Raw genomic sequence first — 53,897 nt, 5'->3', positions numbered from 1 at the left:
CGTGAGCCGGATCGCGGCCACCTTGCAGAGCCGCAGCCGGGCCCAGCTCGGCTATCTGATCGCCACGACCGGGCTGCTCCCGCTGGACGAACTCGCCGAGAGCGGTGGCTGCGGGCGGGTGCCCGCCTGACCGAGGGCGTCCGGCCCCGCGCGCCCGGTGCCGGGCCGGGCCGGGCCGTCCCCCGGACGGCCCGGCCCGGCCGTCAGGTTCCGCCGGTCCCCGGCCCGTCCCCGTCCCCGAGCCCGCGCCCGCGCAGCGCCCGTACGCCCGCGGTCGCCAGCAGCACCAGGACCAGCAGCGTCGACCAGCCCAGCTGGCCGCGCGCCTCGGGGTCGAAGGCCATCAGGACCAGCACCGCGACGATGCCGGCCGCCGCCGCCCACGACAGGTACGGGTACCCGCGCATGCGCACCACCAGCAGGTGCGGCTCCTCGCGCTCCAGGCGGCGGCGCAGCACCAGGTGGGCGGCCGCGACCGTGAGCCACATGTAGAGCATCGCCCCGCCCATGGCCTTGGCCAGGAACGCGAGGACCTGGTCCGGCCAGCCGTGGTCCAGGGCGATCGAGACGAAGCCGAAGGCCGCCGACGCCGCCACCGCCACCCGCGGCGCACCGCGCCGGGAGGTCCGCAGCAGCGCCCGGGGGGCGTCGCCGCGCGCGGCCAGCGAGTGCGCCATGCGCGAGGCGCCGTAGAGATTGGCGTTCATCGCGGAGAGCAGGGCGATCAGCACCACGACCTCGATCAGCCGGCCCGCCCCGGGCACGCCCAGCCGGTCGAGCACGGCGACGTACGGACTGCGGCCCGGCTCGACCGCGTCCCAGGGCAGCAGGGTGATGATCACGGCGATCGAGCCGAGGTAGAAGAGGCTGATCCGCCAGATCGCGCTGCTGACGGCCTTGGTGACGGACCGGGCCGGATCGCCGGACTCGGCGGCGGCCATGGTGATGACCTCCATGCCGCCGAACGCGAAGACCACCGTCAGCAGGCCCGCGACCACGCTGTCCCAGCCCTGGGGGAGGAAGCCCCCGCGACCGGTCAGGTTCGCCATGCCCGGCGAGTCCACCCCGGGGACCGCCCCGCACAGGGCGGCGACCCCCAGGGCCAGGAAGGCGATGATGGCCGCCACCTTGATGCCGGCGAACCAGAACTCGGCCTCGCCGAAGGAGGAGACGGACAGCATGTTGGTCTGGGTGAAGGCGGCCAGCGCCACCAGGGCGATGGCCCACCGGGGGACGGCCGGCATCCACTGGTGCAGGATCGTGGAGGCCGCGATCAGTTCGATGGCGATCGCGACGACCGTCACCCACCAGTACAGCCAGCCGGCGGTGAACCCGGCCCACCGCCCGAGCGCGCGGTCGGCGTACACGGAGAACGATCCGCTGGCGGGCATCGCCGCGGCCAGCTCGCCGAGCATCCGCATGACCAGCAGGGCCAGGGCGGCGGCGAGCGCGTAGGAGATGATGATCGCGGGGCCTGCGACGCGCAGCCCGGTGCCGGAGCCGACGAACAGCCCGGCGCCGATGACCCCGCCGAGGGCGAGCATGGTCAGGTGGCGCGGGCGCAGACTGCTCGCGAGCCCTTCGGGCTGGTGCGGGTCCTGCTGCGGCGGGCCGGCGCAGGCGTCGTGGGTGGGTGTCGGCGCGGGGGCCGTACGAGCGGGCATGGGTGTATCGCTCCCGGGTGAGGACGTGGCCGGGGCCCGCGGCGGTGCGCCGTGGGCCCCGGCTCGGCTCGTGGCGTCAGGACGCGACGCGCTGGAGCGTCGCCGTGTGCAGCTCGCCGGTGCGGCCGCCGTCCGGGGTGGCGTACGTCCAGTACACGGAGACGGTGCGGCTGCGCAGGTCCATCACGTGGCTGACGGTCATGCCGGAGGCCTCGACCCAGTTGACGAAGTACAGGCCCTCGCCGACGGCGCGGACGGAGAGCCGCTCCTGCCCGCTGTGGCCGGCCATCGGGCCTTCGAGGGCCTTCCAGGTGAGGGTGGTGCCGTCGGCGGAGTAGGAGTTGCGCAGCACGGCGCCGTTGTCGAGGGTCAGGACGTACGTGTGACCGGCGAAGGCCGGGACGGACGGGACGGCCTGGACGGCCTGGACGGCCGCCTCGGGCCGGGCCACCGGGGCGGCCTGGGCGGCGCCGGCCGCGGCTGCGCCCAGGGCGAGGGCGGCGGCGGTGGCGAGGACGGGGAGGGTGTGGCGGATGCGCATGGCGGTTCCTTGTCTTTTCTCTGCGGTGACTACGCGTAGTGGTAGAAGCGGGTGTGGTCGAGGAGCTCGGACGGCCGGACGTTCCAGGGCGACATGGGCTCGTCGAGGCTGATGACGCGGCCGTGCTGGGGGTCCCCGGCGGGCAGCGGGCGGCGCGGCTGGTAGCCGGCGCCCGGGTGCTTGCGCTGCCAGCGGGCCCAGACGAGGTCGATGAAGGTGTGGTGGAGCCAGAACACCGGGTCGTTGGGCGAGGTCCCGCCGGTCATCTGGCCGCCGACCCACAGGTGGACCCGGTTGTGGTTGTGCCAGCCCTCCTTCTCGCCGACCGTCCAGCCTTCGAGCTTGTTGCGGAAGCCGGCGGTGGTGGCGGTGGAGTCCCAGGGCGCGCTGTCGTAGACCGGGTCGTCGACGGCGCGGGCCAGCTGCTGCGGGGTGGGCAGGGCGACCGGGTCGGCGGGGCGGCCGAAGTCGCGCATGAGGTACTTCTCCTCGGTCACGCCCACGGTGATCGGCCAGTTGCCGCCCTGGAAGGCGAACGGGCCGGTCATGACCTGGTGGTCACCGGGGCGGCCGTTGCCGCCGAGGAAGTCGTCGCCCCACAGGCTCGACGTGGTCGACTGGTCGGTGGTCCAGTCCCAGTACGGCAGGGACACCGACGGGTCGACCTTCTGCAGCTCGCGTTCGAACTCCAGCAGGTACTGGCGGTGCCAGGGGAAGAAGGAGGGCGACATGTGGCCCACCCGCTGCCCGCCCTCGCCGTCGGAGACGAAGTACCGGCCGTGGAGGCGGACGAACTCGTCGTAGACGCCGCGGCGTTTGACCTCCAGGACGGCGCCGACGAACCGGGCCCGCTCCTCCCGGGTGAGGTCCTTGTGGTTCTTGCGCGTGTGCACGTTCGGGGATCCTTGTCAGTGGTGGTGGAAGGACGCCGTCGACAGCTGGGCGGTGCCGATCTCGTCCACCGCGGCCCGCGCCACCTCCAGCGGCGTCGGGAAGGACTGGTAGTGGTTGACCAGGCTCAGGTACGTGCCGTCGGCGCGGCGCATGACGTGCAGCGGGCGGCCGTCGATGGTGATCTCGACGCCCGGCCCGGCGGCCGGCGCGGCGGCGGCCCCGGTGCGGGCGGCCGCGTACCGGACGGGCGCGGTGGGCCCGCCCTGGATGCGCCGGCCGCGGTAGATCTCGTCGAAGCCGCCGGGCCCGGCCGACGGGGCGGCGGGGGCGGGCGGTTCGGCGGCGGCCCGGGCCTGGGGGTCGGCCAGGACGATGGGGGCGACGGCGGCGCTGGTGCCGACCACGACGGCCGTGGTGAAGCCGGCGCGGAGCATGTCCCGGCGGGTCAGGGTGGTCATACGTGGCTCTCCCGAGCTGCGAGGGCGGAGGCGGCCGGGGCCGAGGTGAGGTCCTCGACGACCGCCCGGACGATGTCGTCGGCCCGTTCCAGGACCGAGGGCATGCCGGAGGTGAAGAACAGCGTTCCGGCGCCCATGTCGCCGATGACGTGCATCCGGCGGTGCGTGCGGCCCGCGCCGATCGTGCGGCTGGTGGACGGCTCGATGTGCAGGCCGCCGTGCGGGTGGTACTCCCCCATGCCGTCCTCGACGAGGGCGTCGACGAACGGCCGGGCCGGGCCGGGGACCCGGTGCGAGGGCGCGCTGACGGCGTTGACGACGACGTCGCTCTCGTAGTCGTCGCCGTCGACCGCGACGTGGAAGCCGCCGGCCGCGAGCGGCTTGACGTTCCACAGGCCGCCGGTGACCCGCAGCCGGCCCGCGTCGTGCAGGCGCAGCAGGGTGCGGGCGTTGGCGGGCGGCATCGGGCAGCACAGGCTCATCACGGCCCGGTAGTGGGTGGACCGGATGTGGTCCTGGTCCTCGGGGCGCAGCAGCGTCCAGGCGTCCGGTCCGCTCTCGGGGACCACGTGCTGCATGACCCGCAGGCCGATGTCGTCGGTGTCGATGCCCGCGTACTGGCGGCGCAGCCGCTCCATCGGGTCCTCGCCGTCGACGCCGGAGAGTTCGGCGAGGACGGTGGCGGGGTCGGCGCCGTGCGCGGCCAGTTCGCGGCCCAGCAGGTCCAACACGTCCGTGAGCCCGATCCGGCCGTCGACCGTGCCGGCGGCGGTGGCGTGCAGGGCCGCCGGGGTGAAGTGGTGGATCTCGGGGAACGCGGGGCGCTGGCGGACGGCGGGGAGCGTGCCGCCCCGCGAGGCCATGGTGATCCGGCCCTCGTGGCCGCGGGCGGCGAGGGTGACCACGGCGTCGACCGCCGCGAGCCCGGTACCGAGCACGGTCACGTCGGCCGTCGCCGGGATGCCGGTGACGGTGGTGGCCAGCGGGTACGGGTCGCCCACGTAGCCGGGGGCGCCGTCGAGGCCGTAGTGGTCGGCGGGGCGGCCGGCGCCGACGGCGCAGACCACGTAGTCGAAGGTGTGGGTGGCGCCGGTGGCGTCGGTGAGCTCGATCTCCTCGCCGTCCCGGCGGGCGCCGAGGACGGCGGTGCGCAGGACGGTGACGGGCCAGCCGGTCAGGGAGAGCTCGCCGACGGCGTTCTCGGCGGTGTGCTCCAGGTAGCTGCCGAACACCCGGCGCGGCGGGAAGTAGCCGTCGGCGGCGTAGTCGCCGGTGCCGTAGGACAGTCCGGAGTCCTTCAGCCAGCGCAGGAAGTCGTCGGGCTCGCCCGACCGGGCGCCCATCTCCGGCGGGATGATGTTGGCGAGGACGGAGTCGGCGTCGTCCTGGTAGGCGCGGCCGCGCCACAGGTTCGGCGAGGGCTCGAAGACGGTCACGGATCCGCGGCCGCGGCCCGGGGTCCGCGAGAGCCGGTCCAGCAGGCAGACGGCCGCGGCCCCTCCGCCGACCAGGCCGATGCGCGTCGGCGGACGGTCAGGTGTGTGCATGGTGATGATCGACCTTTCGCGGTTCAGGGAAGGCGGGTGGAGGGGGTGGGGAGAAGGGGCCGGCGGCCGCGCTCAGTGCGCGGCGGCGGGAACCGGCTCGGCGGCGGCGCTGCCCGCGGCGGCGGCCGGGGCCTTGCGCCGGGAGCTCGCGAACAGCAGGGCCAGGCCGACGACCGCCCAGGCGACGAGCACCAGGACCGGTCGGCCGGCGCCGGCGCCGTCGAAGGGGCCGGCCGTGCGCAGCAGCGTGGCGCCGGCGCCCGCCGGGAGGAACTGGCCGAGCGTGCCCAGCGGTCCGGGCAGCATCTCGGGGGCCGAGTTCAGCCCGGACAGCGGATTGCCGACGACGAACATCACGACGGCGCCGACGGCGATGCCGGGCGGGCCGATCAGCGAGCCGAGTCCGGTGATCACGCCGACCATGCCGAGTTCCAGCAGGGCGATGATCCCGGCGTTGGCGAAGTAGTTGCCCGGCAGCACCCCGCTGAGGTGGGTGAGCATCAGGGAGCCGAGCAGGCCGGAGGCGACGGCGAAGCCGATGACGCCGAGGAACTTGGCGCCGGTGTCGCGCACCTTGAGGACGAAGAGCAGACCGGCGATCACGGCGGTGATCAGCAGCGGCAGGAAGCCCATGGACAGGCCGGCGCCGTGCGGGTCGTCGGAGTCGGCGGGCACCACGTCGGTGACGTGCAGCCGGTCGGTCCCGGCGAGTTCGCGGGCCTGCTCGGTGAGGGTCCGGGCGACCGTCGGCGAGGCGGCGGAGGCCAGGTGCAGTTCCAGTCCGCCCGGCCCGGCCAGGAGGGCGCCGTAGGCCTTGCGCTCGCGCAGGGCGTCGTCCGCCTCGTCGAGGGAGTCCGCGGGAGCGGTCGCGTAGGCGCCGGGGGCGGCCTCGCGCAGCCGGTCGGTGAGGCCCTGGGCGCCCTGGCCGGCGACGACGAGGACGGGCAGGTCGCGGGGCTCGGCCGAGGACGCCGACCAGGAGAACCAGCCGGCGATGACGAACTGCACGAGCGCGACGATGACGAGGACGGTGCGCGCCTCCGCGCGCGGTGATGCTGCTGAACTCATGGTTCCTTCTTGAGATCGGGTGCGGCCGGGTGCTCCTCGGGGCGGACTACTCCTCCAGGAGGTCCGGCTGCTCGGCCGTGATCTCGTCCCACATGATCTGGAAGCTGTAGCGGCCGAGCTGCTCGTCGCCGAACCCGTCGCGGGCCAGCAGCGCCTGCTCGTGGGTCATGGGGACGGGGCGGCCGGCGGCGAGGGCCAGCAACTGGACCTGGGCGCAGCTCTCGTAGGTGAAGAACCAGTGGACGGCCTCTTCCAGGGAGCCGCCGACGGTGATCAGGCCGTGGTGGCGCAGCAGCATCGCCCGCTTGCCGCCGAGCCGGTCGGCGATGTCCTGGCCGTGCTCGATCTTGATGGCGGGGCCGTCGTAGTCGCCGTAGAGGACCTGGTCCTGGTAGAAGGCGGCGGACTCCTGGTCGTACGGCTCCAGCAGCCGCTCCAGGGCGCCGAGGGCACGGGCGTGGACGGTGTGGCCGTGCGCGACGGCGTCGGCCTCCGGGCGCTCGTGGATCTTGGAGTGGATGGTGAAGGCGCTGGGGTTGACCTTGCGGGTGCCCTCGACGACCCGGCCGGTGGCGTCGACGCGGATCAGGTCGGCGACCCGGACGCGGTTGAACGAGACGCCGAAGGGGTTGACCCAGAAGGTGTCGCGCTCCTCGGGGTCGCGCACCGAGATGTGGCCGGAGATGCCCTCGGCGAAGCCGGCCTTGCCGAACAGGCGCATGGCGGCGGCGAGCCGCTGCTTGCGGTGGCGCCGCTCGTCGGCGACCGAGGTGAAGACCGGGTCGGCCGGGATGGGCAGGCCGGTGTGGGTGTCGGCGAGGAAGGTCGACTCGGTCGCGGTGGTGGACACGGGAAGCTCCTGAGGGTCGGTTTCGGCCCCGCGGCGGACGGCCGTGCCTGGCTCCAGGCATGGCGGTGCCGTGGCTGCGGGTAGGTGAAAGGAACGCGAAAACCCCAGGTCAGGCGGGGTTCGCGGGCTGACTGAGCAACAGCTCCTGCACCTGAATCCTGTCCCACGGGAAGGGCGGAATTGAGCCTTCCTGTGGCGTCCCCGGCTTCATAACCGCGCGATTCACATATGTGCAGCGGGTGCCGAGGACCCCATATGCGGACAAATCGCCCCAGGGGCTCCGCCCCGACCCTTCACCGGGTGACCACCGGGGGGAGCCAGAGGACTGCCAGGGGGGACCGCCGAGGGAACCGCAGGGGGACCGCCAGGAGCGACCCGAGCGCGGTGACGGGCCTCAGACCCCGGCGGGGCTGGACTCCCCGTCCGCCTCCAGAGCCGCCAGGGCGCGCAACTGCTCCGAGGTGACGCCCTCGGGGACCGGCCGGGGAGCGGGCGTACGCAGCGGCGGCTGCCAGCCGGACTCCGGTTCCCAGCGGCGTACGATCCGGGCCGGGGCACCGGCCACCACCGCGTGGTCGGGCACCTCGCCGCGGACGACGGAGCCAGCCGCGACCACCACGTTGCGCCCGAGCCGGGCGCCGGGCAGGATCACCGCGCCGGTGCCGAGCCAGCAGCCGGGGCCGATCTCCACGGGCGCGCTGCGCGGCCACTGGCGGCCGACCGGCTCGTGCGGGTCGTCGTAGCTGTGGTTGGTGGAGGTGATGTAGACCCCCGGGCCGCAGAAGACGTCGTTGCCGATGGTGATGGGCGCGTCGGCGATCACATGGCTGCCGCGGCCGAGCACGACGCCGTCGCCGAGCACCAGCAGCGGCTCGGGCCCCAGGTCCAGGTCCGGCAGCATCCCGGCGGTCAGCGTGACCTGCTCGGCGATGATGCAGCAGGCGCCGAGCCGGATCCAGGGCTCGCCGAAGACCGTGCCCTGCGGGAACGCCAGCCGGGTGCCGTCGCCGATCGCGCCGAAGCGCAGTCCGCCGGGGGTCTCGGCGGTCACGGCGCCGGCGCGCTGCATCCAGCGCCAGCCCGCGTGCGCGGCCCGGCCGGCGAGGCGGCGACCCAGGACCCCCAGGGATGAGAACGTGTTTCTGTTCTTCGGCACCCGGCCACGGTAGTGCGCCGCACCCCGGGCGGCCCGCCGCGGATGCTGTGATCTTCACCCCATCGCGGAACCGCGCCGGGCCGTGGCCTACCGTGCAGGAAGCGCGGCACGGCACCCGGAGCAGAGGAAGAGACCATGACCCACCAGGCGGACCAGGCACTCGTCGCGGAGGTCGGCGGCAAGAAGCCGGCGATCCACCCCGACGCCTTCACCGCGCCCACCTCCGTCGTCGTCGGCGACGTCACCCTCGGCGCGGGCGCGAGCATCTGGTACTCGGCGGTGCTGCGCGCCGACTGCGGCCCGATCAGCCTCGGCGCCGACAGCAACGTCCAGGACAACTAGGATTTGCTGTCTGACCTGCGGAAACGCGGCTCTTAAGCACCAAAGCTAGCCACCTCAGATAAGCCCGTCAAGGCACGTTCGAACACTCTGTTCGAACATCCTTCCGAATTAAACGGACCGCGACAATCCGGAATGTGAAAGGGTTGTACGCGGACTTGGAATCCGTCGCCTCTACGTGCGTATACTCATATTGAACATAGCCGCGGTGCGTCACAGCTAGCTTCACTGCCAGCTTCAGCGCCGCGGTTGCTTCGATCGAGACCGACGCCTGAGAGGCAGTACTCATGCCGGCCCCCCGCCAGCTCCCCAGCAGCGATGTCCTACGGGCGCACCGCCGCGCACGCATGTCCTACGAGCAGATCGCCGAGATGTACGGCGTCACCAAGGGAGCCGTGTACTGGCAGCTGCGGGACAGCGGGCAGACGAAGAAGCGCCCGGACCACAAGAGGTACCTTCCGTGGACGGTCAAGGCGGAGCACGCCCACGCGCGCCCCGCGATGATGCTCCGCCTTCTGAGTCGACAAGAGAGCGGCGACACGACCATTCCCGACGTGAAGGCGCGGATGCTCGCGAAGTGGCTGGGCGAAGTGCGAAAAGCCGACGTAGTCGTCTGCTATGACCGCAGCATGCCCCCCAACCCGGCATCCCCGAACACGGGCGGCTTCTACTACTCGAAGCGGCGCCCCGAGGACGACGCCAAGAGCCTCATCCGCTTCAACCCGAAGGAGAGCGAGGCGACGCAGGCAGGTGGCGCCTCGAAGGCTCTCGACTCCCCTACAACCGGGCAGTAGTTGACCTGATCGGGCCGCCCTATTGATCAAATAGGGCGGCCCTTTCGCATCCCTGAAACTAGTATTTGACATGGTCAGGGGCGCGCGGGGAAGATGGACTTGTCAGCGAGGGGGCCACAGAGGACCGGCGGAATGCCGATTGCGTGACCACGCCTGGCGGTCAGAAATGCACCGGTCGGAGTGAGGACATCTTGAGCTTTCCGTGTGAGGTAAACCCAGAGTTCTGGTTCTCCAAGAGGTCGACCGAAATTCGCGAGGCGAAGGAAGCCTGCGGACACTGTCCGGTTCGCCCTGAGTGCGCCGAATTGGGGCAGGATGAGGAGTTCGGCATATGGGGCGGATTGGGGCCTGATGACCGAGCGGCCGAGAAGCGACTTCAGTTGATCTCCCTCGAAGCGATGATCAATTCCCGCATTCGCATCATGCAGGCGGAAGGAATGTCGATCTCTGCGATGGCGCGCGAACTCGACATGCCCCGGACGACGTTGGTCCGCCGACTGCGCCGCGCGACCGGCCTTGCCGCTTAAAACGGCGGCAAAGGTGAGCTTGATTCTTACTCGTCAGTTCAGCAGCGGACATTACGAAGCGGTCACAGGTTGTGCGAGACTCAACCATCTGTGAAGGCGGCGTGAAGGGATCCGGTTACAGTCTTATTCCCGACCTGACAGCCCATGAGGCGTGAGGCGGATCGTTGCGCGGAAGGAACGGCCCAAAAGTCCAATGCTGTCGGATAGCTCTACTCCAATCGGCCCCGTCGATCCAGCGGGCCCGATGGATCCCCTTGATCTGAATGACGCCGGAGTGGATCTTCAAGACATAGACATTCTTTGGGATGTCGAACACACGCTGACCCTGGCGCGCGTTCGGTACGCCAACGGAACCCGATATGAATTCGCGTACTGCCGCAGCAATGCCGAAGAGTGGGATTTCGAGGTGGCCCGAGAAATGGTGCCCCACGATGCAGTCCCCCTCCAGGGGTGGCCGAGCGACACCCTCGGCTGCGGCCATAAAGACGAAACGACCTCGGCCTGTTGGGTCTCACTCAGGTAGCTCAACAACCACATATGCGATGTAGGGGCAGCTCACCGGCTGCCCCTTCGCTTTACCACGAACCTAGTATTTGGAGAGCGTGAAGCGTGAGCGATGCCCTCGCCCATCGGTCCGTGTCGCAGTACAGCTCCTTCGTGCGATGCGGCGAGGCCTACCGGCTGGAGAAGGTGGCCAAGGCCCCGCAGAACCAGGCAGCCTGGTTCATCCAGGGAACCGCCTACCACGAAGCGGTTGAGCGATGGGAGCGCTCGAACCGCCGCTACGGACCCGACCAGCTCGCCGAGTGGTTCGAAGAGGCCTGGGAGCGGGACATGGCTGCGGCCCTGGCCGTCGAGCCCGACATCTCCCGGTGGCTGACCGGAGGGACGACGAAGCCTGAGACGGACATCAAGAACCGCCGAAAGCGGGGCCGCGACCAGGTGCAGGCGTATTTCGAGTACGCCATGGAGGCCCCCGAACGAATCTGGGAACCGGTCGACGGCATGCCGGCCGTCGAGCTCCCGTTCACACTCAACTTGGGGGGGATCGAAGTCCGCGGCTTCATAGATCAGGTAGTGGAGTACCCCGACGGACACCTTCGAGTGCGCGACCTGAAGACCGGCACTCGACTTCCGGACACCGCTTTCCAGTTGGCTATCTACGATCACGCGCTAGATGACCTCTTCGGCGTGAAGCCCGGATTCGGGGACTACTTCATGGCGAAGAACAACGCGCCCACGGACCCGAAGAACCTTCAGGATTACGACCGCGACAAGGTCACGCGCTGGTTCAGGAACATGGATAGAGCCGTTCGTCTCGGCCTCTTCCTGCCCAACCCTGGCGACGCTTGCCGGACCTGCACGGTCCGCCGGTTCTGCGACTTCAACGGCGTGGACGCACGCCAATACCCCTACGAGGAGACAGTGAATGCCTGAAATCAGCGTGACCATGAAGGCCCACGGCGGCCACGATGCGTCGTGGGTGGTCGTGAAGGCCGAGAGCCTGACGGAACTGGTCGACATCCTCGACGGCTACGGCCGGTCCGGGGTGTCCGCTCTGGTCGGCGAAGCCGTTACGGCCCTGCGGGCCGAGGAGACCCTTGGGGCCCAGCTTGGGGCCCGGCCGGTGACTCACCCCGGCCAGTACGACGCCGCCCCGCAGAACGGCGCCCACGGCGCCCCTCAGGCCCCGTCCGCGTCTCCGGCCGGCCAGACCCCCTACGGCAACCCGCCGACGTGCCCGCACGGCACGAAGCGCTTCCTCGAAAAGCCCTACAGGAACAAGCCGGGTAACTGGAAGGCCTGGGCCTGCCCGGCCCCTCAGGGCACTCCGGACGCATGCAGCCTCGAATTCATTCGTTAGCTCTGAAACTAGTATTTGGAGCGGCAGGGGCGCGACTGCCGACCAACGCGCACCCCATCCCGTTTAAACCTGTCAGGGAGATACAGCCATGCGCACCATTGCCGAAGCCAAGGCGCAGCGGGCCGCCGCCATCGCCCAGGTCGACGCTAACGCCGATGCGGCGTGGAAGTCCTACGCCCTCGGCTTCATCGCCGAACTCTCCGGCCGAATGGGCGAGTTCACTACCGATGACCTGTGGGACGCCGGACTCGTCAAGCCCCGTGAGCCGCGCGCCCTCGGCCCTGTAATGCGTCGAGCCGCTAAGCGCGGACTCATCACCACCACGGGCGCCTTCCGGGCCAGTCGATACCGGAACTGCGCGCCCCTTCCTGTCTGGTCCGCCGCCTAAGAGCCCTTCGAGGAACCGCCCTTGTACACGATCGTTCGAGCTAAGGGCGATGCCGGGAAGACCGGTGAGCCCCTGCCTACCGTCTTCAAGACCTTCGCCGCGAACACGGTTCACTTCCGTCGGGGACAGTTCACGATCGTCTCGGCGGCCCCCGGTGTCGGTAAGTCCGCGCTGAGTATGGCTCTTGCCCTTCATGCGCGGGTGCCGGCCTTCTACTTCTCCGCCGACACGGACCCCCAGACGATGTTCGTTCGCTGCGCGGCGAACGTCTCCGGGTGGTCGACTCGGGACATCGAGAACGCGCTAGAGCACGGGAAGACGAGTGCGGTAGAGGCGCAGCTCAACGGGTTCGATCACCTTCGGTGGGACTTTACCGCGTCCCTCACGATTGATGACCTCGAAGGCGAGCTGAAGGCGTTCGCCGCCACCTATGGCGCGTGGCCCGAACTCATCATCGTGGACAACATTTCCAACGTCGTTCCGGATGCCGAGAGCGACAGTAGCTCTTACGTTGCCCTCGAAAAGGTTTGTGAGTACCTGCACGAACTGGCTCGTACGACGGGGGCGTGTGTGGTAGCCCTTCACCATGTAAAAGGGGACAGCAATGATGGCAATGTGCTTGTGCCCCTGTCCCAGATCAAGGGGCAGATCGGGCGCGTGCCGGAAATGATTCTTACCCTTCACCGAATAGGAGATGACTCCTCTCGGCAGATGGGTGTGTCTGTCGTCAAGAATCGGACCGGCAAGGCCGACGCTTCCGGCGCCATGATCCTCTATCTCGATGCGGACATGGAGCGAATGAGGCTCACCGGATGAGCGCTCTCGTAGAGATTGACGTTGCGGGCGTTCCGGCCCCCCAGGGAAGTAAGCGGCACGTCGGCAACGGGGTGATGCTGGAAAGCTCGAAGAAGGTGAAGCCGTGGCGGGCCGCGGTGGCGGCCGAGGCCGAGCGTCAGAGTTTCGAGGCCTGGCCGTTCGTGACAGTGGCCGTCTGGTTCCGCCTGAAGCGGCCCAAGAGCCACTATCGCACCGGCCGTTACGCGCATCTCCTGAAGGACACAGCGCCCGCGTTCCCGGCCCGGTATCCCGACCTCGACAAGCTGTGCCGGAGCACTCTCGACGCCCTACGGATGGGTGGTGCGTTCAAGGACGACGCCCAGGTGGTCAAGCTCCATGCGTACAAGGTCTATGCCGGCCAGGGCGAAGAGCCGGGCGCCCTGATTCGGGTTGCGTCCGCTCTTTGATTCGGTCACCCGCCCCAAACTAGTATTTGGAGCGTAAGGGAGGGCGGATGGATAAGCCCCCGATCGCGGAAGTTCTGGAGCACTACGGAGCGAGCGACGTTCCGGAAGGAAGCCGCTTCCGGAAAATGAAGTGCCCGTTCCACGAAGACCGGAACGCCTCAGCCTCCGTATGCACCGAGGAGAACCGCTTCCGGTGCTTCGCCTGCGATATCTCGGGCGACAGCTTCGACGTAATCGCAGACCAGGAAGGATGCCGTGACTTCGCTTGTACCCGAGCCTGCACTGAAAAGCTTCTTGGAGGAAGCTACGGCCAGGTACGAGGGCGAACTGACCCGCAGTACCGCCGCCGTGGAGTATTTGAGGAGTCGCGGCCTGTCCGTGGACAACGCAGCATCCTTCAGGCTGGGCTACGTAGAAAACCCCTTGCCGGGGCATGAAGTAGCCCGTGGCATGCTCGCCGTCCCGTACATCACCCGTGCCGGAGTCGTCACCATTCGGTTCCGGCGCCTGGGCGACGGCGACGGCCCCAAGTACCGCTCCGTTCCCGGCGATCCGCCTCGAATCTTCAACGCCAACGCCCTGTTGGTGCCGTCGGACCATATCGCCATCTGTGAGGGCGAGTTCGATGCGATAACCGCGAACGAGGCTGGCATACCGGCCGTGGGCATCGCGGGCGTGAGCGCCTGGAAGGGCTACTTCGCCCGGTGCTTCAAGGGCTACAAGGCCGTTTACATCCTCGCCGACCAGGATGACAAAGGCCAGGGGATGGAATTCGCCGAGAAGGTGGCCGAGCAGATCAAGAACGCTCGAATATCCCCCATGCCCCCAGGACACGACGTCAATTCTTTTGTGCTCGCGCACGGCGCTGACGCCCTACTCGATCAACTGGAGATCAAGCGATGACCCCTGCCGAACTCGCCGACTACGCATCCGACTTCATCGGTAAGTGCCGCTCCCGAATCCTCGGTATCGGAGCAGAGCAGTACGACGAAGGCGGCGACCAGACGTTCGAGAGGATTCCGCTGCCTGATCTGATCCGCTACGCCAGGGAAGAGGCCCAAGACCTGGCCGCCTATGCAGCAATGATCGACATCCGTCTGTCTCGCCTCGAATCCGCTTTCAGCGCGGGCAATAACTAGCATTTGGAGTTGCGCTTGAAGCGCATTGTCGTCCTGTCGGACATGCAGATTCCCTATCACGATAAGCGAGCCGTCCGGAACGTTCTCGGCTTCCTGGCCGAGTTCAAGCCCGACGAGATAGCCAGCGTGGGCGACGAAGTCGACTTCCCCCAGATCAGCCGATGGACCCGCGGAATGGCAGGCGAGTACAAGGGCGATCTACAGGCCCACTGTGACGCCGGTAAGCGAGTCCTGGCCGGCCTCCGTGCCGTACACGACGGCCCGATTCACATCAGTCGATCGAACCACATGGACCGGCCCCTTACCTACGTGCGCACCCGCGCCCCAGGCCTTATGGGCCTGAGGGCCCTCGAAGTACCCAGTCTCCTGGACTTCGAGAAGTACGGGATCACCTACCACGCAGAGCCCTACGAGATCGCCCCCGGTTGGCTGCTAGCCCACGGCGACGAAGGGGCGAGTTCCCGACTTCCCGGCGGCACGGCCCTGGCCCTGGCTCGCAAGTGGGGCTATTCGGTCGTATGCGGCCACACCCACAAGCTGGGAATCCAGCACGAACACATGAGCGTGAACGGCCGCATCACTCAGGAGCGTTGGGGCTTCGAGGTCGGAAACCTCATGCACTTCAGGAGCGCCACCTACCTGAAGGCCGGCTCCGGCAACTGGACGCAGGGATTCGGAATCCTCTACGTCGAAAAGAACCGCGTGACCCCCGTACCCATTTTCATCCGCCCGAACGGAACCTTCGTGGTCGAAGGCCGAACATACGGCGCCAAGGCCGCCTAGGAGTTCGCACATGATGCACTGGACGAAGTACACGAAGATTGCCACGGCTGTAGCTCGCCGAATCGCCGACGAATACCCCGGCATCGAAGCGGAAGACATTCAGCAGCAGATCCTTCTTCACGTCCTCGAAAAGCGCAGCACCTACGAGAGCGCCGACTACCCCGATGGACAGCTGAGGAACAACTTCCGGAAGATCGGCGTGAGTTACGCCGGACGAGAGCGGTACGCGTACATCTACCACTCGGCGGAGTACGTTTACACGTCTTCGGAGATCCGTCAGCTCTTCGAGCGGGCGTTCTTTCAGCCTGAACTCTGGGAGAAGGCGCCCACGAAGGACGACAGCGTTTCTGTTGCCGCTGGGGGAATCGTTGTGGCCCTTTGGGACCTCGACCGCGCTTACAGCTCCCTCGGCCCTCTGGACGCGGCTGTGATCGCGAAGCGCTACGAGTGGGGAGAGGCCCTCTCCCCCGCCGAGACGATGCGGCTTTCCCGTGCCATCGACAAGGTGACTCGCTTCCTGAACAACAACGTGGTCCGGCGACAGAACGAAGCGAAGGCCCACGGCTCGAACAACCGAGGCCGGACCCTGAGCGCCGACCTCGCGCCGACCGCCTGAACACCTCGGAGACCCTGTTGAAGCGCGTTGCTGCCGTACTCGTCCTTACGGCCCTGATCTCCCTTGTCCTCATCGCGTACGCGCCGGAGGCGTCCGGCACTCCGGCCGGCCCGCCGTCCCTGGCGACACCGGACGTGACCCGCCCTTGAAGATCCTCGTAACCGGCTCCCGGGACTGGGGCGACTCCCAGGCCGTCGAAGCCGCCATCTTCCGGGCCCTCTACGAGACGAAGACCACCCACCGCGAAGCGGTCCTGATCCATGGGGCCTGCCCCACCGGGGCGGACGCCCAGGCCGCCCAGTACGCGGCATCCATGGGCATGCGCGTGCTCCCCTTCCCCGCCCAGTGGGGGCGGTGGGGCAAGAGCGCGGGCTTCATCCGCAACGCGGAAATGGTCGGCCTCGAACCCGACATCTGCCTTGCGTTCATCCGCAACGGAAGCCGCGGGGCTTCCATGACCGCTGATCTCGCCGAACGAGCGGGAATTGAGACCCGGAGGTTCCTCGCATGAGCCCGTACCGCAAGGCCGCCGCCCAGGCGGCAGACCTGATCACGGCCGCCGAGATGCTGCACACCTACTACGCGGCTCTGAAGGCCGCGGGCTTCACCGAGGCCCAGGCCCTCACCCTCGTACGCGACACCCAGGGCAGGGCCTTCGGCAAGCATGAGTGAGACCGTCGTGGTCCTGGCGGGGAGCCTCGCCCAGTTCCGGCAGTGGTGCCGGTCGGCCGGCCTAGACCCGCGGTCGCCCCGCGTCGTCTACGCGCGGGACGCCGAGACCCTCCGGAGTCCCCAGGTCGCGCGCATCGTCCGCTGCGGGACATGGTGGCTTCGGCCGGATCTCCCGCAGCTGGTCGCAGCGGTGCGGGCGCGCGAGGCGTCGGACAGGTAGTCCCCGCCCGGATGGAATCGGGCAGGGGCCGACTGATAGTCTCGACGCGTTCCTTCCCCTTCTCTCGCTGACACGGTGAAGGACGGAACGGACGGCCCCCGCTACGGCGGGGGCCGTTTTTGCATGCCCCGAACCTGTGATTGAACACACCGTGTTTAAACGTTGCGCGAGATTCCAAATATCAGTAACGTTACTCCTGTCAGCGAGAAACCGGGCCCAGCCGGCCCGAAGTATGGGGAGAGCCGATGAACGACCTCGTAACCGTTACCGCCTACCACAACCAGTACGACCGCGAGCTTCGCTTCCTCGGCGCGGCCGTCGTGAGCTCCCGAATCGCTCGCAACTTTGACGAGTACGACGCCATCGTGAAGCACTTCCGCTCCATCCCGGATACCGACTACATCACCACGCGCCTGGCCGTAGACATGTACGACCGCGACTGACCTAGCCAGACCTAGCGGCCCCTTCGGGGGCCGCTTTCGTTTTCCGTGAAGCTAGGTTTGAACATGCGCCGTTTAAACGTTGCGCTGCGCTCCAAATACTAGTAACGTCTTCCTTGTCAGCGAGACGGAGCGCCGGACCGGCCGGCCTCCGAACCAAGGGGAAGAGGAACAGATGAACGTCATCTCGGTCATGGGCGGCAAGGTTCACAAGCGCCAGGAGTTCGACGGCGGCGAAGAGTCCTTCTTCCCGCTCTGCCGCACGGGCGGCATGACCAACCGAGGCACGAAGTACAAGGGCACGGACGCCGAAGTGACTTGCTCGGTCTGCCTCTCGTACGACGCTCCGGCCGAGACCCCGGAGGAGGCGCCGAAGCGGACCGTGACCCGTGAAGAGTGGCTGCACCTGGCCATCGACGCCCTCCGTCCCGAGTTCGCGAAGATCGGCCTGCCGCTTCCCGCGCGCGTTCACGTCTCGGTCGGATTCGGCTACGGCGCGAAGCGCGAGAGCGCGAAGATCCTCGGCCAGTGCTGGGCCCGCCGCGTCTCCGAGGACGACGTGAACCACATCTTCATCTCGCCGGAACTGAAGGACGAAGCGCGCGTCCTCGACGTGCTCATTCACGAACTCGTTCACGCGGCGGACGACTGCCAGAGCGGCCACAAGGGGCGCTTCGCCACGGCCGCGAAGGCTCTCGGCCTTACCGGCAAGATGACGGCCACTGTCGCCAGCCCGGAACTTGCCGCGAAGCTGCGGGACCTGGCGAAGGCGATCGGCCCGTACGCTCACGCCACCCTCTACCCGATGGGCAAGCCGATCCAGCCGAAGGCGGACCCGAAGCCGGAAGGCCCCGAGGAGACCCCGGAGGAGCCTCCCATTTCCTCTGGCCCGAAGAAGCAGGGAACCCGCATGATCAAGGTTGTCTGCAAGTCGGATTGCGGGTGCGGCGGATACGTCGTGCGCACCACGGCTAAGTGGCTCGAAGTCGGATTCCCGATCTGCCCGGCCGGAACGGTCATGGAGCTGGCCGTCTAGCGGCACACGGAGCGGCCCCTTCGGGGGCCGTTCCTGTTTTCCGACGCGTTTACACGTTGCGCCATATTCCAAATACTAGTAACGTTCCCCTTGTCAGCGAGAGGGCGCCGGAAAGTCCGGCCCCATGAGAGGGGAAGCAATGCTTCACAAGTTCGTCATCCTCGACGGCGGCCCCGAGATCGAGTGCCAGAAGTGCGGGAAGGCCGCCGACCGTTCCCGGTTTGAGCTGGTCGAAGAATGTCCGGCGCGCCTGGTGTGCGCCTGGCACGCGGCGTGCGACCAGAACCCGAAGGAAGCCCACCGCTTCAAGTGGGTAAAGGTCGAGATGTAGGAGAAAGGGCGCCCCTCGGGGCGCCCTTTCTGCTTCAACTGCAAGCTATAACTTGAAACTGATCTACACTCAGTGCTAGGTTCCCAATGTCAGCGAGAAACGGCCTTCGGGCCGGAAGGGGAACCATGCACAAGACCGATAAGGCCGCCGCCAGCGTCGTAGCGGGAATCGCTGCGGGAGCCTTCACGCTTTCGTATGAAGCGCTTCGGGATGTCTACCTGGATAGCGCCGGAAGTCACAGCCTGAGCCCCATATACCCGCTCATCGTGGAGGGCTTCGTAACGGTGGCCGTTTGGGTGGCCTACCGGCTTCGCGACTTCGGATGGCGGGCCACGGCCTACCCGTGGACCCTGGCCGCCCTGTTCTTCGCCTACAGCCTCTGGAGCAACAGCCTTCCCGAGACGGTTCCCGGCCCGGTAATCCGCGGGGTGCCCTCCCTGGCGGTCCCTCTCGCCGTCCACCTGTTCACGCACCTGCTGAAGAAGCGTGAGCCCGTGCGTGCCGAGCTGGTCGAGCTGGTCGCCGAGGACGGCGAGGAACCCATGTCCGATGACCCGTGGCCGGCCTGGGAGCCCCCGGCGGTTCAGCCCCCCATCTTCGCGGCCTCCATCGCTAAGGCCCCCACGGTCACCATGACCACGGATTCCAGCTCCCTCGTACGCTCCTGGGCGCGGCAGAACGGTCATACGGTGAAAGACACCGGGCGTATCCCGGATGCCGTCCTGAAGGCCTACGCGCGGGCGCACGGCGGAGAGCTGGTCACCCAGTGAAGCTCGGGTGGTGCATGACGGGGCAACATAGCGTGTGCCCTGTCGCCACGGTGAGCAGAATCGCTTGCGGCTGTCGTTGCCACGCTGATATGAAGTCCGACGTAATCGAACTGTTTTCGGAGAAGGAACCCACCATGGCCCAGAAGGTCGAAATTAAGCTGATTGACGACCTCGACGGTTCCGAGGCCACTCAGACCGTCGTGTTCGCCCTCGACGGGAAGACGTACGAGATCGACCTGAACGACGCGCACGCCTCGCGGCTCCGGGACGAGCTGGCCCCGTATGTGGGGGCTGGCCGCAAGATGGGCGGCGCCCGCACTGCGGCTCGCCGCATGGGCTCGAACAAGCCTGCCGAGGACACGGCGGCCATCCGGGCGTGGGCGAAGGGCCAGGGCCTGGAGGTAAACGACCGGGGCCGCGTACCGGCCGACATCAAGGAGGCGTACGCGAAGGCTCACGCCGCCTAGCGCCAGACGCAAGCCCCGACCAGGCCCCCGCTGCGGCGGGGGCCTTCGTCATTCCCGAAGGGACCCCCCATGACCTCTCACACGCCCAGGTGGCGCCCCGAGGGGCGCCTACAGTGCACCCGCTGCCGCGCGGCGTGGCTCGACCCGGACGCCGCCTCTAGGGCCGCCTTCCCCTGCCCTGGCACGCCCCTGGTTCACGGCTTCCTCGGCCGCCGCGAACACATCGTTTACCCGACCTGGGCGAAGGACCGAAGCTGCGCGGCGTGGGGGTGCCCCGAACCCGATCCGGCCCACACCTGGCACGGACCCGATCCGTACTGCGACGAACCCGGTTGCCACGTATGCCTGCATGCCTGCGACTGCGACGTGTGCGAAGGCCGAGTGCGCGCCCCGGGCCTGTGCCGGCTGGTCGACAGCCGAGAGGTGTAGGGCCGCAATCGGCCCGCGTCCGGCCCTGGCCCCTCGCCCTGAGCGGGGGGCCTTCCTCATGCCTCGAAGCTGCGTTTTGGAGGGTGTGTAAACGCGTGCCCTTGATCACTCCAAGTCTAGCTTGCGCGTTTAGTTTCAATACTAGTAACGTCCGTCGCGCACGGCTGCTCACCAGGGCGGCCGTGGCCGTGCAGGACGGCCCCACGGATGGCACCGGGGGGAGACGACATGCCAAGGGAGAGCGGCCCCAGGAAGCCGCCCTGCGGCCCCGCGCTGACGACGCGGGGAGTCCAGAACAGTCGGCAGTAGGAGAACGGCTCTGCCTCACCAAAAGACCGACCCCGTTAGCCCCGGGAGGTAGAGAACGAGAGGCTTACCGAGTGACGAACGAACCGGGTGAAGGCAGGCCCGGACCGGTGGCCCCGCAGAGGGGTCGGGCAGGCGGCCCCTGGATTCGTCACACATCCCGGCCCTGCGGTGAGGCTAATTCCCTTAACCGGTCCTGAAAGCGAGAGCCTCGACGGGCGTACCGAGGTACGCGTGTTGTCTCCCTAGGTCCCCTCTTGAAGTGAGCAACCTCCATCAATGGGGGGCCTATTGCTTGCTTCAAGGGGGGGTCCAACCCGCTCCCGCCCGCTCAGGGCACCCGAGGCATGGGGTAACGCAAAGACGAAGAACAACAACCACCACCACTCACCCGGGCGCCTGGACAGATATTCCAAATACTAGTAACGTCTCCCTTGTCAGCGAGAGAACAGCAGGAAGGGCGACATCGTGGCAAAGGTGAAGCGGACTCCAGAAGGACTGGCGAAAGCCATAGAAGCCGCGGGCTTCAAGGTAGAGCGCCGGAATCACGGTTGGCTGTGCTGGCCGAAGGATCCGCTGAAGCCCGCCGAATGGATTAGCCGCAACACCGGAGGCAGGGGCCAGCGCAACAATGAGGCCGTAGCAAAGCGGTTCGGGGCTCTGTAGCCTCGAACCAGGGGGCCGGGAGACCGGCCCCCTTCACCGTGTCAGCGAGGAAGAAGGTTTAAACCATGCAGGAATACCAGGCCATCGTTCGCGTCCGTCATGAAGGCCTCGACCTGGCCGTGACTCCCGACGCTCTCGACACCGTCACGGGCGAGCTGGTCGACTACGGCGCGACCGCTCAGTTCTGGCCGGGCGTGAGCGAGTGGACCATGACCGTCCGCGTGCCCTCTCTATGGGACGTTGCGGCGCACGCCGGCCAGGCGGTACGCGCCGCGTACTTCAGCGCCGGTCACGGCGTCCATGTCGTACGGGTGGACGCCTGGAACGTGACCGAGTGGGAGCAGGCCCGGGACCTGAGCGAGTAACCACAGCCGGCCAATCAGCACGGTTTAAACGCTGCCCGCGGACATGCGAGAAGGGGCGCCCTAAGGGGCGCCCCTCTCTGCTTTCCCTGGCATTCCCGGACCGCGTACCGGGCTTCGAGCGACCTGCACCTACCCCATCACGCCATCACCGCGAATGCCGTGAACAACGCGCTGTGCGGCGGCATAGTCGGGGGCGATCGACTGGGGTAGCCATTCGATGCCGTCCCACCGGAGGATCAGCCGGGGCTCGGAAGGACGTACGTGCGTAGGAGATTCGGTGCCGTCCAACAGGACCGCCTTCATCTCCCCCGTCGGCCGGCGCAGCGCATCGCGGCACGCCGCCCAGAGTTCCAGCGGCTCATCACCATCGTCCACGACTGCGCTCCTCTCCTCGGGGCCCGTGAGCCTAGCGCAGAGGCCAGGATTCGGCAGGGTCATCGAGCCACGCCCGGTGCCCCTGTGGGCCGACCGTGAGGCCGAACCGGTCGGGGCCCGGACGCCCCTTCCCGACCCACCAGTGGTGAGCTTCCTCGACCTCGTTCCACAGCCGGCGGGGGCCGTACTGGTAGACGGTGAAGTCGTCGCTCTCCCCGCCGTCGTGGTCCACCGCCGCCCAGGATGTACCGTCCGTGGTCGCGATCCACAGCCGGTCGGCCACGCCATCAACGGGATTGTCCTGCCAGGTGTGCCAGACGTCGCCCAACCGGTGGCCGATGGCGAAGGCGGCGTCACCCGAGACCACCGCCCGCCGCGGCAAGGTCGTGACCGACTCCTCTGGTTGGTGCTCGTCCTTCACCACGTCGCGGTGAATTAGGAGATCCTGGCGTTGGGTGCGCATGAGCATGAAGGCGCTGTGGGGGCTGTACCGGCCAACGGCCGCACCGTCGCCGTCGACCACCAGGCGCAGCAGGCCCCAGCAGATCCACGGGTTGTCCCAGGGGGTGACGATCACGCCGCCTGGCCTTGTCTGCGCGATCCAGTGCGGCGGGACACGCCGCACGGAACATGTGGCCAACACGCGGTCGTACGGCGCCCGGGGGCCCCAGCCTAGGCGGCCGTCACCGCACACCACGGTTGGGCGGTAGCCGAGGTGCTTCAGTGCGTCCCGTGCCCGGTCGGCCAAGGCGTGGTCAACCTCGATGCTGACCACGTCGGCGTCGCCGATGTGGTGGCTGATCATGCCGGTGTCCCAGCCGGTACCGGTGCCGATGTGCAGCACCTTCGCGCCGGGCGAGATGTCGGCACCTTCGAGCATCCGGAACACCACCGTGGGGTGGGAGGCGGACGAAGAGGGCCAAACGTCATCCCGTCCGTCCGGCTCGGCTCCGTCGTTGACCTGTGTCACCACAGGGGCGAGCGCGTACGCGGCGCTGAACCAGTCCGCGGCGTCCTCCATGCGGTCCACGGGCGCATAGCGGCCGTCCTGGTCCGTCCAGATCCGATCAGGCAAGAAGTGGTGGCGGGGGACGGCCAGGGCCGCCTTCTGCCACTCCGGGGCCACGTCGTGGCCGAGGTCATCGGACACGGCCCGGAGCAGGCCGCGCGTGGCGGCCTGCTCCGGACTCCGGTGGTGATCGGTCACTTCTTGTGCTTCCCGCCGCTGGGCGGGTTCTGCGTGTCCGGGCTGGGCTTGGAGGTGCCCGGGTCCTTGCCCCCGGAGTGCTTGCCCTGGCCGCCGTCGTTGCTGCCGGATCCTCCGCCGGAGGATCCACCCTTACCCGTACCCCAACCCATGCCTGTCTCCTAGATGGTCTTCGTCCTGGTGTGTGGGTGTTCGGTGTGCTGCCCTCCCCGTGAAGGGAGGGGTTCTACCCCGCTTCCTGCCGCGCACGGTGAGGAACGTGCGGCCGGGGGGAACGGTCGGCCATGTGGCAGGAAGCGGGAGTTTGTGGGCGCCCTAGCGGGCGCCGAAGCCGACTGCGAGCACCAGGCCCATGCCGGCCGAGATGCCGAAGACGCTCAGGGAACACGCCGCGCGGATCAGTACCGGTGGATCGGCTCTTTGGTCCCCCCGCGGCACGCCGGACACGGCACCTTGTACGTCCAGCGGCATTGCGCGCATCCCTCGAAGCCGCAGCAATCGGGGCACCAGATGCCGCGGGTGTCGATGCAGACCCCGCAGATGGTGCCGTTCTCGGTCATCCACTCGATCACGCTTGGCTTCGGGTAGAGCGCGCGGGAAGTCCGACGCTTCGGCTTCAGCCATTCCGCCGAAGTGGTCATGCCTCACAACCACTGCCCGATACAGCCGTGCTCCGCGATCCGCCGATTGTCGGCGCTCACCCTGCGCCGCAGCGATGCGAAGACGGCGCTCTCATCCTCCGCCGGTTGGTCGTGCTGCGGCTCGACCGTGTCGAGCGCGTCGCCCTGGGCGAGCGCGTCGGGTTGGTCGGTCACTTCGCCCTCCAGTCCGAGAACCGCCGGTGGGGGTGGCGGCGCAGCTGGTCGTTCATGTTGGCGACCGTGACCGCGTCCCCCGCGTCGCGGGCGCGCTCACGCTGCCAGGCGAAGAGGCGGCAATGCTGGCAGCGTCCCACCGGGGTCGGCTCCAGCGGCGAGACCTCTGCGGCGGCCGCCTGCGCGCTCACAGCAGGCCCCGCAAGCCCGTTTCAACGCGCCGCAGGACGCTCTTCGGCGGGTTGGCGAGGTAGCCGGCCCTCGGCACCCAGTCCGGTGCCAGGTTCCAGAAGCCGCCCTTCTCGATGAGAGCCGCCAGTTCCTCGGCGTCGCGCTCGATGGCGCTCCGCGCCCGTACCGCTGTTGTCTCACTCGCCATGACCGCCCGCTCCTTGTAGCTGCGCTCTGTGATGAACACGCTACGAAGGGCCGCGAGTTGGGCTCCACAAAGTTCTACGGATTTCCACGCGAGTTAGCCGAGGGCGCCGATCGCATCCGTCACCAGGGTTCGCGCGGAGGCGCCGTAGACGGCACTGTCGGACAGCCACTCGAAGGCCTTGACGTACTGCGCGATCTCCGAGGGCGCAGTGACGTTGACGGCGGCCGTCAGCGTCTCCACCTGCACCTGCGCCGTGTCGTAGATAGAGAACGTCTCCAGTGGCCACATGCGCCTGTCGGCCGTGAACGGCACCACTCCGAGGGAGACCGACCGAAGAGACATGACCGAGAGGAGGTGTCCGAGCTGGCCGGCCATCACTTCGGCGTCGCCAAGGCGCTGCCGCAGAACGGCTTCTTCCACCAGGATTGCGAACCGGTGATCCCCATGCCGGAGGATGCGGGCCCGGTCGACGCGGGCCGCAACGGCCTCCGCGACATCGTTCGGCGTTTGCCGGAAGTCGGTGATCGCCGACAGGAGCGCGGTGGCGTACCCGGGCGTCTGGAGTAGGCCCGGCACGACGTTCGAGCAGTAGACGCGGAAGGCCCGCGTGCGCTCGTAGAGGGGGACGTACGACTCTTGGAGTCGACGGAGGCCCGTCCGCTGTAGCCGCTTCCACTCGACGTAGGCACTCTGAGCGGAGCGAGAGGCGGCGATGAGGTCGGGGGCTTCATCCGGTACGCCGCAGATGGTGCACCACGCGCGGATATCGGCGTCTGACGGCGGCGTGGTCGCGTTCTCCAGCCGACTTGCCTTCGAGGGGTACCAGCCGGCGCGGGCCGCGACCTCCCGCGCCTTAAGGCCAGCGTCCAGGCGGATGTTCTTGAGACGCTCCGCGAGCGCCTCGCGGGCCGCCTGGACGCTGGACGATGGTGATTGGGCCATCGGTGGTGTCGCGCCTCAGATGGTGTACCGGTCGTGCGGGATGGCTCGATCCCAGACGGCCCCGAAGGCCGTCGTGCACAGCTTGGCCACCTCGGGCCGCTCGTCCACTTCATCCCCCAGGTAGACACCCTCGCCTGAGAAGTAGCCGAACCGGACCACCTGGTCATCGAACACCCAGAAGTCGTTCCCGGGCAGGGCGATGTCCGAGGCGTTACGTCGGGAAAGCCAGCGGATCTCCTCGCCAGCGGCCACGTTCGTGAACGTGCCGTCGTAGAGGTACCGCGTGTACTCGCTCACCGGCTCGGACACGATCCGCGCTCGACGGAAGGACACGCCGCGGGCGGTAGCGTCCGCCACCATGTCGAGCCACGGTCGCCACCAGGACGCGCGATCGTTCGGATCGGGCCGATAGCCGGCCTTCCACGCGGCCACGCGCGGCGCTTCGTCGGGGTCCTGGTAGCTGTCACGCATCTCCAGGTGCACGGCGGAGCGCTGGCAGTTCGCCAGCAGCTCAGTGAACGGCGGTGCCGGTCGCGGCATCACAAGCCTTCCTAAGCGCGTCGGCCATCCGCAGAGGCAGCCGAACGACGGTTTCACCTTCGGGGATGGGGCCAGCCTTCAGGCACTCGGCCAACGTCTCGGCGTCCGCGTCCCAACCCTGAAACACGAACTCCTGCTTCTCCTCATCCACCCAGACCGTGGGGCAGTTGGCCCCGTCGGTGTTCGGGTCCTTAGCGATGAACCGTAGCGACACAGCAGCCTCCCGGGCCATACGAGTTCCACGGACTTCTACGGGATCGACCCTTAGGGCGGGTGCGGTCCGCGTCAAGGGCACATCCAGACAAGGGAATCAGACGGTCGCGGGGTGCGCCGTGTAAACGTCCTGCAGGACGACGAAAGCCCCCCACGCCGAAGGGGCGTGGGGGGTTCGTTGTGTGCGCTACTCGCCTGCGAGGCCGCCGTGAAGCGGCGACGGGGTAAGCAGGGCATCGGCGGTCTTTGCGTCCTCGACGCGCTGGACGGCTTCGCCGCCGACCAGGCCGAGGACGGCCGCGACCACGGCGAGTACCTGGGCCTGCGGCACGTTGATGCCGTAGGCGGCGACCAGGCCGAGGACGGCGAGGGCCAGGGCGTAGATGCGGGCGGGGTGCTTCTTGATGAGCATGGGGATCCTTACTTGCCGTAGGCGAGGGTGAAGAGGTGGTTCCAGCCCTTCGGGCCGATGGCCACGTCCCAGGTGGAGCCCTGGGCGGCGTACTGCGGGTACTTGCGGTGGAACAGACCGACGGACTCCTGAGTCTTGGGGCCGTAGTTGTCGGACTCGGCGACGGTCTTGTTCATGAAGCCCGCGGCCTTCAGGGCGCGCTGAAGAGGCTTTGCCGAGGGGGTCGAGCTGTTGGGCTTCAGGCCCGCCGGGAAGGCCGGGCGGGTGCTCGGCTTCGTCGGGGCCGGCTTGCCCATGAGCGCGTTTACACGCGACAGGAAGTAGTCCCAGGGGAAGTTGGGGCCGGGGTCGGTGTGGTTGGTCTGGCCGTAGGCGGCGGACACGTCGCGGTGGCCCACGATGCCGCGCTTGCCGGCCGCCAGCTCGGCCGCGGTGAGCTTGACCGCCGGGATGTTGTGCTTCTGGCACCAACCGGCCACGACGCGGGCCGCGTTCTCCAGTACGCCCTTCGAGTACTGGTCGAGCCACTGTTCGCGGGTCTGCCGCGCGTACCCGGCAAGCTCGATGCCCAGGCCGTCGGAGTTGGCGCCGGGCGCGTGCCAGGCCCGGTCACCGTCGGCGACGCAACGGACCGCAGAGTTGGCGTCAACGCATACGTGCGCGCTGGCCTTGTTCGACGCGCTCATGGTCGCGAACCAGTGAGCGACGTTCTCGGCCGTATTCGGGCCCTCGGGGGCCTCCATGTCGTGAATTACGATCACGCGGATCGGAACCGAGCGGCCAGGGCCGTACCAGCGAGCCTGAACAAACTCCATGCTTAGCTTCCTTCGTTTCGAATGAGCGATATAAGTTCCTGATGCTGGGCCGTGACGATGGCCTTCAGATCAGCGATAGCGGCCTGTCCAGTGACAAGCTCGGAAAGGTGCCGGTTCTCGGCTTCGAGGCGTGCGACACGGCCGCTGAGTTCTTCAAGCTGTGCTTCGAGCCGGTCGGCTCGGGCCTTCTGCGCTTCGGCTTCGCCCTTCCAAATCTCGGCCGTTGCGTTGTCGACCGAAGAGCGGACGCGCACGTATGCGGCGCCGAGTGCGCCGAGTGCGGCAAGGGCGCCGAAGGCCCATCCGGCGATGCCGAGATAGTCCACGGGGTTCCTTAGTTGATCAGTTGCCGAGCCAGCGGAATTCCATGCCGGTCACCCGCTGCCCGGAGTCGAGCGTTAGAGACGCGCCGCTGTTCTGCAAGGCGAACAGTTCGAAGTACTCGCCTGCGAGGCAGTTGAGTTCGAACGTGCGGGTAATGAAAGTCTGGGAGCCGTTCACTGCGGCGAGAGCGATTGTGCTCATGGTGCTTCCGCCGGACGGGTTTCCATTGGAGTTCTTCCGGAAGTTGAGCTGCCGATAGCCCGTTGCGTTCGAGGGGAATCGCCCGTAGAACGTGACGAGGTACTGGCCCGGGGTGTTGATCGTGACGCGGCTGGTGTTGCTTACCGTCGAGTGCATGGAATCGGTGTCCCAGCTCTCCGTGTCGAACGTGACCAGCGTGGAAGTGCCACTAGTGCAGGCGATTCCGGTAGCCGTGTAAACGGCGCAACATGGGGGGTTCATGAGGAAGTCGAGCGGGGTCTTCGTCGCCGCGGTGAGCTTCGCAGCCGTGACCTTTTCGCCCGCGAGAAAGCTTTGAGTTGCGGGAACGGTTGCCATGCCGGCGGTTCTCCAAGGGGGCAAGCAGAAGGGCGCCCGGTGGGGCGCCCTTCTGGTGTGGCGGGTGTTAGTAGGCCAGGACCGATGTGCGGTCGAGTCGGCCTAGCGTGGCGTCTTCAAGAACCCAGACATCGGAATTCTCGGCAGGAGACAGGGAAAGGGTGGTTACCCAATCCAGCGTTCCGCCGTCCACTGAAACGTCCGTGGATACTGCCTCAACGTAGTAGTCAAGGCTGGAATCCGGTGCCTGCGTGGGCAGGTCGGACAGGGTGATTCGGTCGCCGATCTCCACACCCAGGACCAGGAGGAAAAGGGCCGGGACGGCGCTCGCCTTCAGCGTGACTGACTCGCATCGGACAAGGGGTGTCGCGTAATGGTTGAGCAGCGTGTATGCGGCGTCCTGCACTTCACTGTCTGACGTGACCCGGAGTTCGATGGACTTCGACTTCCGGCCGTAGGCGTCAATCGACGCCTGATCCTTCAGGACGCCCTCGATACCGTTGGTGCGCTTGTACGTGACTTCGTTGATGATCCGGTCTTCGTCCATCTCGAATTGAAGACCAGGCTCGTACGGCAGGCCGAGGCTGTCGCTCAACTCGTAGCGCACCACCGCACCTTGGCGCCGATCCCGATTGTGGTACGTGAGCCGTCCGTCACCGTCCATGAAGATGTATCCGGAGGCGTCCTCGGCGGCCCTCTGAAGCTCTTCCAGTGCGCTTGCCCCCGTAGACCAGTCCGGCCCCTGTAGGGAGCTTTTGGCGGCGTCGTAGGAGGCCTCCCCCTGATAGTTCGCCATGTCGGCTATGCGCTCGATGCGCGTCTTCTCGTCCTCGGCGAACACGGCTCCGTTGTAGTCGCCCAGCTTCCAGAAGCTGGATATCTCGCTGGAAGACAACTGGCGATCCCACAAGGCCAGGTGGCCATATCGGCCGTTCGCATACTCGGCATAGGTGTTTCTCGACTGGGCGCCGGCCAGCGAGGCCCAACGCATGTCGCGAACGTCGAGATCCATCACGGATCCGAGGTCGCTCTTGATGTCCAGAGCCCCATTGATCCAGATCGACGTATAGCCGGACTTCACGCTGACTACCACGAATGAAGGCTTCGAAGAAGAGAGCGACGCGGTGGAGGTCGCCGACGAAATGCCCTCGACAAATCGCATCGTCGCAATTACCTTGCCCGACGAATCGAGTTGGACCTTCAGGCCATCGTTTCCGTTATCGGACCAGGAACGGAACAGTGTATGTGTCTGCCCCGATGACGGGTATACCGGGTGGCACCAAAACGCGACCGTCAGTTCAGTCGACAGCGGGTAGATCCTTGTCCCGCCCTCGCAGATATCAACCACGGTCCCCTGATCGCTCGCTACGTTCGCGAGGCTGTAGCAAGTCGTCTCGTCCTTGCGGACGACGGAGTCGGCCCCGAGTAGCGGGGTGCCCCCGCCGTACTTGGAGGGGACGAGCTTGGCCGGCTGCAAGTCGTTCGCGAGGTTTTCCAGCCTGGTCGCCCCCACAGGATCGCCCAGGGTCCAATACCCCAGCGGCTTCGTGGTAAGGATCTGGTTTTGCATCGCGGTCCGGATATCAGTGTTCGAGAGGACCGAGAACCCGTCCACGGCGGTTACCTCGACCTCGGCCGTCAGGCCTTCCGATGTGACGGGCCACTTCTCGATGTACCCGTGGAAGACCGACCCGCCCGGATTCCACTCCGAGAGCGCGTCGCCCTCTTCGAGCTGCATCTCATCCAGATAGAAGGACGCTTCCGCATCCCCTCCCTGGGAGCCCACTTCGATACCGGCCCAGGCCGCACCGGCGGGCGCGGTGGCCGTCACCAGCGGTAGCGCGGACCACGATCCGGGAACCGTGTCGTCCGCGGTGGTGGACGACGGCGACGCGTGAGGCTCCCCGGTCCAACGCCAACCGCTGAACGTGCCGTCGCCGTAGTCGGGGAGCGTCGGGCCAAGGACCGCTTGGCAGGCGTCCGCGAGCCACTTCGTACCGTTGGCGCCGGTGAACGCGATACCGACGCGGTCGATGGTCTGGCCGGCCGCCGCCGTGTACGTGCCGGACAGGCGAACCCAGGTGTCCGGCGCGGGCAAAGGGCTGATCGGGTTGATCCGCAGGGTGGTCGTCCCGTTGCGCCAGGCCAGCTGGCCCGCGGTGATCCCCGTTGCGGGGATCTTCACCCAGACTCCGAAGCTGACCGTCTGACCGGCCGTGGCCGGCTCGATGGTCCACGTCGTCCCCGCCGAACCGCCGTCAGCGATGTGGGTGTGCTCGATGGAGTTCGAGCCCGCGTGCGCGTCGGTGGTGATCCGGACGCGGGTCATGTTGGACGACGAACCGTAGAGCTGCGTGTTCGTGAGGTCGTACACGCTCGGGTTGAGCACCAGGTTTCCTCGCTCTGAGGTGAGCGCGAGAGTGGGGCCGGCCGAGCTGGTCGACAGGAAGGTGCCCGCGCTGTCGTACCAGCGCAGGCGCGATATCAGGTTCACGTCTCGGGACGTGCCTGCGAGGCGGGCGCAGCCGGAAGCCGCGTAGACCCGGTTCGGGCTTACGCGGGCCAGGCCGACCGGCCGCCCGCTGGACGAGTAGCCGCACCGGATCGAACTCGCGAAGTCATCGGGGCCGTTGTCGCCCAGCTTCACGGAGATCGACCCCGCTCCGGTCTTCGGCACCTTCACCCACTTGTCGCTTGCACTAGGGCTGTGGGTGGTCGAGAACTGGAGCGACGTGCGGGATACGTCTCCACCCGTGGACAGGTCCTTGGGGGCGAGGTTGGCTGTGCGGACGCGTACCCGTCGGCGGGGAACCACGTTGGGGTAGTAGGGCTGAGTCTTGGACCACTCGGCCTTTTCCCCGTAGGCGGTAAGGCCCGTGTTCCCCTCGGGGTAGGTGTCCGCGTAGATGTAGAGGACGGCGGTCGCCGTGCCCACTGGTGGGGCCTCTTCGTGCGTGTAAACGGCCGGGGAGGAGTCGGCGACGAAGCGCGTGCCGATCACCCATCGCAGGGTGCTGCCCCCGCTGTCGAGCCAGCGCACGGAGAAATAGCAAGAGACCGGCTTGCCGTTCGTGTAAACGGTCCGGGCCATGACGCGCTGTCGCTGGTCGTCGTCCACCGTGCCGATGTTGATCTGCGACATGATCGTGTTGTTGGCGCGGCCCGTAAGGTCCCACGCGTACTTCCCGGCGAAGGCCGTAAGCCGGTTGCCTCCCCAGTTCTTCTTACCCGGCGTGAACCGCCCGTCGCTGTTGTCCAGCGTGAGCGAAAGGGTTCCGGCCTCGATCCGGTCCAGCTCAGTGTTTCGACCGCGCTTGACCTGGAACCCTTTCACGTAGTCGCTGACGTCCGTCCACGAATAGGACGAGGAAAAGGGGCCACCGTCAAAAGCGATTTCGACAGTGACCTTGGGAATCGTCGCCATGCTTAGAGTCCCGTCCTTCCCCCGTTCCGCTTTCCGCTGCGAACGATCTCGTCTCGAATGGTGGTGGCAATCGACCGGGCTAGCGCCTTCTCGGCCGTCACGTTGCCCTGAACGGTCACATGCACTGTCGGGGCCGCCCGCGTCGGCCTGGCATGGGATATAGACCTGTTAGCGAGGCCACCCGGCGGCCTCATGCCGGGCTTGCGATTCCACCGGAAGTCTGGCCCGTCCCAGGGCTTCCCCCTGCCGTAGCCCAACCTGATGATTCGCCCCATAAAGGTGAAATAGTTGCCGGACGCGATGAGCTTCAGGCACCGGTTCAGCTCGTCCGACATGGCCTTAGCCATGTCTTGGATAGCCTTCGTGACGTTCTTTTCCTGCGCCTTCAACCCCTTGACAACCCCGGTTGCGGCGGCAATCCCGGCGTCGTAGTAGTTGCCGGAAACGAACTTGCCCAATGCCTTCGACTGGTTGCCAATGGCTGAGTAGGTCGAGTTCAGTTCCTTGATCTGGCCGCCACCCGCGTTGAGAAGGGCGTGGGCCATCTGGCCGCCTTCCTCGGGGCCGGCCTGGGCAATCTCGCTGATGATGCCCGGCCCGAGGCCGCGCTTCGCCAGCGTCTGAAGGTTCTTCCGGAAGTTGGCGATCACCCTCAGCTTGCCCTTAAGGCGCGCCAGAAGGGCGTTCGCAGAGTTGTCCCCGTACTGGGCCGTATCCAAGACGCCCATGAAGGAGCCGAAGTTGTTCGCCTTGTCAGCGATCGAAGACGCCATCTCGGCCTTCGCCTTCTTCAGCCCGGCCAGCTTGTCGTTGGCCGCCGTCAGACGCTCCTGAATCTTCTCTCGCGTCTTCGCGAGAGCCATCAGCCGCTTGTTCTGACGGGAGATGTAGTTGTGCAGAATGGTCGCCGCACCCCTGGTCATCTCCTTGCCCTTGAAGGCCTTAGTGACCAGCTCATGCAGCTTCTTGGAGGTTTCTGCGACCTTCTTCGATCCGCCCAGCATTCCCTTGACGAGACCTGCGGGAATCCACTTGCCGATCTCGGCGAGAACCCTCGAAGGCGAGTGAATACCGAGGGCCTTCCTGATCGGGCCCGGGATCTGGTCCACGATTGCGCGGGCGGCGCTCATGACCGCGCCGAGGCTGCCGCGGATGCCGTTAACGAGTCCCTGAATGATGTTCCGGCCGATGCCCGTCAGGGTGCTGCCGAGGCCGGACAGAGCGCCCGACACCTTGCCCGGGATTTCCCTTACCACACCGACGACAGAACTGACCTTGTCGCGAACGGCGGCGTAAAGAGACTGAAATCCGTTTACGAAGAAGCTCTTCACCGCACTGACGCCGGATGACGCGTTAGCACGGAGGTTGCCGAGAGCGTTGGAAAAGTAGCCTGTGATGCCGCTCCAGATGGAGGAGAAGACAGACTTGATTCCGTTCCAGGCGGCAGACCAAAGCGCCTTCACCGCGTCGAGCGCAAGCCGCAGGACTGTCTTTATGGTGTTCGTAACCGCACGACAGACGCCGACTATTACTTCCCAGACTCCGGAAAATATCTGCTTCACGCCTTGCCAGGCTCTTGACCAGTTTCCAGTAAAGATGCCGATGAAGACGTTGTAGATTCCCTGAATCACGGAGAGCACGCCCGATATGACCTGCCACACGGCAGACCAGGCAGTCCGCACGTATTGAAGGATCGTTCCTCCAAAAACGGACCAAAGGACCTGGACCGTGGTGACGAAGACCTGAATCGACGTCTTGATGAAGTCGAGGTACGTCATGAAGGTCTGCCAGAGCTGCACTAGCACGGGCTGCGCCTTCAGCCAGAGTTCCTGGAAGACCGGCATAAGCGTTGTCCGGAAGAAAAGAACGAACTGCTGAAGGGCGGGGCCGACAGCCGCCCAGATTCCGGAGAGCTTCGCCGTCAACTGTCCTAGCGCTACGCGGGCCGCGCCGGTGTCAAAGCTGGCCCTGATCTTCTGTCCTACGAGCTGCAAGCCCTGGACAAAGGGCGAAAGGACTTGCCCGATCGCCTGAAAGGCTGGGGCCAGCTTGTGGCCTACGCTTTCGAAGGAGGTGATCGCCGAGGCTGCGGCGTTGGTGAAGCCCATTTCGAGCTTCCGTTTAAACCCTTCGACCTTCGCCGCAGCGTTGTGGTGCATGGTGTCGGCCATTTGCTGAGCCGCACCCTTAACCTTCCCGAGAGACTGCACGGCAGTCTGCGGGTTCAACGCGAAAAGCGAATCGGCGAGATCCTCAGCCTTCGTACCGAAAAGCCCGACGGCAGCGGCATTCCGCTTCACCGGGTCCTCTGTGCCCCGCAACCGCTCAAGAACGAGCGAAAGGCCCTGCTCGGCTTCAGCCCCGCCCCGAGCAATCTTCGCCGTCATCTCCTCGGCATTCAGGCCCAGTTCTTCGTAAGCCGTCGCCGAGGTAGTCGAAGCATCAATGGCGCGGATGCTGAATTCCTTGAGAGCGTCCGCAACGAAATCCGCGTCCCTCGCACCGGCCTTCAGGCCCTGCGAGAGGAGACCCACGGCCTTCGGGCCGTCAAGGCCTAGACGCTTGAAGGGCGCCGTGTACTCGTTCAGCGTGTCCAGGAAGTCTTGCGACTTGTCGACGCCGTTCACGAAGCCCGCGGCTACCACGTCCAGCGCTTCGTCAGCGTTCTTCGCGAGGCCGTTGCGCATCAGGTTCGCAACGGCCTTGGTCGTGCCGCCGATCTCCTGGTTCATGACCTCGGAGATGGCCGCGACCTTGCTAGCGACGGGCTTGAAGTCGACGGCGTGGACGCCCATGTTCAGGTCCTGGGAGACCCTCCGGACGATCTCGCCTGTCTCCGCTGTCGACTCGCCGAAGCCGCTGACGTAGAGCTGGCCGGCGAGCTTGCCAGCCTGTTCCGCGTCCTTGCCGGTGAGGCCCATCGAAGCGGCCAACTTCGCGCGGTTGTGGATCTCGTCCAGGCCCTTCGAGAACGCGACGAGTGCGGCCAGGGGAAGCGCGGCCAGGACGGCCGCCCCCATGCCGGCCATGGCGCCCCTGAACCGGCCCATCTTTCCGCCCATGGCGTCAAGCTCGTTGCCCGCGTCCTGGGAGGTTTCGGCCAGCCCTTCTATCGCCTCTTCGGCCGAGGACGCGTTGCCGGTGATGACAACGCGGAGCGTTCTCGAATCCGACATCAGTAAGACTCCCGGTTAGCGTGGTATTCGTTCATGTAGTCGCAGAAAGCGCGATATTCGGCCGCAGTCATGAGCCGAACGTCGCCGGGAGTCATGCGGTAGAACCGGCAGAACGCAGCCCGATCCCTTAGGCGTTCTGCTTTTCGGCGTTTCCCGGGCCGTCCTCGGAGGCGACCAGTTCCAGGGCGGAAACGCGGACGTTGCGAGCGTCATCGAGAGAGAATCCGGGCTTCTCGGCCCGCTGGGTGATCCAGATAAGCGCCTTCAGCGCCTTCGTCGGGATCTTCGTTTCGAGTTCGGGACGGCCCTTTTCGTCCAGGACCTTCTTACCGTCCGGTCCGATAACCGGCCGGGGCGAGAGCACGTCATAGATCGGGGCCCCCACGACCTCTTCAAAGTCTTCGAGGTCGCCGATCGTGAGAACGTCAGGGTCGACGCGGAGGGACACGGTTTCGGTTGCGTTGGTCATTCGGGAAAGGCCTCCGACATCAGGCGTTCGATCTTGTCCATGTACTCTTTAATCAACTGCTGCCCCTTCTCCCGAATAGATGGGTGAAGGAAGTAGCCAGGCCCGCCGTTCCAGCCGTCGAACTGGTTTCCCCGCCACGGCTGAAACCCTCGGGCGATTGCTCCGGTTCGGGTGAGCCGCTTGGCTCCGAATTCGGCACCGAGGGCGTAGGGCTTACGTGCGCTACCCATCCGGATAGCCGAATAGTTTTGCGTCTTGGTTGCTCGAAGGGATTCGGCGGCCGACCTCTGTTGGCGAGACAGGCCAGCCGCCTTCGCCTTCGCGGCAGCCGTCAGCTTGTCGGCGACCTCGAAGTTCGCTTGCTTGACTTCGTCGCGAACACCGGTATTGCCAGCTCGCGCGAGAGCGCGGGTGAACTGGGCAAGGCCCTCGACGTTTCCGTATATGCCTTCGACCGGCATAGCCCAGTCACCCCGTCACTGGATTCCAAATACTAGTTATCGGGCAAAAAAGGGGGTGGGTCACTGGAGAGCCTTGTATGTGATCGTCACCGCCGAGGCTGCGCCGTCGGTCAGCGCGAGACCGGAAAGGTCGTGCTCGACCACTTCGAGGCCGCCCACGTTGACGGGGCCTTCATCGAAGCGACTGAACGGCATCTGTACCTTGAACTGCGATCCGTCCGGCCCATCCCAAAGAACCGTGATATCGGCTACCGCACCACTGGCGATGGCCGAAGCCACGCGATTGATCTGGGCCGTGCCGCTGAACTCGCCCTTAAGGCTCCACTCGTATTTGCGAAGGTCGGACTCCAGAGGCTCGCTCTTCTTGCCGCTGCTCCGGATGAAGTACCGGTCATCCTTCAGGCCGTTCGTGGCCTTCAGCGAGAAGTCCGAGATTTCGAACGCGGAGCCGCCCACGGTGACCGTGCCGCCGCTGAAGCTGAAGAGCTTCGTGTTCGCGACGTAGGTAGGGACCGCGAGGGCATAGGCGCCACTGCCGGCCCCGATGGTTTCCTTCGCGAAGTCCAGGCCGACGGACAGCTTCAGGAGCTCGTCGACGGCATTGGAGAGTTCCCACTCCTTGACCTTGCCGCCCTCGTACGTGAACGGCACCTTCGTGCCGGTGTTGTCGACGCGGCCGACCTGGGCAGTGAAGGACTTGCCGTTAAGGTCGCCGACGGTCGCCGTGTGGGTGATGAAGCCGCCCGAAGGGGCGCCGGAAACGACGTTGCCCATCATGTGCTTAAGCCAGAAGTCGAAGCCTCCGGAAAGCACCTCCATCTTCACGTCACCCTCGGCTCCCTTCGGGTTCGGTGCAAAGCGGTCGCTCCGCAGGACGCGGGTACCGGCGCGGATCGCCTCAGAGTCGATGCGCTCGTACTTGCCTTCAAGGCCTTCGTCGGTGAACTCGAAGAACTTCGTGGGTGCCACGGCGGTGCCATAGGTACTCTCGTCCGCGACACCAAAATACGAGTCGTGAATAGTAGGCATTACTTACCCGTCTCCTTCTTCGCCTTGACTTCCTGCCATCCCTGACGAAGAAGCGTTTCTGCTACGTCCTCGGCGACCTCGACAGGGTCGCCCTTCTCCGCGGTGAGTCCCAGCGAGGGAATGTCAACCGCTGTATAGGGGCCGCCATAGACAACGGTCTTCACTAGAGCCTCGCCTTCACGCGAACAACCGCCTCGAACTGGCCTTCATAGACCTGGTCGGACGGGAAGCTGACAAGCTTCTTCGGTACGAAGTCCGTCGTTACGACGGACGGAATGCCAAGATTGGGGACCGACTTCATGCCGTCCTCGATCCCGGCGGCCATGCGCTGAAGCTCCGACTCGACCTCTTCCGAGGTGGCGGCCGAGAGCTGGCAGTTCACGATCACGCTTACCTCGAATACCTCTTCGCGGCTTCGGTTGGTCGCCCACTGGGAATCCGGCCACTGCACCTCCCCCACGAACACCCATCGGCGTTCCGGGTTCCGCAAGGGGTAGCCCCAAGTCACCTGGTAGCCGGCCAGGGCCGGAACCGCCCTGATCAGGTCCCGGAGCGCGGCCTTCGCCGCAAACGCATTGGTACTCACCGGGAGGCCCCCAACACGTCGTAGAAGATGCGGTACTTGTACCGGCTGAGAGTCGCGTCGACCTCCGGGATTCCCGTCTCATAGCCGTTCCGGCCCGGGGTGGCCAACGTGAAGTTGCCGCCTTCGGCGGCGACAAAGGCGGTCGCCCGATCCGGGATGCCGCTTCGCTCAGCCGTGAGGACGGACCGCAGCCGCAAAAGCCCCGCGCGCTTCACGTCTTCGGGGACCTGGGCGAAGCCGTAGGCGAACGTGACCGTGTACCGGTCGCCGTCTGCCAGCTCGTACGGGGCGCGGATGGACCCCGAGGGGCCTACCGCCCACCCCGAGACATCCACGGCCCCAGAAGGGCCACTGACGGCCTTGACGGCGAGCAAGTCGAAGTAGCCGAGAAACAGGCTCCGGGTGTCGTCCGCCTCGACCTCGACACGGGCCGTTCGGGGCACGAAGCTGCGGCCGGTGATCCTCTCGAACTCATCCTCAACTACCTCGCGGTAGTGCCGCAGTTCGACCGTGGGGAAGCGCCCAGGGTCGGCAAGGTCCATGTCGGACGCGCGGGCTTCGGGGAGGGTGAAGAGGAAGCCGCCGACCACCTCGAAGGTGTCCCGGTCCGTCGCCGTCGCGCCGGCTGTCCACTCCACCGTGTAAACGCCCTCCGGCTGGGCCGGAAGACTCGCTGTCCACCCACTGCCCGAGCTTGTCGCGGCGCCCGTGTAAACGGTCGCGCCCGCCGCGTCCCGCACGGTCACGGTCACGCTAGGGACGGTCATCACAGACTCGTCATCGAGGAAGGTGTGCCGAAGGGTGACGGCCCTACCGCTCAGAAACCGCACAGTTCCCCCTACGCGGCCTTGCGCGGCCGGCCAGGACCGCGCTTCTCGGGAGCGGTGGTAACCCGCGTCTCCTGCGTCTCTCCGGCCGTCTCGGCCACCGGCTCCACCCACCCGTCGGCGAGGAGGGCGGAAGCCGCAGCGGCGTCCAGCTCGACCAGCTCGCCGACCTTCGGGAAGGGAACCCCGTTGATCAGTCCGGAATTGGCCCGGACACCCCTAACCATCAATTTGGATCCTCCGGGAATCAGACCGGCCCGACCCCCGAAGGGACCGGGCCAGTCGTTCATCAGCTGCGATTAGGCGGCGGTGGTGACGAGCGTCTTCACGGAAGCCGTGTCGAAGAGGTCACCGGACCCACGCCAGGTGACCTTGAAGGCCACCACGTCGCGGTCAAAGCCGTACTCATCGCTGCGAACGACCCGAAGGTTCTTCACCTGGCGAGTCAGGTACTTGCTCGGGTCGCCGTACGCGATGGCCTTCGCACCCGCGCCGATGGGCGCCACGTTCGGATCGGTCAGGACCGGAGTGCCGAGCAGCATGTCCGGCGCGCCGGCCTGAAGGGACGGCTGCCACAGGTAGTTGCCGGTGGAGTCCTTCAGCTTCCGGACCACGGCAAGGGTGCTGTCGTTCATCATGAAGACGGCGTTCCGGCGGTACGGCGACAGGAGCGAGTGCTGAAGGTCGATTACGGCGTCACCGGTCAGCGCTGCCGTGTTCGCCACGGTCTTGCCGGCCGCCGCGCGGGTGATCCAGCCCCACGGCTTCGAGGAGCCATCGCCGACCAGGAGATCAGCGACCACCTTGTCCGCGACGGCCTCGCCCGCGTCCTGGGCGAGAATGCCGAGGATGTCGAGCGCGGAGTCATCCACGATCTCCTGAGTCGCCTCCAGGAGCACGCCGTACTTGTAGGCGCCGATGTTCGTCTTCGTCCACGACCCGTCAGACTTGCCGTAGGCCGTGTTCTCCGCGACCTGGGCCGCGGTGGGCCGGCCGTTCTTGACCGGCCACTCCATCGTCTCGCCGCCGCCCGTGGTCAGGATCCGCGTGCGGTTCAGGAACGGCGAACGCTCCCGCATCGCCTCGATCACCTGGGCTACGAACGTGACGGGCTTGGTGTTACCCGCATTCGCGGCCGTGCCCGTGGTCGCGGTGCGAAGGTCGAAGTCGACGCCCGGCAGCTCGCCGCGCGCGACCGCGCGAAGCTCGGCGGCCTCGTCGCGCTCGCCAGCGCGGAACCCCGACGGGCCCGGCAGCACCAGGCCGCCCGCGCGCTCCGCCAGGGAGCGGACTTCCGCCTCACGCTCGGCGCGCTCGACGGACTCTCGGGCCTCGGCCTCCAGGGCGCGAACGTCAACGTCGATGCGCTCGACGCGCTCTCGCTTCTCGGCTTCCGACAGGGTGGTGTCGGCCTCGACGGAGCGAAGCTCATTGATCAGGCCAGCACGCTTCTCAAGCGCGGCCTTCGCCGCTGCGGCGAAATGCATATTGGGACTCCAAATACTAGTTTCGAGGCAAAAAAAGAGGCGACAGGGCCGCCAGGGCCGCCACCGGATCGGTGGGGAGCCCGTACCGGGGAAAGGCGGTTCGCGCTTCACTCAGCGCCGAAACATCGCCGTCCCGGATCGCCGCCCGGATCGCCTCCGGCGAATCCAGCCGCGCAACAGAAAGCCCGCGCCGCTCGGCCAGGAGCTGAAGAGCGCGGGAGCCGACACCCGAGGTGGAATCGGCGTATGCCGGGTAGGTAACCGGCGACACATCGAAGAGAGCGATCTTCTGAAGGGTCCGCAGCGGGAACCCGTCGTCGTCCTCGGCCCAGGCATCGCCCTCTGGTCCGGCGGTCTTGAAGCCGAAGGACGACTGCGTAACGTCGCCCCGCTCCATCGCCGTTGCCAGATCACGCGCATAGGTCGTGTCTGGCATGTCGACTTCGTAGTGAAGGCCGTCCGAATCCTCGGACAGCCGCAGCGTTCCGCTGCGATTCCGGCCGAGGATCAGGTTCGGGTCATGGTTGAACAGGGCCCGGATGTCGTCCCGCCCGATGCTGTCCGACGTGGCGCCCTGGGCGACGCGCTCGCGGAAGCCGCCGAGGTTCTGAGACCGGGCGTCCCACTTCAGCGCGTAGCCGTAGAAGTTGAACTTCCCGCCTTCGCTGCGAACTTCGAACTCCGTAGGGACTGCCCTACGTTCCATCTCCATTGGTCTTCCCCTGATCCGTTGCGTTCGGGTCCTGTGGTGGCTTCGGGTCCGCGGTGGGATCAGCGGGTGCGGGCGGGGGTGCCGTGCCGGCCTCGGGCGGCGGCTCCTTCGCCGCCTCTTCCTCGTCGCCGACGACGGCCAGGTTCAGCGGGCGGTAGTACCGCTCTCCACGCTTCTTCGGGAGCGGCCCCAGGTCTTCCATCGCCCGGACCTCGTTGGCGCTCAGGAAGCCGTTATTCAGGGCCGTCTGATAGGCCTCGTACCGGTCCTTCGTCTTCGCTCGAAGGCGAGCGTCGACGTTGAAGCGGATGTACTGGAGCCCAGGCAGAAGGAACGTTGAAACTGCCTGTTCAATGCGCACAATCCAAGGCATGAGCGTCTGGTCTACGAAAAACTTGTTCTGTTCCTCGATCCCGGTTCCCCAGGTCGAGCTAACCGAGCTGTCGACCAGATACGCGGGCACGCGATACAGAAGGGCGATCTCTGCCTTCTGGAACCGTCGCGTTTCGAGGAACTGGGCTTGCTCCGGGGAAAGCGTGATCGGCTTGAACTGGGCCCCGCCGGTCAGTACGCCCACGCTGTGCGAGTTCTTCACTCCGGCATGCGTCTTCCGGAACATGTCGCGCAGGAGACGAGCTTCGTCTGGCCGAGGGGTACCCGGATGTTCGATGACACCGGCCATCGTCGTTCCCTGCTCAAAGAAGCGGGAACCGAACTCCTCGGCCGTCAACCCGAGGCCGATAGCCTCTCGGGCCATGTCGATAGGCGAAAGGCCGCGGCTCGATCCTGGAACCGTGAAGGCAGGAATGTGGAGCATCTCGTAGCGAGTGAGGACGCCCATGATGGCGCCCTGGTCATCAGATACCTCGTAGCGGTTCTCGCCTAGCGGACCTTCGAGAATGTTCACGGACTGCGGGTGAATGCAGTACAGGGCCGCCACTTCGCCCCGAACGTTCCGGACGATGTACAGGAAGGCGTTGCCATCCGTCAGAAGACTGATGATCACCCGGAACCAGAAGTCATATGACGTCTGGTTCGTATTCGGTTGGCGAATCCACTTGGGCGACTTCATCGGGTCGACGGATTCCTTCCGCCCGCCCACCCGCTTGTAATGGTCCACCGGGAGTGACGCGACTGCATCGCCGATAAGCGACTGGCAGGCGTAGACCGCGACCATCTGAAGGCTGTTCCGGCGGGTTACCTTCCGGCCGGAAGCCGTACGGACGCTCACGCCCTCGACATCCCGTTCCCAATTCGACGCCATGCCGGACACGGCAGCTCGAAGCTCGCCGATGCGTGTAAACAGGCTCACGTCCGCTTGCCCCCGTCCGTCGCGTAACCGATCAGCCCGAGGCACAGGGCCACCGCGAAATGCCCGAGGGGGCGCGCAACGTCGTAGGCGGCAATCGCACCGAAAGCGAGACTGCCGACCTGAAAGACGTTCGGGACAAAGGAAGACGCAGCGTTACGGAGGGAGCGGCCCAGGTTGGGCCGATCCATGAATCTCCTAGTCGTCGTCCGGGAAGAAGTACGCTTCCCGCTGTTCCTGTCGGGAGACAGGCGTAAGCAAAGCCTCTAGCTCGGCTTCCGAATACTGCTCGTTGAAGTTGAAGAACGTGACGTGCGCTTCTTCCTCGGCAGGGAGGGCCGTCAGAAAGAAGGCGTTGGCCAGAGCGGCGATACCGTCGATCTTCTCGCCGGACTTTGCTTTACTCGGCTTAACCAGACCGTCGCCGGTCACGTCTAGCTCGACGTTGTCCGCCATCCACCGAAGCACCGGATGCCCGCCGTGGTGCAACTCCCGGCCCGCTAGGGCCGACTCGATCGCCTTCGAGGGATCGTTCAGCCGGGCCGCGGATTGCGGGACCTTGACTGCCGTCAGGCCCTGTTCCTCCAGCTCTGAGACAAGCTGTGTGGCATTCCACGGGTCGTACCCGAAAAAGCGGATCCGAAAGTCTTCGGCGTCCTTCGCTATGTGTCGAAAGATTGCCTTGAAGTCGGTCGTCGGCCCTTCCGTCACGGAAAGGAAGCCTTCCCGCTCCCATACCTCGAAGTGGCTCTTCATGTTCGACCGCTTCTCGACAGCCGGCCTCGGCACCCAGAAGTGCGGGACGACCGTCCAACCGTCGGCGTCCGGGTCAGTCGGCGTGCCGGGGAAGAGCAGCACCCAGGCGTTGAAGTCGCCCGTGGCTGCAAGGTCGATGCCCGCATAGCAGGGGCGGCCCTTCAGGCGGTTCCGGTCGACCTTGGCCGAACCGTTCTCGTCCCACAGGTGCATGTCGAGCCAGCGATTCGCCTGGCTAACCCACTGGTTCAGACGGAAGACCCGGAACGCGTTCTGCGCCGTCGGCTTCTCCGCCGCCTCCATCGCTTCGGCCCGCAAGTTGTTGATGTTCAGGAACGAACCGAGGGCGGGATTCGCCAGATACCAGCCCGTACCCTTCGGGTGTTCATCCGAGGGCGGAGAGCCTTCGTCCTTCCAGTCCCAGTCATCCGGGACGTTCCGCGCGAACACGAAACGGGCAGGGTCTAGGTTCTGATCCTCGCGAACACGAAGAGAGTGTTCATGCTCTTCAAGCGCGAAGGCCGCGGTTCGGTACGCGGCCGTGGTTGCCGCAATCATGATCGGCTGCCGTCGGGTACCGAATCCCTGGCGCATCGAGTCCCAGAGATGCCGGTCCTTTTGCGTCAGGACCTCATCGAAGAGCACCATCGACGGGTTCGTTCCGAGGGCGCCCGCAGCATCGCCGGGCAACACCTGATAGAACGAGTTCGTCTTGCGGTCGACAATCCGCTTCTTCGAGTCGATGATTTCGAGTCGCTTGTTCAGGATCGGGTTCAGCTCGACCATGCGCTTCGCCGTGTTATAGACCAAGCCGGCCTGGTCACGGTCAACCGCAACGGAATAGACCTCGGCCGACTCTTCCCCGTCACCGACCAATCCAAGAAGCGCGAACGCGCTAAGAAGCTCCGACTTCCCGTTCTTGCGCGCCATCTCCAGCCATGCAATGCGGTACTGGCGAACGTACTCCGCGTACTGGTCGTCAAACATCATCGTGCCGAAGAGCGGACGAACGATCTCGTTCTTCTGCCACTCATCGAGAATGAAGGGGGCGCCCGCGTGGCGCCCCTTCGTGTGCACGATCAGCTTTTCAATGAAGTCGACTGCGTGCGTCGCACGCTTATCGTCATAGAAGAAGAAGCCCTCACGCGGATCGATAGGGCCGAAGGGAGAGCGGATGATCTCGCTCACGCTTCCCCCTCTCTCCCGGTCGTTACAAGAAAGAAAGACCGGTTAAGAGGGGCGAACGCTCACACTCGATTGCCCTTCGAGGAATTGCAGCCAAGATGCGCGGCCTGGCAATTACTGAAGACGTGCCCCGGGGTGCCAGGGCCGTGGGACAAGGGCACGATGTGGTCGAGAGACTTGCTGAGCGGCTTTGGAAAGCGAATCACGCGGTCGATGGGCTGTCCGCAGAGCTGGCAAATCCAGCCGTCGCGGTTGAACACCTTCGCTCGACTCACCTTCTCGTAAGGAACCCCCCAGTCATCGCACCGGCGCTTCACCGCGTACTCGCGACGGGACAGCCACCCTGCCGGCCGCCGACGGCGACGCTTCTTCTCGGTCACAGGCGGCCCCTGACGGACCGCTCGTAGCCGAGAACGGCGTACTTCACTTCGCCAGGATCAAAGCGGCCCAGGAAGGCCGCCGAGGGCTTACCCCTGCGGCGTTCGAGGTAGCGAAGGATCGCGTGAATGTTGTTGTGCCCGGTTCCGCACACTGGAACGAGGTTCTCGGGCACGTCCGGCCCACCCATGCCCTTCGGCCATACATGGTGAAGCTCAGTGTCGTAAGGAATGGGATCGTGGCGCTCATGAACCGCGCACGGCTCATCGCCGGAAATGGTGCCCAATGGCTACTCCTGCTAAATCTCGGTCGGGAAAAGCCTGGCGCCCTCGGCCGTGGTTTCGCTGACCACCACAGATCCCGCATAGTCGAGCGTCCGAGAATTCAGAATGCGACCGGGGTTCAGGGCCGCGTACAGCGCGACCTTGGCGTTCATGTAGGCCATGGCCGTAGCGTCAAGCTGCGGCGTCCGCTCGACGCCGTCAGAGAACGGGAACGTCTCAATCGGGATGTCCTCGGCGAAAGCGAACGTGTAGGACCGCGAAGCGGCTGTTACCTGAGTCAAGACGAGCCCCGTTCAAAGAAGGACGTGTAAACGCATCGGGCGTGCTGCGGGATTCGAACCCGCGTCGCCCCCTGCAAGGGGGAGTTCTGGACCGCTGAACTAAGCGCGCGACCTTCGGCCCGTACCTGCGCACGGATCGGGCCTCATGGCCAGGGGAGCTACCCCATCGCTGGTGTGGAAGGAATCGAACCTCCGGCGCGCGGGTTTGGAAGCCGCCGCTCTACCTCTGAGCTACACACCATCGGCACCAGCCCGCCCGGGACTGGTGCAAGTCGTCGGGGGAGCCTCGCGGACCGCGCGCTGTGCGCTGGTCAACGCGGAGGCTCAACCCCACCGCGGCCCCCAGGCCGCGTGGTTGCCCCGTCTAGCTCAGGAGAGAGAGAACCTGAGCATCGGGGCCGTCCTCGGATTCCGGCGCCACAGACAGGCGCGTACGGTCCGAGGGAGACATGCCGAAGCGAGAGCCGAACTTGATCATCAGGTCAGCCGCGTCTCTCATCACCTGTGCGGCCGGATTCTTGACCAGTCCGCCGTCTCGGCCGGCTACCAGGGCGCCGTACTCGGCCATTGCGGCCCGCGCCTGGTCGAATGTGGCCCACGCTTCGCAGTAGGCGACCAGGTAGGCCCGGTCTACCTTCGTGAGTAGGCCTAGGCGGTCCAGCTCAGGCACGACCCGGCCCCACTCGGCCAGGGCCTCGCCCTTCAGGTCGGCCGGCGGGCGCGGGGCGCCCCTGGCGGGTTCAGGCTCGGCGTTGAGCTTCTTCTTCGACGGGTTCCCTCGGAGCGCGGTCAGCTTCGAGGGCGTCGGGGGCGGTCCGGGCATGGTCGCGTCCTCTCTCGGTCGGGGTTTCGTGATGCGGCTTTGCGGCCCGCCGAAGGCCGTTAGGGTGCCGGGCATGCTGACTGACCGAGAGGCGCGAGGCGCCGTCATGCTGATGGAGCGGGCCGGCCGTGGGGCCGCTGTGGCGAAGGAAGTGCAGCCCGGAACGTGGGCGGTCATGCTCGACGGCCAGGACGTGAGCCTGGAAGCCGGAAAGCTGCTCATCGAGGCCCGCGCAGCGGGCCAGAACATCTAGATCCGGCACGTTCAGAGCCCCGGGCAGGCGTTCGCTCCGCTATCCGGAGTGATCCGGGGATTCCCACCAGTTCCGGCTAACCCCCGCGCGCTCACGGAACAGGAAGGCGGCGGGTGCGGAGAAGGGCCGCGGGATCCTTTCGGACCCCCCTTCCCCCTGTCGGCGAGCGAGGAGAGCTGAGCCAGCGGGCATCACAGCGGTTCGTCTGGTGTGCTCTGGGCTTCGCCGTCCACGGAATAGTGATCGCGGCCCGTGGGGGCCGTACAGGGATCCCGTGAAGTGTGTGGGCTTGGGAGAGGGGGTGCACCCTTCAGAAAGGGCGCTAGTACCGCCTACCTTTTCGGTAGTCGTTCTCTCTTCGTGTATTGCATTGACGACATAGAACACGAACGTTGTCGAGCGTGTTTGATCCACCTTCCTTTAGTGGAAGGATGTGGTCGCCTGTTAGGTCATTGCTTGTGCCGCAGAAAGAACAGTAAGGCTGAAGCCTGATGGCTTCTGCCCTCACCTTCTGCCATTGGTAGTCGTACCGTCCTGCTGTGCGCGTGTTCTTGCTTGGGTGCTTGCGCTTACCCCTGCTGCTACCGCCCGCCTCAGAGCGGGCATAGCACAGCGCACATTGCGCCCCGAGGGGGTGTAGCACTTTGTGGCGGGGGCACATGCTGTAGGGCACCGGGTACCCCCTTCCGAGGGGGGCACCCTCTCCTAAAGGGGCGGCCTGTCGGCCGCCTTCTCATCAGGTATAGAACTGTTAGAAGCCATGGCCCGTAAGCCATGGCCTTGAAGTAGTACCTATCTATATGGGCGCCCTGGGAGGGGCGCCCTTCTGCTGCTCGCTCTTATCGCTCGCAGCTCTACAGCGGCCTTGGCCGCTGCTGTGATCCCCCGATCCCCCCGGCCCTCGCTCGCTCCGCTCCCTCAGGCCGACCCCCTTACCCCCTTCGGGACCCGTAGACCTGTTGGTCTGGCCGATCCCTCACGGGACGGCCGCTGACCTGGGGAGTCTTGCAACGGTCAGGGTAGCGAAGCTAGGTTTTGGAGCGTGAAGGCGCGGCGCCCTCAGGGGCGCCTTCCCTTTGCCCGGAATCTAGTATTTGGAACAACGGGAAAGGCGTCACGGTGACTCTGGCGAAGGCCATGCAGATGATCCGGCCCTTCGAGGGCCTTCCTCACTACGAAACGGCCGTGGCACAGCTCCATGTGGCTTCTTGCCGGGGCAAGCGGGAAATCCACCGCGCCGCCTACCGCATGCGTGACGCGTTCGTGGCCTACGACTACGCCGTGAATTACGGCTCCGCTGGCGAGAGGGCGATCTAGTGCTGTCCCTTGTTCTTGTTTTCGTCGGCGGCCTTTACCTCGGATTCGCCCTGGCTCTGATCGTGGCTGCTGCCGGTCGGAGGTCGCTGTGAACGTTCCCCGCCCCATCGTGGCCTTCCTGGTCTTTACCTTCTTCGTCGCCGTCGCTCTCGATCACCTAATTCGGTCCTGGCTATGTGGGGGGAAGCACCGTGGACAGTGAACCGATAGAGCTCGACAGCCTTCCTGCCGAGGAGAGAGAACGGATCCTTTGGGACCTCTTCGGAGAGGCCGAGAACAACTGTGAGTAGGGGCCTTCGGTCGGCCCCTCGAATCCTGGAGCTGTGCGCCGGATACGGCGGGGTCGGAATGGCCGTGGAAGCTCTAACGGGGGGCCGCGTTACGTGGGTGGCGGACAACGACCCCAACAAGGCGAAGATCCTCGCCCGGCGGTTCCCCGGAGTGCCGAATCTCGGGGACATCACGCTAATCGACTGGGTGACGCTGGTAGATCAAGGCGTAGACATTCTGACGGCCGGTTTTCCGTGCCAAGACATCTCGAATGCGGGGAAACGGGTTGGTATCGAAGGCTCCCGCTCGGGAATCTGGGCGAACGTCGCCGAGGCCGTTCGCGTCTTGGGACCGAAGCTCGTCTTCCTGGAAAACGTCGGGGCGATCCGAAGCCGAGGGCTGGACCGCGTACTTGGGGACCTGGCCGCGTGCGGGTATGACGCGCAATGGACGTGCTATCGAGCGTCCGCCGCTGGCGCCCCCCACCACAGGGATCGGTGGTTTTGCGTTGCAGCTGCTTCCGACTCCCACGGCCGCTGACGGCCGCCGAGGACCGGACTACGCGAAGGCGGGCCGACCCGGGGCCGGGGGCGATGATCTCGTAACCGCGATGGCGCGGCTTTGGCCCAGGGACAAGAGCGAGAAGCTGTTCAAGACCCCCACGGCGAATTTGTCGCGCAACGGCGCCCCACAGCACCCCGAGAAGCGCAAGCAGGGTGGTCACGGTCCGACGCTTGAAGACGAAGCCTGCCACTTGCTCAACGTCGAGCCTGGGGCCGACTACGGGGGCGACTTCAGCCCCTCGGAGTGGTGGGGCGACTTCGCGCCTGCCGTGCGCCGTTGGGAAGTGCTTACCGGGCAACCGGCGCCCGTGCCGGTCGAGTTCGGGCCGCGGGGCGGCCTCCGCCTGGCCCCCCGCTTCGCCGAGTGGCTCATGGGCATCGTGAGCGGCTGGATCACGAAGGTCGAAGGCCTCGATCGGAGCGCCCAACTGAAGGCCATCGGCGACGGCGTTGTTCCGCAACAGGCCTACGCGGCCTTCGCGCACCTACTTGGCGAAATGGAGAGGGGAAGGCATGAGGGCCTCGGCGGTACTGCCTAGCGAGGAGATGGCGCGGGCCGCCTACAACGCCCACGCCTTCCTTCCCGCCCGCTCCATGGTGAAGACCGCGCGGGTTCGACTCTCGCCCGCCGGCCTGGAGGTCACCGGTACGGACGGGTACGCCATCGGCCAGGACACGGCCCCCCTGGAGGACTACGCAGGCCCACCGGGAGGCGTCACGCTCCATGTCGACCGCGAGGCCCTGGCCGACCTCGACGGCGCCGGAAGGAAGGACAAGAAGGGGTATGGCCGCTTCGAAATCGCCCCCGGGGACGGCTTGATCTTCCGCCCCGCCAACAACGACGTGCCCACGGCCGCCCAGGACGCTTCGGACCAGGCCGACGAACGACTGTGGGAGATGCTCGACAGCCTGTTTACACGCCTCGGCGGACGGCCGTCGGCCGTGCCTGAGCTGGTCGCGTTCGACCCTGCCCTACTGGCCCGGTTCTCGAAGGTGAAGGCCCCGAAGGGGAAGGACGGGCTAGGTCGGGCCCTCGACATGCTCGTCTACGACTCGAAGGAACCGATCCTCTGCCGCATCGGCCCCACCTTCAGGGGTGTGATCATGCCGATCGACCGGGACGTTCATGCCGAGAACGTCGGGCCGGAAGGCCTGTGGTAGCAAGAAACCCCCGACCCTGAAGGGTCGGGGGTTCTGGCGTTCCCTCTACGGCTGAATATCCAAGTCCTCAATCGGGATCACCGCATGAGCGCTACGGCCGCCCTTCCGAGGCTTCTGTGCCGGCTGCGCGTCGGTCCCCAGCTCGAACAGGGCCAGAACGGGAGCAGCGTGCTCCGGACAGGCGTCTACGGTCTTCGTCTGGTTCCCGTAGGTGATCGTGAATTCCTGCACGCCTTCGGACGCGCCGCACTCGTCACACCGGGAGATGACTTCCTTAGCCACGGCCCGCCGCCCTTCTCTCGCTCAGGTCAACGATCTTACCGGGGTCGAGATCGGCGGTCAGGAAGGGCTTCCCCTTGATCATGTCCGCGTATCGCTGCCGCTCGATGTCCAACCCCAGATACCGTTCCGTGGTGCTCACTTCCTTGTGGTTCAGCGCGGCTTGAACGATGCGAAGAGAGTTGTCGTGTCCGTGCTCCCGGGCGTCTTCGTAGAGGATGCGAGCGAAGGACCGCCGGAGCGTGTGCCAGGCGTCCCCGGGGTCCAGCTCGATGCCCGCAGCCTCCGCCGCACCTTTGATGATCACATGGGGGTGGCTGATCATGCCTTCCGGGTTGAGCACCCGCTCGGGATTGCGGACCTGGGCATGTCCCGGCATGAACATCGGCCGCAGGCAGACCGGAAACAGGTAGTTCGACCGCTTCAGCGGTCCCACGGCTTCCGTGTAATGGGTGAGCCACGTCCGCAGCTCACGTTCGAGGTCGAGCGAGAGGGGAATGGTCACCTCTTCGTCCGTCTTCGGGACGTAGACGTACAGCTCTCCCTTCTGAAATGCCACGTCACGGACGCGCATGCGCACGGCCTCGGAGATGCGGAGGCCTGTGTTCGCGATGAAGGCGATCAGCGCTCGATCGCGGGGGAAGGTCGCGGCTTCGAGGAGTTGCCGAAGCTCGTCGCGGGTCATCCGGTACCGGTTGCGGTTGCTCTGCGTCGACTTCTCGCGCAGTCCCGCCGTGAGCTGGTCCACCGTGCGAAGGGTCCATTCCCGCCGTTCGCAGAACCGTAGGAAGCTGCGCATGTTCACGCGGTAGCTCGCCAAGGTGGTGCTGCCGGCCGTGTCGGCCAGGCCGCCAGGCCCGTAGAAGAAGTCTTCGATGTGCTGGCTTCGGAGGGTGCTTACGTGGCAGTCGCCGACCCGCGCCACGAAGCGCCGGTACAGGCTTCTGAGGTAGTACGGCGGCCGAGTCGACTTCGATTGCGCCGTTCGGTGCTGAAGGTACTCCTGCGCCGCGAAGCTAACTTTTGGCGTCGCCTGCCTAGCCATCCCAAACCTACCTTTCCAGGGATCCACGGACCGCCTTCGGGCAGGTCTGATCAGCTCCTTTCCAAGGATCCTAGCATTTGGAAACTAAACTTCAGGACAACTGCACGCTGCACGTCGACCCCGGCTTCCCGGTCACCGTCGGCGAGCGGGTCTCCATCGGTCACAACGCCGTCGTGCACGGCTGCACCGTGGAGGACGACTGCCTGATCGGCATGGGCGCGACCGTCCTGAACGGCGCCGTCATCGGCGCGGGCTCGCTGGTCGCCGCGCAGGCGCTGGTCCCGCAGGGCATGGTGGTCCCGCCCGGCTCGCTCGTCGCGGGGGTCCCGGCGAAGGTCAAGCGGCCGCTGACCGAGGAGGAGCGCGAGGGCATCCGGCTCAACGCGGCCATGTACACCGAGCTGTCGCGGCAGCACCGCGCCGCCCTGTCCGGCGGCGCCTGAGCCGGACGCCGGAGCGGACGCCGGGGCAGGACGCCTGAGCCGGACACCGGGGCCGGACGCCGGAGCGCACGCCGGCAGCAGGCCCCGGGCGTCGGTCGCGGGCGTCAGTCGCGGGCGACGGCGGCCGGGGCCTGGTCGGCCTGGGCCGGGACCCCGCCCGCGACCGGCGCCGGCACGGCGGCCTGCGCCTTCTTGGCCCGGTTCTTGAGGATCAGCGTCGACGCCAGGCCGATCAGCACCGCCAGCACCAGGCCCAGCCACGAGAAGCGCTTGAGCCAGGCCTCGGCCACGATGCCGACGTAGTAGATGACGGCGGTGGTCCCGCCCGCCCAGAGGATCCCGCCGAAAACGTTGGCGATCAGGAACTTCCAGTACGGCATCCGCAGCACACCCGCCAGCGGCCCGGCGAAGATCCGCAGCAGCGCCACGAACCGGCCGAAGAACACCGCCCACATGCCCCACTTCTCGAAGGAGCGTTCCGCCATGGCGACGTTCTGCTCCCCGAAGTGCTTGGGGAAGCGCCGGCCCAGCCGCTCCGGCAGCGGCTTGCCGCCCCTGCGGCCGATCGCGTAGCCGATGGAGTCGCCGACGATCGCGCCGGTGCTCGCGCAGATGCCGAGCACCAGCGGGTCGACGTCCCCGTGCTGCGAGGCCAGCAGCGCCGAACTCACCAGGATGATCTCCCCCGGCAGCGGGATGCCGAGGCTCTCCAGTCCGATGACCACCCCCACCAGGACATACACACTCACCGCCGGCACGGTCTCGAGCCATTCCTGGATGTGCACCGGTCACGTCCTCCCACGTCGCTGGCGCGTCCCCTGCGAAGCGCCGACGGTCAGCCTACCGACCGCCGGTCAGCGCACCACCGCCCCCGCCCGTAGCGGCAGGTCCCGGGACGACCTCCCGACGGACACCTCCCGCAGCCCCTTGCCGACCACCCAGGTGTGCTGCGCCGGGTCCCACGACGACAGCGTCCGGGCGTCCAGGTCGAGCGTGATCCGCTGGGACTGCCCCGGGCCCAGGGTGAGCCGCCGGTAGCCGGCCAGGGCGCGGACCGGCTGGTCCAGGCGCAGTTCCGGGGACGGGCCGACGTAGACCTGGGCGACCTCGGTGCCCTTGCGGCGGCCGGTGTTGCGGACGGTGAACTCCACGCGCAGGCCGCCGCGCTCGGGGCGCACGGTCAGCTTCTCGTAGCGCCAGGTGGTGTACGACAGCCCGTGCCCGAAGGGGAACAGCGGCGCCGCCTGCTCGGAGTCGTACCAGCGGTACCCCCCGTGGACGCCCTCGGTCCACTCCACCCGGCCGGACACGCCCGGGTAGCGCAGGGGGTTCCCGCCGGCCGGGTGGGTCTGCTCGTCGGCCGGGTAGGTCTGGGTGAGCCGTCCGCCCGGGTCCACGGCGCCGAACAGCAGGTCGGCGGTGGCGCCGGCGCCTTCCTGGCCCGGGTGGTACATCTGCAGGACCGCGCCCGTCCGTTCCAGCCAGGGCATCGTGACGGCGGACGAGGTGTTGAGGACGACGGTGGTGCGCGGGTTGGCGGCGGTGACCTGCTCGATCAGGGCGGCCTGGGCGCCGGGCAGGGCCAGGCCGGAGCGGTCGGCGCCCTCGGCGGAGTCCTCGTAGGCGAACAGCACGACGCTGCGCGAGGCCCGGGCCGCCTTGACGGCCTCGGCGAGGTCGGCGGCCCGGCTCGCCCGGGTCGTGTGGCGCAGCCGGAAGCGCTGGCCCCGGTCCCCGCCCCGCGCGTCGACCGCGAGCCGGTGGGGCCCGGCCTTGAGGGTGAGGGTGCGGCGGCGGACGGCGAGCCCGTCGGGCGCGGTCCCCAGCAGCCCGCCCGCCTGCGGCGCGGTCGGCCCGGGCCGGTCCGCGAAGAGTTCCTCGCCGTCCAGGCGTACGTCGGGCCGCGGGCCGGACCAGTGCAGGAGGACGGTCCACTCGTCGTCCTCGGCGAGGGTGAACTCGGCCTGGTGGGTGAAGGTGCGGCCGGGCTCGACGGTGCGGTTCTCCAGGTCGGCGGCCGGGCTGAGGAGGTCCGCCGGGAGGGGTTTGCCGTACAGGTCCTCGCCCAGGGCGTAGCGGACGGTGGCGGTCCGGCCGGCTTTCCGGCGGATCGCCGTGTACGGGCTGTCGGCGTGCTCGGCCACCACCCGGGCGCCGCCACTGACGTACGGCACTCCGCCGGTCGGGCCGATGACGGCGATCGAGCGGGCGTCGGGGCCGGCCAGGGGCAGGGTCCCGCGTTCGTTGCGCAGCAGGACGGCCCCGGCGGTGGCGACGCGGCGCGCGGTGCGGGCGCCGGCGGCGGCGTCCCGGACGGGCCGGGCCGGGCGCGCGGCGTCCAGCAGCCCGAAGCGGTCCATGGTGGTCAGCACGCGGCGGACCGCGAGGTCGACGGCCTGCTCGGTGACCGTCCCGCCGCGCACGGCCTGGTGCAGTGCGGCGCCGTAGTGGGTGGCGGTGCCGGGCAGTTCCATGTCGAGGCCGGCGGTGACGGCGGCGACCGTGCTGTGGGCGCCGTCCCGGTCGGAGAGCACCCAGCCGTCGAAGCCCCAACCACTGCGCAGCACGTCGTGCAGGAGGTCGCCGTTCTCGGTGGCCCAGGTGCCGTTGACCTTGTGGGGCGCGGCCGTGACGGCGCCCGCGCCCGCGGCGACGGCGGCCTCGAAGCCGCGCAGTTCGCTCTCGTGGAGGGTCTGCTCGGCGGCGACCACGTCGAGGGTGTCGCGGCCCTGCTCCTGGTTGGCGAGCGCGAAGTGCTTGACGGCCGCGACCAGGCCCTCGTCCTGGATGCCGCGGACCACCTCGGCGACCAGGTCGGCGGTGAGCTTGGGGTCCTCGGCGAAGCCTTCGGCGTTCCGGCCGGCGTAGGGGGTGCGGATCAGGTTGGCGCGGGGCGCGAGCAGCACGTCCTGTCCGAGCGCCCGTCCCTCCCGGCCGAGGAGGCGGCCGTACTCGCGGGCCAGGCCCGGGTCGAAGGCGGAGGCGAGCAGGACGGGCGCGGGCAGCGCGGTGGCCGGGCGGTCCACCCGGACCCCGGCGGTCCCCTCGGCGATCCGCAGCGGCGGGATGCCGAGGCGGGCGACGCCCGGGACGTACCCGGCCTGGCCGAGCGGCGCGGGGTCGCGGGCGCCGTGCAGCAGGGAGATCTTCTCGGCGAGGGTGAGGCGGCCGACGAGGGCCTCGATGCGGGCGGCGCTGCCGGCCTGGGGCGGTTCGCCGGCCGGG

70 protein-coding genes, 2 tRNA genes and 2 pseudogenes (1 of these 74 running past the window's edge) are annotated in these 53,897 nt (G+C 66.9%); 28 read left to right on the top strand and 46 right to left on the bottom strand.

The annotated features are described in order from the left end of the window. Positions 1-130, top strand: the final stretch of a protein-coding gene (locus tag LG632_RS30505; protein WP_226726390.1) for a helix-turn-helix transcriptional regulator. 827 nt of this gene lie to the left of the window's left edge; the window shows 130 of its 957 coding nt (coding positions 828-957); its start codon lies beyond the left edge, outside the window; it ends in the stop codon at positions 128-130. Between the two features lie 73 nt (positions 131-203). On the opposite strand, the gene LG632_RS09150 is transcribed toward LG632_RS30505, so the two are convergent. From LG632_RS09150 to LG632_RS09115, 8 genes are all read right to left on the bottom strand, one after another. Further along, positions 204-1,664 carry an amino acid permease gene (locus LG632_RS09150; RefSeq protein ID WP_226726389.1) on the bottom strand — a complete coding sequence of 487 codons (1,461 nt, stop codon included), beginning with the start codon at positions 1,662-1,664 and terminating at the stop codon, positions 204-206. Between the two features lie 76 nt (positions 1,665-1,740). Next, positions 1,741-2,205 carry a MoaF-related domain-containing protein gene (locus tag LG632_RS09145; protein ID WP_264201579.1) on the bottom strand — a complete coding sequence of 155 codons (465 nt, stop codon included), beginning with the start codon at positions 2,203-2,205 and terminating at the stop codon, positions 1,741-1,743. A 29-nt stretch (positions 2,206-2,234) separates the two neighbouring features. Then, positions 2,235-3,098 carry a tyrosinase family protein gene (locus LG632_RS09140; protein WP_226726388.1) on the bottom strand — a complete coding sequence of 288 codons (864 nt, stop codon included), beginning with the start codon at positions 3,096-3,098 and terminating at the stop codon, positions 2,235-2,237. Positions 3,099-3,113: 15 nt separating this feature from the next. Then, entirely contained in the window at positions 3,114-3,557 is a 444-nt protein-coding gene (locus LG632_RS09135) for a tyrosinase family oxidase copper chaperone (protein WP_226726387.1), read from the bottom strand. After that, positions 3,554-5,104: an FAD/NAD(P)-binding protein gene (locus LG632_RS09130; RefSeq protein ID WP_226726386.1), complete on the bottom strand. Its 1,551-nt coding sequence runs from the start codon at positions 5,102-5,104 to the stop codon at positions 3,554-3,556. Before LG632_RS09130 ends, LG632_RS09135 begins: the two co-directional genes overlap by 4 nt. Positions 5,105-5,176: 72 nt before the next feature. After that, the gene (locus LG632_RS09125) at positions 5,177-6,172 is read right to left on the bottom strand and encodes an ABC transporter permease (protein ID WP_226726385.1); all 996 of its coding nucleotides are present in this window, start codon (positions 6,170-6,172) and stop codon (positions 5,177-5,179) included. Positions 6,173-6,218: 46 nt separating this feature from the next. Beyond that, positions 6,219-7,022 (bottom strand): class II aldolase/adducin family protein, encoded by an 804-nt coding sequence (locus tag LG632_RS09120; RefSeq protein WP_226726384.1) that lies wholly within the window; start codon positions 7,020-7,022, stop codon positions 6,219-6,221. Between the two features lie 394 nt (positions 7,023-7,416). Next, positions 7,417-8,178 (bottom strand): acyltransferase, encoded by a 762-nt coding sequence (locus tag LG632_RS09115; protein ID WP_226726383.1) that lies wholly within the window; start codon positions 8,176-8,178, stop codon positions 7,417-7,419. A 135-nt stretch (positions 8,179-8,313) separates the two neighbouring features. Between LG632_RS09115 and LG632_RS09110 the strand changes: the two are divergent. The 21 genes and pseudogenes from LG632_RS09110 to LG632_RS09010 all read left to right on the top strand — a co-directional run. Further along, positions 8,314-8,517 (top strand): annotated as a pseudogene (locus LG632_RS09110) (gamma carbonic anhydrase family protein); the annotation flags it as partial. A gap of 347 nt (positions 8,518-8,864) precedes the next feature. Beyond that, positions 8,865-9,311, top strand: coding sequence for a hypothetical protein (locus tag LG632_RS09105; protein ID WP_226726382.1), 447 nt, complete (start codon positions 8,865-8,867; stop codon positions 9,309-9,311). Positions 9,312-9,454: 143 nt separating this feature from the next. Further along, positions 9,455-9,838 carry a WhiB family transcriptional regulator gene (locus LG632_RS09100; protein WP_226726381.1) on the top strand — a complete coding sequence of 128 codons (384 nt, stop codon included), beginning with the start codon at positions 9,455-9,457 and terminating at the stop codon, positions 9,836-9,838. A gap of 609 nt (positions 9,839-10,447) precedes the next feature. Next, positions 10,448-11,275 carry a RecB family exonuclease gene (locus tag LG632_RS09095; protein ID WP_226726380.1) on the top strand — a complete coding sequence of 276 codons (828 nt, stop codon included), beginning with the start codon at positions 10,448-10,450 and terminating at the stop codon, positions 11,273-11,275. After that, positions 11,268-11,702: a D29-gp49 family protein gene (locus LG632_RS09090; RefSeq protein WP_226726379.1), complete on the top strand. Its 435-nt coding sequence runs from the start codon at positions 11,268-11,270 to the stop codon at positions 11,700-11,702. The genes LG632_RS09095 and LG632_RS09090 overlap by 8 nt, the downstream gene beginning before the upstream one ends. A gap of 88 nt (positions 11,703-11,790) precedes the next feature. Beyond that, a complete protein-coding gene (locus LG632_RS09085; RefSeq protein ID WP_226726378.1) occupies positions 11,791-12,090 on the top strand; it encodes a hypothetical protein in 300 nt (99 codons plus the stop codon). A 21-nt stretch (positions 12,091-12,111) separates the two neighbouring features. After that, a complete protein-coding gene (locus LG632_RS09080; protein WP_226726376.1) occupies positions 12,112-12,906 on the top strand; it encodes a DnaB-like helicase C-terminal domain-containing protein in 795 nt (264 codons plus the stop codon). Further along, positions 12,903-13,334 carry a RusA family crossover junction endodeoxyribonuclease gene (locus LG632_RS09075; RefSeq protein ID WP_226726375.1) on the top strand — a complete coding sequence of 144 codons (432 nt, stop codon included), beginning with the start codon at positions 12,903-12,905 and terminating at the stop codon, positions 13,332-13,334. Before LG632_RS09080 ends, LG632_RS09075 begins: the two co-directional genes overlap by 4 nt. A 47-nt stretch (positions 13,335-13,381) precedes the next feature. Further along, positions 13,382-13,771, top strand: coding sequence for a CHC2 zinc finger domain-containing protein (locus LG632_RS30710; protein ID WP_226726374.1), 390 nt, complete (start codon positions 13,382-13,384; stop codon positions 13,769-13,771). Continuing rightward, a complete protein-coding gene (locus LG632_RS09065; RefSeq protein WP_226726372.1) occupies positions 13,713-14,237 on the top strand; it encodes a toprim domain-containing protein in 525 nt (174 codons plus the stop codon). The genes LG632_RS30710 and LG632_RS09065 overlap by 59 nt, the downstream gene beginning before the upstream one ends. Then, complete coding sequence (locus LG632_RS09060) at positions 14,234-14,473, top strand: hypothetical protein (protein WP_226726370.1); 240 nt, start codon at positions 14,234-14,236, stop codon at positions 14,471-14,473. The genes LG632_RS09065 and LG632_RS09060 overlap by 4 nt, the downstream gene beginning before the upstream one ends. A 15-nt stretch (positions 14,474-14,488) precedes the next feature. Continuing rightward, positions 14,489-15,256: a metallophosphoesterase family protein gene (locus LG632_RS09055; RefSeq protein WP_226726369.1), complete on the top strand. Its 768-nt coding sequence runs from the start codon at positions 14,489-14,491 to the stop codon at positions 15,254-15,256. A gap of 10 nt (positions 15,257-15,266) precedes the next feature. Then, a complete protein-coding gene (locus LG632_RS09050; protein ID WP_226726368.1) occupies positions 15,267-15,872 on the top strand; it encodes a hypothetical protein in 606 nt (201 codons plus the stop codon). A 145-nt stretch (positions 15,873-16,017) separates the two neighbouring features. Beyond that, complete coding sequence (locus LG632_RS09045; RefSeq protein ID WP_226726367.1) at positions 16,018-16,383, top strand: SLOG family protein; 366 nt, start codon at positions 16,018-16,020, stop codon at positions 16,381-16,383. Beyond that, positions 16,380-16,544 carry a hypothetical protein gene (locus tag LG632_RS09040; RefSeq protein WP_226726365.1) on the top strand — a complete coding sequence of 55 codons (165 nt, stop codon included), beginning with the start codon at positions 16,380-16,382 and terminating at the stop codon, positions 16,542-16,544. The genes LG632_RS09045 and LG632_RS09040 overlap by 4 nt, the downstream gene beginning before the upstream one ends. A gap of 465 nt (positions 16,545-17,009) precedes the next feature. Continuing rightward, positions 17,010-17,207 carry a hypothetical protein gene (locus LG632_RS09035; protein ID WP_226726364.1) on the top strand — a complete coding sequence of 66 codons (198 nt, stop codon included), beginning with the start codon at positions 17,010-17,012 and terminating at the stop codon, positions 17,205-17,207. Between the two features lie 172 nt (positions 17,208-17,379). After that, positions 17,380-18,240: a SprT-like domain-containing protein gene (locus tag LG632_RS09030; RefSeq protein ID WP_226726363.1), complete on the top strand. Its 861-nt coding sequence runs from the start codon at positions 17,380-17,382 to the stop codon at positions 18,238-18,240. A gap of 139 nt (positions 18,241-18,379) precedes the next feature. Then, the gene (locus LG632_RS09025; protein ID WP_226726362.1) at positions 18,380-18,571 is read left to right on the top strand and encodes a hypothetical protein; all 192 of its coding nucleotides are present in this window, start codon (positions 18,380-18,382) and stop codon (positions 18,569-18,571) included. 125 nt (positions 18,572-18,696) lie between these two features. Continuing rightward, positions 18,697-19,341, top strand: a complete 645-nt coding sequence (locus LG632_RS09020) for a DUF2637 domain-containing protein (RefSeq protein ID WP_226726360.1) — start codon at positions 18,697-18,699, stop codon at positions 19,339-19,341. A 134-nt stretch (positions 19,342-19,475) separates the two neighbouring features. Beyond that, the gene (locus tag LG632_RS09015) at positions 19,476-19,808 is read left to right on the top strand and encodes a histone-like nucleoid-structuring protein Lsr2 (RefSeq protein WP_226726359.1); all 333 of its coding nucleotides are present in this window, start codon (positions 19,476-19,478) and stop codon (positions 19,806-19,808) included. 1,466 nt (positions 19,809-21,274) lie between these two features. Further along, entirely contained in the window at positions 21,275-21,574 is a 300-nt protein-coding gene (locus tag LG632_RS09010) for a hypothetical protein (protein WP_226726358.1), read from the top strand. 129 nt (positions 21,575-21,703) lie between these two features. Here LG632_RS09010 and LG632_RS09005 read toward each other — a convergent pair whose 3' ends face one another. The 33 genes from LG632_RS09005 to LG632_RS08845 all read right to left on the bottom strand — a co-directional run bounded on the left by LG632_RS09005 (position 21,704) and on the right by LG632_RS08845 (position 45,341). Continuing rightward, positions 21,704-21,949, bottom strand: a complete 246-nt coding sequence (locus LG632_RS09005) for a DUF6087 family protein (protein ID WP_226726357.1) — start codon at positions 21,947-21,949, stop codon at positions 21,704-21,706. 31 nt (positions 21,950-21,980) lie between these two features. Beyond that, entirely contained in the window at positions 21,981-23,156 is a 1,176-nt protein-coding gene (locus LG632_RS09000; RefSeq protein WP_226726356.1) for a methyltransferase domain-containing protein, read from the bottom strand. Further along, positions 23,153-23,308 carry a hypothetical protein gene (locus LG632_RS08995; RefSeq protein WP_226726355.1) on the bottom strand — a complete coding sequence of 52 codons (156 nt, stop codon included), beginning with the start codon at positions 23,306-23,308 and terminating at the stop codon, positions 23,153-23,155. The genes LG632_RS09000 and LG632_RS08995 overlap by 4 nt, the downstream gene beginning before the upstream one ends. A 246-nt stretch (positions 23,309-23,554) precedes the next feature. Further along, positions 23,555-23,797 carry a hypothetical protein gene (locus tag LG632_RS08990; RefSeq protein ID WP_226726353.1) on the bottom strand — a complete coding sequence of 81 codons (243 nt, stop codon included), beginning with the start codon at positions 23,795-23,797 and terminating at the stop codon, positions 23,555-23,557. Positions 23,798-23,800: 3 nt separating this feature from the next. After that, a complete protein-coding gene (locus LG632_RS08985) occupies positions 23,801-23,971 on the bottom strand; it encodes a hypothetical protein (RefSeq protein ID WP_226726352.1) in 171 nt (56 codons plus the stop codon). Further along, positions 23,968-24,162 carry a hypothetical protein gene (locus LG632_RS08980; protein ID WP_226726350.1) on the bottom strand — a complete coding sequence of 65 codons (195 nt, stop codon included), beginning with the start codon at positions 24,160-24,162 and terminating at the stop codon, positions 23,968-23,970. Before LG632_RS08980 ends, LG632_RS08985 begins: the two co-directional genes overlap by 4 nt. Continuing rightward, positions 24,159-24,389, bottom strand: coding sequence for a hypothetical protein (locus LG632_RS08975; RefSeq protein ID WP_226726348.1), 231 nt, complete (start codon positions 24,387-24,389; stop codon positions 24,159-24,161). The genes LG632_RS08980 and LG632_RS08975 overlap by 4 nt, the downstream gene beginning before the upstream one ends. Positions 24,390-24,443: 54 nt before the next feature. Next, entirely contained in the window at positions 24,444-25,292 is an 849-nt protein-coding gene (locus LG632_RS08970) for a helix-turn-helix domain-containing protein (RefSeq protein WP_226726347.1), read from the bottom strand. A 15-nt stretch (positions 25,293-25,307) separates the two neighbouring features. After that, the gene (locus tag LG632_RS08965) at positions 25,308-25,832 is read right to left on the bottom strand and encodes a DUF6879 family protein (protein ID WP_226726345.1); all 525 of its coding nucleotides are present in this window, start codon (positions 25,830-25,832) and stop codon (positions 25,308-25,310) included. Beyond that, complete coding sequence (locus LG632_RS08960) at positions 25,804-26,046, bottom strand: hypothetical protein (protein WP_226726398.1); 243 nt, start codon at positions 26,044-26,046, stop codon at positions 25,804-25,806. The genes LG632_RS08965 and LG632_RS08960 overlap by 29 nt, the downstream gene beginning before the upstream one ends. Before the next feature lie 186 nt (positions 26,047-26,232). Beyond that, positions 26,233-26,457, bottom strand: a complete 225-nt coding sequence (locus LG632_RS08955) for a hypothetical protein (RefSeq protein WP_226726344.1) — start codon at positions 26,455-26,457, stop codon at positions 26,233-26,235. Positions 26,458-26,465: 8 nt separating this feature from the next. Beyond that, positions 26,466-27,218, bottom strand: coding sequence for an N-acetylmuramoyl-L-alanine amidase (locus LG632_RS08950; protein WP_308108152.1), 753 nt, complete (start codon positions 27,216-27,218; stop codon positions 26,466-26,468). 56 nt (positions 27,219-27,274) lie between these two features. Beyond that, entirely contained in the window at positions 27,275-27,598 is a 324-nt protein-coding gene (locus LG632_RS08945) for a hypothetical protein (RefSeq protein WP_226726342.1), read from the bottom strand. A gap of 16 nt (positions 27,599-27,614) precedes the next feature. Then, the gene (locus tag LG632_RS08940) at positions 27,615-28,154 is read right to left on the bottom strand and encodes a hypothetical protein (protein ID WP_226726341.1); all 540 of its coding nucleotides are present in this window, start codon (positions 28,152-28,154) and stop codon (positions 27,615-27,617) included. A gap of 67 nt (positions 28,155-28,221) precedes the next feature. Beyond that, the gene (locus tag LG632_RS08935; RefSeq protein ID WP_226726340.1) at positions 28,222-31,578 is read right to left on the bottom strand and encodes a LamG-like jellyroll fold domain-containing protein; all 3,357 of its coding nucleotides are present in this window, start codon (positions 31,576-31,578) and stop codon (positions 28,222-28,224) included. Positions 31,579-31,580: 2 nt separating this feature from the next. Next, positions 31,581-34,754 (bottom strand): phage tail tape measure protein, encoded by a 3,174-nt coding sequence (locus LG632_RS08930; protein ID WP_226726338.1) that lies wholly within the window; start codon positions 34,752-34,754, stop codon positions 31,581-31,583. 127 nt (positions 34,755-34,881) lie between these two features. Further along, positions 34,882-35,223: a hypothetical protein gene (locus LG632_RS08925; RefSeq protein ID WP_226726336.1), complete on the bottom strand. Its 342-nt coding sequence runs from the start codon at positions 35,221-35,223 to the stop codon at positions 34,882-34,884. Beyond that, positions 35,220-35,684, bottom strand: a complete 465-nt coding sequence (locus LG632_RS08920) for a hypothetical protein (protein WP_226726335.1) — start codon at positions 35,682-35,684, stop codon at positions 35,220-35,222. Before LG632_RS08920 ends, LG632_RS08925 begins: the two co-directional genes overlap by 4 nt. 60 nt (positions 35,685-35,744) lie before the next feature. Then, complete coding sequence (locus LG632_RS08915) at positions 35,745-36,713, bottom strand: phage tail tube protein (protein WP_226726333.1); 969 nt, start codon at positions 36,711-36,713, stop codon at positions 35,745-35,747. Then, positions 36,713-36,877: a hypothetical protein gene (locus LG632_RS08910; protein WP_226726331.1), complete on the bottom strand. Its 165-nt coding sequence runs from the start codon at positions 36,875-36,877 to the stop codon at positions 36,713-36,715. The genes LG632_RS08915 and LG632_RS08910 overlap by 1 nt, the downstream gene beginning before the upstream one ends. Further along, positions 36,877-37,299 (bottom strand): hypothetical protein, encoded by a 423-nt coding sequence (locus tag LG632_RS08905; protein WP_226726329.1) that lies wholly within the window; start codon positions 37,297-37,299, stop codon positions 36,877-36,879. The genes LG632_RS08910 and LG632_RS08905 overlap by 1 nt, the downstream gene beginning before the upstream one ends. Beyond that, positions 37,296-38,051: a hypothetical protein gene (locus LG632_RS08900; protein WP_226726328.1), complete on the bottom strand. Its 756-nt coding sequence runs from the start codon at positions 38,049-38,051 to the stop codon at positions 37,296-37,298. Before LG632_RS08900 ends, LG632_RS08905 begins: the two co-directional genes overlap by 4 nt. An 86-nt stretch (positions 38,052-38,137) precedes the next feature. After that, positions 38,138-38,353, bottom strand: a complete 216-nt coding sequence (locus LG632_RS08895; protein WP_226726327.1) for a hypothetical protein — start codon at positions 38,351-38,353, stop codon at positions 38,138-38,140. 72 nt (positions 38,354-38,425) lie between these two features. Further along, a complete protein-coding gene (locus LG632_RS08890) occupies positions 38,426-39,613 on the bottom strand; it encodes a phage major capsid protein (protein ID WP_226726326.1) in 1,188 nt (395 codons plus the stop codon). Between the two features lie 16 nt (positions 39,614-39,629). Continuing rightward, positions 39,630-40,325 carry an HK97 family phage prohead protease gene (locus tag LG632_RS08885; RefSeq protein ID WP_226726325.1) on the bottom strand — a complete coding sequence of 232 codons (696 nt, stop codon included), beginning with the start codon at positions 40,323-40,325 and terminating at the stop codon, positions 39,630-39,632. Further along, positions 40,309-41,637 carry a phage portal protein gene (locus LG632_RS08880; RefSeq protein WP_226726324.1) on the bottom strand — a complete coding sequence of 443 codons (1,329 nt, stop codon included), beginning with the start codon at positions 41,635-41,637 and terminating at the stop codon, positions 40,309-40,311. Before LG632_RS08880 ends, LG632_RS08885 begins: the two co-directional genes overlap by 17 nt. A gap of 195 nt (positions 41,638-41,832) precedes the next feature. Next, positions 41,833-43,578, bottom strand: coding sequence for a terminase large subunit (locus tag LG632_RS08875; protein WP_226726323.1), 1,746 nt, complete (start codon positions 43,576-43,578; stop codon positions 41,833-41,835). A gap of 59 nt (positions 43,579-43,637) precedes the next feature. Next, positions 43,638-43,955 (bottom strand): HNH endonuclease, encoded by a 318-nt coding sequence (locus tag LG632_RS08870; protein WP_226726322.1) that lies wholly within the window; start codon positions 43,953-43,955, stop codon positions 43,638-43,640. Next, complete coding sequence (locus LG632_RS08865; RefSeq protein ID WP_226726321.1) at positions 43,952-44,239, bottom strand: HNH endonuclease signature motif containing protein; 288 nt, start codon at positions 44,237-44,239, stop codon at positions 43,952-43,954. The genes LG632_RS08870 and LG632_RS08865 overlap by 4 nt, the downstream gene beginning before the upstream one ends. Positions 44,240-44,251: 12 nt before the next feature. Beyond that, the gene (locus tag LG632_RS08860) at positions 44,252-44,398 is read right to left on the bottom strand and encodes a hypothetical protein (RefSeq protein ID WP_226726319.1); all 147 of its coding nucleotides are present in this window, start codon (positions 44,396-44,398) and stop codon (positions 44,252-44,254) included. Positions 44,399-44,556: 158 nt separating this feature from the next. Then, positions 44,557-44,627: transfer RNA gene (locus LG632_RS08855), tRNA-Ala, on the bottom strand. Positions 44,628-44,687: 60 nt separating this feature from the next. Beyond that, a tRNA-Trp gene (locus tag LG632_RS08850) sits at positions 44,688-44,759 on the bottom strand. A 123-nt stretch (positions 44,760-44,882) separates the two neighbouring features. Next, the gene (locus tag LG632_RS08845; protein ID WP_226726316.1) at positions 44,883-45,341 is read right to left on the bottom strand and encodes a phage terminase small subunit P27 family; all 459 of its coding nucleotides are present in this window, start codon (positions 45,339-45,341) and stop codon (positions 44,883-44,885) included. Positions 45,342-45,414: 73 nt separating this feature from the next. On the opposite strand from LG632_RS08845, the gene LG632_RS08840 reads away from it, so the two are divergent. After that, on the top strand, positions 45,415-45,594 hold the full coding sequence (locus LG632_RS08840) for a hypothetical protein (RefSeq protein WP_226726314.1): 180 nt from the start codon (positions 45,415-45,417) through the stop codon (positions 45,592-45,594). Between the two features lie 322 nt (positions 45,595-45,916). Here the strand turns inward: LG632_RS08840 and LG632_RS30705 are convergent, their stop codons facing one another. Then, positions 45,917-46,255: an HNH endonuclease gene (locus LG632_RS30705; protein WP_226726397.1), complete on the bottom strand. Its 339-nt coding sequence runs from the start codon at positions 46,253-46,255 to the stop codon at positions 45,917-45,919. 458 nt (positions 46,256-46,713) lie between these two features. Between LG632_RS30705 and LG632_RS08830 the strand changes: the two genes are divergently transcribed. The 4 genes from LG632_RS08830 (at position 46,714) to LG632_RS08815 (ending at position 48,905) form a co-directional block, all read left to right on the top strand. Continuing rightward, positions 46,714-46,911 (top strand): hypothetical protein, encoded by a 198-nt coding sequence (locus LG632_RS08830; RefSeq protein ID WP_226726312.1) that lies wholly within the window; start codon positions 46,714-46,716, stop codon positions 46,909-46,911. A 348-nt stretch (positions 46,912-47,259) separates the two neighbouring features. Then, a complete protein-coding gene (locus LG632_RS08825; protein WP_264201576.1) occupies positions 47,260-47,721 on the top strand; it encodes a DNA cytosine methyltransferase in 462 nt (153 codons plus the stop codon). A 70-nt stretch (positions 47,722-47,791) separates the two neighbouring features. Beyond that, positions 47,792-48,283 carry a DNA (cytosine-5-)-methyltransferase gene (locus LG632_RS08820; RefSeq protein WP_226726309.1) on the top strand — a complete coding sequence of 164 codons (492 nt, stop codon included), beginning with the start codon at positions 47,792-47,794 and terminating at the stop codon, positions 48,281-48,283. Between the two features lie 7 nt (positions 48,284-48,290). Further along, a complete protein-coding gene (locus LG632_RS08815; RefSeq protein ID WP_226726308.1) occupies positions 48,291-48,905 on the top strand; it encodes a hypothetical protein in 615 nt (204 codons plus the stop codon). 45 nt (positions 48,906-48,950) lie between these two features. On the opposite strand, the gene LG632_RS08810 is transcribed toward LG632_RS08815, so the two are convergent. After that, positions 48,951-49,187: a hypothetical protein gene (locus tag LG632_RS08810; RefSeq protein ID WP_226726306.1), complete on the bottom strand. Its 237-nt coding sequence runs from the start codon at positions 49,185-49,187 to the stop codon at positions 48,951-48,953. Beyond that, positions 49,180-50,229 carry a tyrosine-type recombinase/integrase gene (locus LG632_RS08805; RefSeq protein WP_226726305.1) on the bottom strand — a complete coding sequence of 350 codons (1,050 nt, stop codon included), beginning with the start codon at positions 50,227-50,229 and terminating at the stop codon, positions 49,180-49,182. The genes LG632_RS08810 and LG632_RS08805 overlap by 8 nt, the downstream gene beginning before the upstream one ends. An 80-nt stretch (positions 50,230-50,309) precedes the next feature. Here LG632_RS08805 and LG632_RS08800 point away from each other — a divergent pair. Continuing rightward, positions 50,310-50,672: pseudogene (locus LG632_RS08800) on the top strand (gamma carbonic anhydrase family protein); the annotation flags it as partial. 104 nt (positions 50,673-50,776) lie between these two features. Here the strand turns inward: LG632_RS08800 and LG632_RS08795 are convergent. Both LG632_RS08795 and LG632_RS08790 read right to left on the bottom strand, forming a co-directional pair. Then, a complete protein-coding gene (locus tag LG632_RS08795) occupies positions 50,777-51,457 on the bottom strand; it encodes a DedA family protein (RefSeq protein ID WP_226726303.1) in 681 nt (226 codons plus the stop codon). Positions 51,458-51,526: 69 nt separating this feature from the next. Continuing rightward, a partial coding sequence (locus tag LG632_RS08790) for a beta-glucosidase family protein (protein ID WP_226726302.1) occupies positions 51,527-53,897 on the bottom strand: 2,371 nt, incomplete at its 5' end.

This window comes from Streptomyces antimicrobicus, from assembly GCF_020532625.1.
In the GTDB taxonomy this organism is placed as follows: Bacteria; Actinomycetota; Actinomycetes; order Streptomycetales; family Streptomycetaceae; genus Streptomyces; species Streptomyces antimicrobicus.
The sequence above is the reverse complement of the archived record's forward strand: the minus strand, read 5'-3'. Positions and strand labels throughout refer to the sequence as shown.

Coding starts and splice junctions, on each gene's coding strand:
- LG632_RS09150 (WP_226726389.1), bottom strand. CDS start 1,664: ATGCCCGCTCGTACGGCCCCCGCGCCGACACCCACCCACGACGCCTGC.
- LG632_RS09145 (WP_264201579.1), bottom strand. CDS start 2,205: ATGCGCATCCGCCACACCCTCCCCGTCCTCGCCACCGCCGCCGCCCTC.
- LG632_RS09135 (WP_226726387.1), bottom strand. CDS start 3,557: ATGACCACCCTGACCCGCCGGGACATGCTCCGCGCCGGCTTCACCACG.
- LG632_RS09130 (WP_226726386.1), bottom strand. CDS start 5,104: ATGCACACACCTGACCGTCCGCCGACGCGCATCGGCCTGGTCGGCGGA.
- LG632_RS09125 (WP_226726385.1), bottom strand. CDS start 6,172: ATGAGTTCAGCAGCATCACCGCGCGCGGAGGCGCGCACCGTCCTCGTC.
- LG632_RS09105 (WP_226726382.1), top strand. CDS start 8,865: ATGTCCTACGAGCAGATCGCCGAGATGTACGGCGTCACCAAGGGAGCC.
- LG632_RS09090 (WP_226726379.1), top strand. CDS start 11,268: ATGCCTGAAATCAGCGTGACCATGAAGGCCCACGGCGGCCACGATGCG.
- LG632_RS09085 (WP_226726378.1), top strand. CDS start 11,791: ATGCGCACCATTGCCGAAGCCAAGGCGCAGCGGGCCGCCGCCATCGCC.
- LG632_RS09075 (WP_226726375.1), top strand. CDS start 12,903: ATGAGCGCTCTCGTAGAGATTGACGTTGCGGGCGTTCCGGCCCCCCAG.
- LG632_RS30710 (WP_226726374.1), top strand. CDS start 13,382: ATGGATAAGCCCCCGATCGCGGAAGTTCTGGAGCACTACGGAGCGAGC.
- LG632_RS09060 (WP_226726370.1), top strand. CDS start 14,234: ATGACCCCTGCCGAACTCGCCGACTACGCATCCGACTTCATCGGTAAG.
- LG632_RS09050 (WP_226726368.1), top strand. CDS start 15,267: ATGATGCACTGGACGAAGTACACGAAGATTGCCACGGCTGTAGCTCGC.
- LG632_RS09040 (WP_226726365.1), top strand. CDS start 16,380: ATGAGCCCGTACCGCAAGGCCGCCGCCCAGGCGGCAGACCTGATCACG.
- LG632_RS09035 (WP_226726364.1), top strand. CDS start 17,010: ATGAACGACCTCGTAACCGTTACCGCCTACCACAACCAGTACGACCGC.
- LG632_RS09030 (WP_226726363.1), top strand. CDS start 17,380: ATGAACGTCATCTCGGTCATGGGCGGCAAGGTTCACAAGCGCCAGGAG.
- LG632_RS09025 (WP_226726362.1), top strand. CDS start 18,380: ATGCTTCACAAGTTCGTCATCCTCGACGGCGGCCCCGAGATCGAGTGC.
- LG632_RS09020 (WP_226726360.1), top strand. CDS start 18,697: ATGCACAAGACCGATAAGGCCGCCGCCAGCGTCGTAGCGGGAATCGCT.
- LG632_RS09015 (WP_226726359.1), top strand. CDS start 19,476: ATGGCCCAGAAGGTCGAAATTAAGCTGATTGACGACCTCGACGGTTCC.
- LG632_RS09010 (WP_226726358.1), top strand. CDS start 21,275: ATGCAGGAATACCAGGCCATCGTTCGCGTCCGTCATGAAGGCCTCGAC.
- LG632_RS08995 (WP_226726355.1), bottom strand. CDS start 23,308: ATGGGTTGGGGTACGGGTAAGGGTGGATCCTCCGGCGGAGGATCCGGC.
- LG632_RS08990 (WP_226726353.1), bottom strand. CDS start 23,797: ATGACCACTTCGGCGGAATGGCTGAAGCCGAAGCGTCGGACTTCCCGC.
- LG632_RS08970 (WP_226726347.1), bottom strand. CDS start 25,292: ATGGCCCAATCACCATCGTCCAGCGTCCAGGCGGCCCGCGAGGCGCTC.
- LG632_RS08965 (WP_226726345.1), bottom strand. CDS start 25,832: ATGCCGCGACCGGCACCGCCGTTCACTGAGCTGCTGGCGAACTGCCAG.
- LG632_RS08955 (WP_226726344.1), bottom strand. CDS start 26,457: ATGCTCATCAAGAAGCACCCCGCCCGCATCTACGCCCTGGCCCTCGCC.
- LG632_RS08940 (WP_226726341.1), bottom strand. CDS start 28,154: ATGGCAACCGTTCCCGCAACTCAAAGCTTTCTCGCGGGCGAAAAGGTC.
- LG632_RS08935 (WP_226726340.1), bottom strand. CDS start 31,578: ATGGCGACGATTCCCAAGGTCACTGTCGAAATCGCTTTTGACGGTGGC.
- LG632_RS08930 (WP_226726338.1), bottom strand. CDS start 34,754: ATGTCGGATTCGAGAACGCTCCGCGTTGTCATCACCGGCAACGCGTCC.
- LG632_RS08925 (WP_226726336.1), bottom strand. CDS start 35,223: ATGACCAACGCAACCGAAACCGTGTCCCTCCGCGTCGACCCTGACGTT.
- LG632_RS08920 (WP_226726335.1), bottom strand. CDS start 35,684: ATGCCGGTCGAAGGCATATACGGAAACGTCGAGGGCCTTGCCCAGTTC.
- LG632_RS08915 (WP_226726333.1), bottom strand. CDS start 36,713: ATGCCTACTATTCACGACTCGTATTTTGGTGTCGCGGACGAGAGTACC.
- LG632_RS08895 (WP_226726327.1), bottom strand. CDS start 38,353: ATGGTTAGGGGTGTCCGGGCCAATTCCGGACTGATCAACGGGGTTCCC.
- LG632_RS08890 (WP_226726326.1), bottom strand. CDS start 39,613: ATGCATTTCGCCGCAGCGGCGAAGGCCGCGCTTGAGAAGCGTGCTGGC.
- LG632_RS08885 (WP_226726325.1), bottom strand. CDS start 40,325: ATGGAGATGGAACGTAGGGCAGTCCCTACGGAGTTCGAAGTTCGCAGC.
- LG632_RS08860 (WP_226726319.1), bottom strand. CDS start 44,398: ATGGCCTACATGAACGCCAAGGTCGCGCTGTACGCGGCCCTGAACCCC.
- LG632_RS08845 (WP_226726316.1), bottom strand. CDS start 45,341: ATGCCCGGACCGCCCCCGACGCCCTCGAAGCTGACCGCGCTCCGAGGG.
- LG632_RS08840 (WP_226726314.1), top strand. CDS start 45,415: ATGCTGACTGACCGAGAGGCGCGAGGCGCCGTCATGCTGATGGAGCGG.
- LG632_RS30705 (WP_226726397.1), bottom strand. CDS start 46,255: ATGTGCCCCCGCCACAAAGTGCTACACCCCCTCGGGGCGCAATGTGCG.
- LG632_RS08825 (WP_264201576.1), top strand. CDS start 47,260: ATGGCCGTGGAAGCTCTAACGGGGGGCCGCGTTACGTGGGTGGCGGAC.
- LG632_RS08820 (WP_226726309.1), top strand. CDS start 47,792: ATGGCGCGGCTTTGGCCCAGGGACAAGAGCGAGAAGCTGTTCAAGACC.
- LG632_RS08815 (WP_226726308.1), top strand. CDS start 48,291: ATGGCGCGGGCCGCCTACAACGCCCACGCCTTCCTTCCCGCCCGCTCC.
- LG632_RS08805 (WP_226726305.1), bottom strand. CDS start 50,229: ATGGCTAGGCAGGCGACGCCAAAAGTTAGCTTCGCGGCGCAGGAGTAC.